Below are 57,671 nucleotides of genomic sequence, written 5' to 3' on the forward strand. Positions count from 1 at the left end.
GAACGCCAAGGACCTGGCCGAAGCCATGCGCGCGGACCTGCGCGCCGTGCCGGTGGCCGGAGGCTCCGCGGGGGGCGTGGACCACATCTTTGCCGGGGTGCTGGCCCGCGCGTCCAAAGCCAGCCCGGAAGGCCTGGTCTACAAACCCTTCGCTGGCGGCTCCGAAGTGGTGGACGCCGTCGTGTCCGGCGGTGCGGCGATGGGCCTTTCCGGCTACAGCGAATTCAGCGACGCCATCGCGGCGGGCAAGCTGCGCGCCATCGGGGTATCGTCCCGCCGCAGCGCCTTTGGCCTGCCGGCCTTCCGTGAGCAGGGACTGGACGCGACCATGGCCAATTGGCGGGGCGTGTTCACCGGCAAAGGCGTGCCGCCCGCACGCGTGGCCGAGATGCTGGCCGCGGTCGAGGCGGCCACCGCCCACGAGTCCTGGCTGCGCACGCTCAAGAACAATCGCTGGGAACCCTCTTGGCTGACGGGCAAGGATTTGGCAGAGTTCATGGAGCTGGACCTCACCACGGCGCGGGTCATGGTGTACCTGCTCAAGCTGAAAGCCTAGAGACACCCCCGGGTCGCTTCGCGCCCCGGCGCAGCGGCCAGGAGCGGCCGCCCTTCGGGGCCGTGCGGGCCGGCGCCGGCAAACCGCTTGGAGTGGCGACGCCCGGCCCCGCAAGCGGGTGCGCCGCCCGCGCGGCGGGGGCGGCCCTTGCATGGCGGCCTCGGGCCATGGCCATGCCAGTTGCCACCGCAGCCAGTTCATCTGAAAAGCATTGCCAGGAGCCGCTGATGAAAATGTCCAACCACTCCATCGGCGCACGCATGGCCACCGCGCTGGGCCTGGTGCTCGCCCTTCTGCTGGGGGCCGCGCTGTTCGGAATCGCGGCCCTGTACCGCAGCCTGGGCACCTACGAGACCACGGTGCAGGAGCGCGTGGCCCAGGAACGCGCGGTAAGCCGCATGGAAAACGAGTTCAAGACCCAGGTGCAGGAGTGGAAGAACACCCTGCTGCGGGGCGAGGACTCGCGCAAGCGCGAGCTGCACTGGGCGGCGTTCCAGGCCAGCGAAAAGCGCGTGGCCGATGCGGTGAAGGCGCTGGAGCCCCAGCTGACCGATGCGCAGGAAAAGGCGGCGCTGCAGAAGTTCACACAGGCCCACGCGCAGATGGCGCAGGGCTACCGCAAGGGCTTTGAAGTGTTCCAGTCGCTCGGTTTTGTGCCCTCCGCGGGCGATGCCGACGTGGCCGACATCGACCAGGGCCCCGCCAGGCTGCTCACCGCACTGAGCGAGCAGGTGGCCGCCAGCAGCGCGGCCATTGCCGAACAGGCGGCGCTGAACGCGCGGCGGGCGCTCGCCAGCAGCCTGGTGGCGCTGGCGCTGGTCACGGCCCTGGGCGGCTGCGCGGGCTGGCTGCTCACGCGCTCGGTGGTGCGCCCGCTGCGGGTGGCCGTCTCCGTCGCCAACAAGGTGGCTGCGGGCGACCTGACCACGACCATCCGGGTCGATGGCAAGGACGAACCCGCGCGGTTGCTCGAGGCCCTGCGCACCATGCAGGAGAACCTGGAAAACGTGGTGTCGGGCGTGCGCAGCAACGCCGAGGGCGTGGCGAGCGCCAGCGCAGAGATCGCCCAGGGGAACGTGGACCTGAGCATGCGCACCGAGGAGCAGGCGTCGTCGCTGGACGAAACCACCTCGTCCATGCAGCAGCTGCAGGCGACCGTGCAGCAGAACGCCTCCAACGCACAGCGCGCGAGCGAGCTGGCCCGCAATGGCGCATCGGTGGCCCAGCGCGGAGGCGACGTGGTGACACAGATGGTGACGGTGGTCCAGGGCATCCAGGACAGCTCGCGCCGCATTGCCGACATCATCGGCGTCATCGACAGCATCGCGTTTCAGACCAACATCCTGGCGCTCAACGCCGCCGTGGAAGCCGCACGCGCCGGCGAGCAGGGGCGCGGCTTTGCCGTGGTGGCCAGCGAGGTGCGCAACCTGGCCACCCGCAGTGCGAGCGCCGCGCGCGAGATCAAGGAGCTGATCCAGACCAGCGTGGAGCGCGTGCAGGCCGGCTCCGACCTGGCCCGCAACGCGGGCAGCACCATGACGGAGGTGGTCTCCTCCATCCAGGGCGTGAGCGCGCTGATGAACGAAATCAGCCAGGCCAGCACCGCGCAGACCAGCGACATGCTGCGCGTCACGCAAGCCATCGTGCGCATGGACGAAACCACGCAGCAGAACGCGGCCCTGGTGGAAGAAAGCGCGGCGGCGGCCGGCAGCCTGAGCGGCCAGGCGCGCCAGCTGGTGGAGGCCGTGGAGGTGTTCCGCCTGCGCGGCAGCCACCGTGCCTTGGCATTGCCACCTGCGGCGCATTGAATGCCGCACAGGGACGTACTGGCGTCGAACAAGCGCCTATTGCTATATTTTGTATAGCAATAGGCCCTTTTCCAATAAGCGCCGGACACCCGTTTCCATGGATTTCCTGGACCACGGCGGAGGATCTCCGTTGTCCAGCGGCCTGCGCATTGCCCCTGCAACCGGGGCCGCGCAGGCGCGCAGCGCCTCGGAGGGAGGGCTCCTCAACTAATCTATCTTGAGCCCGGACTGCTTCACCAGCCTCGCCATGCGCGCCACCTCGGTGCGGAAGAACGCAGCCGTGGCATCCGGCGTTGTGGCCTGCAGCAGGTAGCCCTGGCCGAGCAGCGCGTCGCGCACCTCGGGCATCCCCAGGGTGGCGCGCACGGCCTGGTAGACCCGTTCGGCCTCCGCCTTGGGCAGGCCCGCGGGCCCCACCATGCCGACCCATCCATCCAGCGCGTACTGCGGCAGGCCCTGTTCCGCGATAGTGGGCAGATCCGGCAACAGCGGCGAGCGGGTGGTGGACGACAGGCCGATGGCCTTGAGCGTGCCCGCCTTCACATGCGGCGCCGCCACGGCCACCGCGATGAACGCCAGCTGGATCTGCCCGCCCAGCACGTCGGCCGTGAGCGGCCCCATGCCACGGTAGGGGATGTGCTTGATGTCGACCTGCGCTTCGTGCACGAACATCTCGGCCGCGAGGTGCAGGATGGTCCCGTTGCCCGATGAACCGTAGTTCAGGGTCCCGGGCTGGGCCTTGGCCAGGGCGATGAGTTCGCGCACGTTCCGGGCGGCCACCGAGGGGTGCGCCACCAGCACGAACGGCGTCGCACCGATCACGGTGATGGGCGTCACGTCGTCGACGGCATCGTACGGAATGCTCTTGAAGACGCTGGGGTTCACCACGTGATTGTTGGACACCATGCCCAGTGCCGAGCCGTCCCTGGGCGCCTTGACGATCATCGAGGTGCCGGTGATGCCCCCCGCTCCGGGGAAGTTCTCGATCACCACGGCGCGCCCGAGCGACTTGCCCAGGCCGGGCCCGAAGGCGCGCGCCAGGCCGTCCACGCCCGAACCGGCGCTCACGGGCAGGATCAGGCGCAGCGGGCGCTCCGACGCCGCCTGGGCCCACGCGTGCAAAGGCGCTGCCAGGCCGGCGGCCAACGCGGCCAGCGCCGTGCGCCGGCGCAGCGCCGGTGGCGGGCAGGCGGGGTGGTGGTGGATGAAAGGATGGTGGTGCATGGCGGTTGTCTCCGTGTTGTGATCTCATCCATCGCCCGGCGGGTGCACGCGCCCCAGCGGGCGCATTGCTCAAGCCACGGCGTGCCTGTCCTGCAGCGCCTGGATCTGCGCGGGGGTGTAGCCCAGTTCCTGCATGAGCGCGCCGGTGTGCTGGCCCAGCACGGGCGGCTGCAGCCGCACGCCCAGGCGCTGGCCGTCCATGCGCAGCGGGCACAGCGTGGTGCGGGCGGTCTGCCCCGCCCGCTCGCCATCGGGCAGGGTGATGTCGGCCAGGCCGCCCGTGGCGTTGAGGTGCGGGTCGTCAAAGAGCTGCTCGGGCCGCGAAATGGGTGCGAACGGCAGGCCGTGCTTTTCAAAGATGGCCGCCAGCTCGGCGGCGCTGTAAGTGGCCAGGCGCTGGCGCAGGTCGGGCATCAGCGTGGCACGGGCGCGCACCCGGTCGTTGTTCGTGGCCAGTTGCGGGTGGGCCTTGAGGTCGGCGAACCCCATGGCGTCGCAAAAGGTGATCCATTGCGCATCGCTGACGGCGGCCAGGAAAATCTGCTCGCCATCCTTCACGCTGAACACGTCGTACAGCGCCCAGGACGAGATGCGGTCCGGCATGGGCGCGGCCGGCTGGCCGGTGACGGCGTACTGCATCATGTGCTGGCCGACCAGGAAGACGTTGTTCTCGAACAGCGCCGAATCCACCTCCTGCCCCCGCCCGGTGATGCCGCGCTGCATCAGCGCCGCCATCGCACCGATGGCGCCGAACATGCCGCCCATGATGTCGTTCACGCTGGTGCCCGCGCGCAGCGGGTCGCCGGGCCGGCCGGTCATGTAGGCCAGGCCGCCCATCATCTGCACCACCTCGTCGAGCGCCGTGCGGTGCTCATACGGGCCCGGCAAGAAACCGGTGTGGTTCACGTAGATCAGGCGCGGGTTGAGCTGGCTCAGGGCCGCGTGGTCCAGCCCGTATTTCGCCATCACGCCCGGCTTGAAGTTCTGCGCCACCACGTCGGCCGAGGCGGCCAGCTTGCGCGCGACCTCCAGGCCCTCGGGGCTGCGCAGGTCCAGCGCGATGCTCTTCTTGTTGCGGTTGAACATGGGGAAGAAGCCCGCGCCGGCGCCCAGCAGGTGGCGCGTGCGGTCGCCGTCCACGGGCTCGACCTTGATGACCTCGGCCCCGAGGTCCGCCAGCACCATGCCGCAGGTGGGGCCCATGACCATGTGGGTGAACTCCACCACGCGCAGGCCCTGCAGGGGCAGTGCACGGGGGGCAGAGGTGCCGGGTGGCGCGAGCGGGGAGGAAGAAGAATCGGTGTGGGATGTCATGGGGCGACGATACGGGATGGAAGGGCGCGCGGCGGTGGCTCAATGTTGAGCTCGTGGCGAGCTCAGTGGATGGCGGCGAGGGAGACGGTCCCTGCGCCGGTGCGCGGTACCCCGGCCTGCCACAGCGTGCCGTGCAGGGTCTCCCCGGCCAGCCAGCCCGCCACACGCTCGCGCAGCGCCAGCAGCGCGTCCACGTCGATGCCGGTTGCGACGCCCATGCGTTCCAGCATGAACACAAGGTCTTCGGTGGTGACATTGCCGCTGGCGCCCGGCGCGTGCGGGCAGCCGCCGATGCCGGCCAGGCAGGCATCAAAGCGGGTGATGCCGGTCTGCCAGGCCGCGTAGACGTTGGCCAGGCCCATGCCGCGCGTGTCGTGAAAGTGCGCGCAGGCCAGCCGGTCTCCCACCAGCGCGCGGGCCTTCTCGAACAGGCGGGCCACCGAGGCCGGGTCGGCATAGCCCACGGTGTCGGCCAGGCTCACATGGTCGGCCCCGGCATCCAGCAGGGCCTGCATCAGGCGCAGCACCTCGCTCTCGGCCACCTCGCCCTGCAGGGTGCAGCCAAACGCCGTACCCACGCCGCCTTCGATCAGGCAGCGGCTGCCGCTGGCGTCGCGCAGCGCGCGGATGCGCGCCACCTCGGCCACCACGTCGTCGGGTGTCTTGCGCAGGTTGGCCAGGCTGTGGGCATGGCTGGCGGACAGGGGCACCACCATCAGGTCGGCGCCGCATTCAAGCGCACGTTCGGCGCCTTTGTAGTTGGGCACCAGCACCGAGGCGACCAGGCCCGGCAGGGTCTTGGCATGGGCCAGCACCTCGGCGGTGTCGGCCAGCTGGGGCAGCAGGCGGGCGGGCACGAAGGAGCCGACCTCGATCTCACGCTGGCCCGCGGCATAGGCCGCGTCGAGCCAGTCGATCTTGTGCGCGGTGGACACCACGGTGGCGATGCTCTGCAGGCCGTCGCGCAGGCCCACTTCGCGCACCACGGCCCGCGCGGGCGCCATGCCGGGCGCGGGACGGGTCGCGGGGAAAAAAGAAGGGGTGTTCACGGCGTTGTCTCCAGCTCGTTGGTGTTCCGTGGGAGATTCTAGAAATTCCCAACAGAATCAGAAAATACATCTCGGAAGCCATATGATTCACAAAAGGAACATCACAGTCTTTCAAGCGGAGGCAATTGCATGCGCGATCTCGACCTGCAGACCCTGCGCCTGTTTGCCGCCGTGTGCGAGCAGCGCAGCATCGCGCGCGTGGCCGAGCAGGAGTCCATCGTGGGTTCGGCCATCAGCAAGCGGCTGGCCCAGCTGGAGGACACGGTGGGCACCGCCCTGCTGGTGCGCAAGCGGCGCGGCGTCATTCCTACCCCGGCGGGGGAAACGCTGCTGGAACACGCGCGCACCATGCTCGCCAGCGTGGGCCAGATCGAGCGTGACATGGCCGCCTATGCCACCGGCATCCGGGGCCACGTGCGCATGCTGGTCACGGCCTCGGTCATGGCCGAATCGCTGGCCGACGATGTGGCCGCCTTCCTGCAGGACCCGGCGCACCGCGACATCCAGGTGAGCCTGGAGGAACGCGTGAGCCCGGACGTGGTGCAGGGCATCCGCGACGGCAGCGCGTCCATTGGCATCTGCTGGGACGCGGCGGACCTCTCCGGACTGGAAACGCGCGGCTACCGCAACGACCACCTCGCCGTGGTGGCACATGCCTCGCACCCCGTGGCCCGGCACGCCAGCGTGCGGTTCGCCGACGTGCTGGACCATGAATTCGTGAGCATGCCCGCGCTGAGCGCCGTGCAGGTGCTGCTGGCGCGCGCCGCGGCCGTGGAGGGAAAAATGCTCGCGCACCGGGTGCTGGTGTCCAACTTCGACGCGGCCCTGCGGGTGGTGCGCGCCAACCTGGCCATCAGCGTCGTGCCGCGCGAGGTCGCCCTGCCCTTTGCCCAGACCGCCCCGGTGCGCGTGATTCCGCTGAGCGATCCCTGGGCCCGGCGGCGCTTCGCCATCTGCTACCGCAGCGCCCAGATGCTGACCCCGGCCGCACAGTTGCTGGTCCACCACCTGGCGGGGCTGGGCCGCCAGGAATGACCGCCTCCAACCGTGGCCCCATCGCAACAGTTTGAGTTGTAACACGTCATTTTTGGGGCGTAGCGCATGCGTGGTGTGCGTTCTGAGCTACTAAACTTGTAGCAAAATGGGTTCCGCGCTATAGTCTCAGCGCATCAGCGGGCCCGGCATTCGCCCACCCGAATGAAAACTTGATCCAACACTTGCGCGAGGAGAAGCGTCCATGAGCTCCAAAGAAAATGCCGCCATCAACCAGTTGTTCGAGCGGCTCGAATGCCGTTACGCACTGCGCGTGCTCTGGGCCCTGAAGGACGGCCACCCCCAGACCTTCCGCCTGCTGCAGGACAGCGTGGGGGGCATCACCCCCAACACGCTCAACACCCGCATCAAGGAACTGCGCGAAGCCGGCTTCGTGGACCATGGCAGCGACGGCTACACCGTCACTCCTTCCGGCGCCGACCTGCTCAAGCGCCTGTCGGACGTGCAGGCCTTCGCCACCCGCTGGGTGGCCGGCCGCGCCAAGAAGGTCTGACCACAGGCCAGCGGTCCCGTCTGTTCCCCGCCAAGGGGCTTCTCGTTAAAATACAGGGCCAAATTAGCTTCTAGCGCATGACATACAAGCGCTAGAAGCTATATTTTTAATAGCAAGCAAGGAATTTCATCCATGGCACTGACCACCACCGCATCCGGACTGCAATACGAAGACACCACCGTGGGCGACGGCGCCGAAGCCACCAAGGGCCAGAACGTTTCGGTGCACTACACCGGCTGGCTCTACAACAACGGCGAGCAAGGCGCCAAGTTCGACTCCAGCCACGACCGCAACGACCCCTTCGAGTTCTCGCTGGGCGGCGGCATGGTCATCAAGGGCTGGGATGAAGGCGTGCAGGGCATGAAGATCGGCGGCAAGCGCACGTTGATCATCCCCGCGGCCCTGGGCTACGGCGCGCGCGGCGCGGGCGGTGTGATCCCTCCGAACGCCACGCTCAAGTTCGATGTGGAACTGCTCAAGGTCGGCCGCTGATCGCGCAGCCTGCGCGGCAGCATCCGACACGACACCAAAGCGGCCTTCGGGCCGCTTTTTTTACGCCTGGCCCGCCACCTCTGGCACGGGCGCAGCCCAGGCCAGGCCCGCGCGCAAGGATGCCGTGCCGTAGAAAGGAAAGGCACAGAGCGGCTCGGGGTGTCCCATCAATCAAAAAGCGCCTTGTCCAGCCGCTCGAACTTCGCGTCGCCCACGGCCTCGCGGATCTTCGGTGCCAGCGCCGCCAGGTCCTCGAAACTGCCCGCTCCCTCCACGGCCAGGTTCAGCCGGAACCCGCGCAGCCCCATGGCGGCGGTCAGCTCGGTGGCAATCGGGTAGGCCGCCTGGTAGCGCTCTTTCGGCGTGCGCCCCGAGCCCTCCAGCGGCGATGCCACCGTGCCCAGGTCCGTCGCTGGCGCGGGTTCGGCCACGGGGGCTGGCTGGCTGGCGGCCATTGCGGCAGGCAGGGACTGCCCCGCCAGCGGCGCCAGCAGCCCCTGGGCGATCATGGCCTGCACGTCGTCCTGCGTGATTCCCATGGCGGCGGTGGCCGCCAGAATCTCGCCCGTGGAGCGCTTGCCATCAAACAGGATGAAGGCCGAACGCTGGCGCGAACTGAGACTGCCGTGCCGGTCCTTGAGCGCTTCTTGCCCTGCCGGCGTTTTGACGAGAACCATGAGCCTCCTTGAGCTGAACGGTGGCGGGTTGACGCGGGGCACCCACCACCCCACGAGCCCCTGCAGGCCAGATTCTCACGTTTGCGCACCATTGAAAATCGGGGTTTACGCATAACCATGGCAGCGCTGGCCGGAACGCGGGCGCGCCCCTCCTGGCCCCGTGCCGCAACCCGCAATCCCGCCGCGCCGCTACATCTCGGAGCGGATGCGCGGCAAGGCGGGCGCGGGCCGCGTCACCCAGCTCACCACCACGGCGACCACCAGTCCCGTCGGCACGCCGAACACGCCGGCCGAGATGGGCTGGATGCCAAACCAGAGCCCGTCCGCCAGCATCCAGCTGGGCAGCGCGCGCATGGCCGACACATGCGAAAGCATGTAGTACACCGCCACGCCCAGCCCCGCCACCATGCCGGCCACCGCGCCCTGCCGCGTGGTGCCGCGCCAGAAGATGCCCAGCACCATCACCGGCACGAAAGCCGATGCGGCCAGGGAGAACGACGCCGACACCATGGGCAGGATCTCTGACGGCTTGAGCGCCGCGACAAAGGCCGCCGACAAGGCCACCGCCAGCAGCGCGAACTTGCTCAGGATCACACGCTGCTCGGGCGACGCCTCGCGCTGGGTGTCCTGGAAATACAGGTCGCGCACCAGCGCATTGCTGATGGTGAGCAGCAGGCCGTCGGCGGTGGACAGCGCCGCGGCCAGCCCACCCGCCGCCACCAGGCCGGAGACCACATACGGCAGGCCCCCCAGCTCCGGCGTGGCCAGCATGATGAGGTCGGCCCCGAGCCGGATCTCGCCAAACTGCACGATGCCGTCGCTGTTCACGTCCTCCACCGACAGCAGCGAGCTGTCCACGCGTGCCCACTGGGCCATCCAGTTGGGAAGGGCCTCGAAGCTGCTGCCCACCAGGTTCTGCATGACCTCGAACTTCACCAGCACCGCCAGCGCCGGGGCGCTCAGGTACAGCAAGGCGATGAAGAACAGCGACCACGCCACCGAGGCGCGCGCCGCCGACACCGTGGGCGAGGTGTAGTAGCGCGTGAGCAGGTGCGGCAGGCCCGCCGTGCCCACCATCAGGCAGAACATGAGCGCCAGGAAATTGCGGCGCGTCAGCTCGTAGTCGCGCTGCTCCTCGGGGGTGCCCTTCGGGTCGCCCACATAGGCCTGGCTGTGCAGGGGCAGGCCACCGAGGGGGCGGGCACGCTCATAGTTCTCGCGCATCTCGCGGGTCCAGCGCTCGCGGGCCGCGGCGGCATCGCGCGGCAGGGCCGCCAGCTCGCGGCTGGCCGTGACGATCAGGCCCACATCGGCGTTCTGGGTGCGCAGCGCGCGGATGCGCTCGCGCCCCTTCTCGCGTTCGCGCTCCAGGGCACCCTCCACGTCGCTCAGGCGGGCCTCGAAATCCTGGGCGCGCCGCAGGTAGGTCTGCACCACCTGGTGTTCCGCCGGCGAATCGAGCAGTTGCGCCTCCAGATCGGCGATCTTGCTGATCTGCTCGCCATAGACCAGCGGCGCCAGCGGGTTGCCAAGCTGCTTGTAGGCCAGCCAGGACACCGGGATCAGGAAGGCCAGCAGCAGCACCACGTACTGCGCCACCTGCGTCCAGGTGATGGCGCGCATGCCGCCCAGGAACGAGCACAGCAGCACGCCGCCCAGTCCCAGCATGATGCCGATCTCGAACTGCACGCCGGTCAGGCGCGAGGCGATCAGCCCCACGCCGTAGATCTGCGCCACCACGTAGGTGAACGAGCACAGCACGGCGGCCAGCGCGGCGATCACGCGCGGCCACCGGCCGCCAAAACGCACGTGGAAAAAATCGGGCACGGTGTACAGGCCCATGGCGCGCAGGTGCGGCGCGATCAGCATCGCCACGAGGCAGAAGCCACCCGTCCAGCCCAGCAGGTAGGCGAGGCCCCCCGCCTGCCCCGGCGTGCCGGAAAAGCCCTGCAGGTAGAGCGCCCCCGACAGGCTGATGAACGACGCGGCGCTCATCCAGTCGGCCGCCGCCGCCATGCCGTTGTACATGGGCGGAATGCGCCGGCCGGCCACGTAGTATTCCTCCGGGTCGGTGGTGCGGCCGTAGACGCCGATGCCCGCGTACACCATCACCGTGAGGAACAGGAAGATGGGGCCGATCCAGTGGCGCGAGAGCCCCTGGTGCTCCGCCCAGGTCATCAGCGCCAGGAAGGCCAGCACGCCCGCCACATACAGCGCCAGGATGCGGTGCAGCCGCCACAGGTAAGCCCGGTCTGCGCCGGAGGAATTGTTCTCAGCCATGGTCAGCCAGGAGGACGGGCAGCGTCTTCCAGGGATGCGGCCGCAGCGGCCGCAATGCGCTCAGCGTCCTGGCGCTCGAACCGGTTCATGGCCCACCCATAGGCCACCACGATGCCGATGAACACCAGCACCGCACCCTGTGCCGCGATCCAGTAGCCCAGGGGCCAGGCGCCGAACACCAGCACCTGCAGGTCCCTGGCGAAATAGGTGGCGCCAAACGACACCAGCGCCCACAGCAGCAGCAGGCCCGCCTTGAGTTTCAGGTGCCGCACATCGTGCAGATCGGGCGGGAACGGGCCCGCCATTTCCGCCTCGGATGGTGATCGACGGGGCATGGCGGAGTCGTTCACGCAGGCTCTCAGCGATCCACGGCCCTGCGGGCCACGCGTGGCCCGTGCAATGAGGGCAGGTCGAACAACAGGCCCCCCCGCACAAGTGCCGCCCCGCCGCGCCGGGCGCGCCCCCCCTTCTGCGCGTGGCGCGCGAGAAGGGGAAAGCGGCACGGCCGCCCGGGGGGTTGCCGCGTCACGTCAGCCGGCCAGTTGCTGCCAGGTGGCGATCACGCTGTCGGGATTGAGCGAGATCGACGAGATGCCCTCGGCGGCCAGCCACTGGGCGAAGTCCGGGTGGTCGCTGGGGCCCTGGCCGCAGATGCCGATGTACTTGCCCTGTGCCAGGCAGGCCTTGATGGCCTGGTGGATCAGCTGCTGCACAGCGGGGTCGCGCTCGTCGAAGTCGTGCGCCAGCAGTTCCAGCCCCGAGTCGCGGTCCAGGCCCAGGGTGAGCTGGGTCAGGTCGTTGGAGCCGATGGAGAAGCCGTCGAAGAACTCCAGGAAACGCTCGGCCAGGATGGCGTTGCTCGGCACCTCGCACATCATGATGACCTTGAGGTCGTCCTTGCCGCGCTGCAGGCCGTGCTGGGCCAGCAGCTGCGTCACGCGCTCGGCCTGGCCCAGCGTGCGCACGAAGGGCACCATCACCTGCACGTTGGTCAGGCCCATGTCGTTGCGCACGCGCTTCAGGGCCTCGCACTCCATCGCGAAGGCTTCGCCGAAATCAGCGCTCAGGTAGCGCGCCGCACCGCGGAAGCCCAGCATCGGGTTTTCTTCCTCGGGCTCGTAGCGGCTGCCGCCGATGAGCTTCCTGTACTCGTTGGACTTGAAGTCCGACAGGCGCACGATCACCGGCTTGGGATAGAAGGCGGCGGCGATGGTGGCCACGCCTTCGGCCACCTTGTCCACGTAGAAGGCGCGCGGGCTGGCATGGCCCCGGGCCACGGACTCCACGGCCTTCTTCAGGTCGGCATCGATCTGCGGGTAGTCCAGGATGGCCTTGGGGTGCACACCGATGTTGTTGTTGATGATGAACTCGAGGCGCGCCAGGCCCACGCCCTCGTTGGGCAGCTGGCAGAAATCGAAGGCCAGCTGGGGGTTGCCCACGTTCATCATGATCTTGGTTTGGATGCTGGGCATCTCGCCGCGCTGCACCTCGGTGACCTCGGTTTCCAGCAGGCCGTCGTAGATGCGGCCGGTGTCGCCCTCGGAGCAGCTCACGGTGACCAGCGTGCCGTCTTTCAGCAGTTCGGTCGCGTCACCGCAGCCCACCACGGCCGGAATGCCCAGCTCGCGCGCGATGATGGCGGCGTGGCAGGTGCGGCCGCCCCGGTTGGTGACGATGGCGCTGGCGCGCTTCATCACGGGTTCCCAGTTGGGGTCGGTCATGTCGGTCACGAGCACGTCACCGGGCTGCACCTTGTCCATCTCGGCAATGTTGTGCACCAGGCGCACGGGGCCGGTGCCGATCTTCTGGCCAATGGCGCGGCCCTCGGCCAGCACGGTGCCCTGGCCCTTGAGCTTGTAGCGCATCTCGGCCTGGCCCTTGGACTGGCTCTTCACGGTTTCGGGCCGTGCCTGCAGGATGTAGAGCTGGCCGTCGGTACCGTCCTTGCCCCATTCGATGTCCATCGGGCGGCCGTAGTGCTGCTCGATCACCAGCGCATACTGGGCGAGCTGCTGCACGTCGGCATCGGTCAGGGAATAGCGGTTGCGCTGCTCGGTGGGCACGTCGGTGGTCTTCACCAGCTTGCCCGAGGCGGCCTTCTCCTGGGGCGTGGAAAACACCATCTGGATGAGCTTGCTGCCCAGGTTGCGGCGGATCACGGCCTTCTTGCCGGCACGAAGCATGGGCTTGTGCACGTAGAACTCGTCGGGGTTCACGGCGCCTTGCACCACGGTCTCGCCCAGGCCGTAGCTGCTGGTGATGAACACCACCTCTTCAAAACCGGACTCGGTGTCGATGGTGAACATCACGCCGGCCGCGCCCAGGTCGGAGCGCACCATGCGCTGCACCCCGGCCGACAGGGCCACGACGTCGTGCTCGAAGCCCTTGTGCACGCGGTAGGAGATGGCGCGGTCGTTGTACAGGGAGGCGAACACCTCCTTCATCTTGTGCAGCACGTCGTCGATGCCCACCACGTTCAGGAAGGTCTCCTGCTGGCCCGCAAACGATGCGTCCGGCAGGTCTTCGGCCGTGGCGGACGAGCGCACCGCGAACGAGGCGGCGGGGTTGCCGGCGCTCAGCGTGGCGAATGCTTCGGCAATGGCTTGTTGCAGGTCGGCCGGGAAGGGCTGGGCCTCGACCATGGCACGGATCTCGGCACCGACGGCGGCCAGGGCGCGCACATCTTCGGTGTCCAGGCTCTTGAGCTTGGCGCTGATCTTGTCGGCCAGGCCGTCGTGGGCCAGGAACTGGCGAAACGCGTGCGCCGTGGTGGCAAAGCCCGTGGGCACCCGCACGCCCTGGGGCAGCTGGGAGATCATCTCGCCGAGGGAGGCGTTTTTACCGCCTACGGCCTCGACATCGGTCATTCTCAGGTTTTCAAACGGTACGACCAGGGCGGTCGGGCTGAAAAGTGCAGACATGGGAAAGCTCCAGAAGTTGAAACCGGGTCTGCGCGCCCGCCCCCTTGGAGCGATGGGCGAGCGGCCATGCACGGGCAGCGGCTTTGTCGTTGTGGTTGTGGGCCGACGAAGTGCATGGTGAGAATTTGGATAATTGTCACAATTGTAGGCCTGCGGCACTGGCGGCAGGCTGACGTACTGAAAGGCACCCTGCTCCATGCACACGCGCACCGTTTTTTTCGTCTCGGACGGCACCGGCATCACCGCCGAAACCTTCGGCAATGCCATTTTGGCGCAGTTCGAGATGAAGCCGCGCCATGTGCGCCTGCCCTTCATCGACACCGTGGACAAGGCCCACCAGGCGGTGCGGCAGATCAACCACACGGGCGAGGTCGAGGGAAAGAAGCCTGTGGTCTTCACCACCCTTGTCAACATGGAAGTGCTCAAGGTCATCCAGGAAGGCTGCAAGGGCATGCTGCTGGACATGTTCGGCACCTTCGTGCACCCGCTGGAAGAAGAACTGGGCATCAAGTCGCACCACCGTATCGGCCGCTTCAGCGACGTGAGCCGCAGCAAGGAATACACCGACCGCATCGAGGCCATCAACTTCAGCCTGGCGCACGACGACGGCCAGAGCAACCGTGACTTGGCGGGTGCCGACGTGATCCTGGTGGGCGTGAGCCGCAGCGGCAAGACACCGACCAGCCTGTACCTGGCCATGCAGTGCGGCCTCAAGGCGGCCAACTACCCGCTGATCCCCGAAGACTTCGAGCGCCGCCAGCTGCCCCCCGCGCTGGTGCCGTTTCGCAGCAAGATCTTCGGCCTGACCATCAGCCCCGACCGCTTGGCCGAAATCCGCGCGGAGCGCCGTCCCAACTCCCGCTACGCCAGCCTGGAGAACTGCCGCATGGAAGTCTCCGAAGCCGAGGCCATGATGCGCCGCGCGGGCATCCGGTGGTTGTCCACCACCACCAAGTCCATCGAAGAGATCGCCACGACCATCCTGCAGGAGATCCGGCCGGAGCGGCTGGTGTACTGAGGGGCGAACCGCCGAGCGTTTGCGCCGAACGCGTCGCACCCCGTCGCTTGATTAAAAAAGGCTCTAGCGCTTGATCAGCAATATCTGATAGCTATTAATATGTGAGCGATTGGGAGCACTAACCTCGACCGCTCCCCTGCGCGTGGATCGCTTTGTGCGGCATCGCGCCCCCGGAGCCTCGTTAAAAAAACCCGCATCCTTCACGTTGCCCTGGTGCCCTGGTGTCTTTTGCAGCCGCCGCAATGGTGGTGCTGTTCGTCGGCAAACGTTGGTACGACTACGTGCACAAGGCCACTTCGCCCTACGACGAAGTGGGGCTCGAACTGAACTCCAGGGCGCCAGCGCCCCTGAACCGCCAGGGCTGCGCGCAACTGCAGGAACGCTTTGCCCGGGTCGTGCCACCCTACGGGTGCGCTACCGGCGATGGACGTCAGTGGAAGTAGGCCGGCCCTGAGGGCGAATCCACGCGCAGCAGCTGGCGGGGTCATGCCGCCAGCCTGCAGCACGCTGAATGAGCGCGCGCCTACTTCACCGCGAACCGCACATTCGCCGGCTTCTTGCCCGGCAGCGCCACCAGCGCCACCACCTTGGTGCCCGCGGCCACCTTGAACGTGCCCTTGGCTTCCAGCCGGCCTTCTCCCGCTGGCACCAGCACCGCCTCGGATTTTTCCGTACCGTTCAGCAGCGTGAGCTTGGCGTTCACGCCTTCGGTCCGGGCGGGCTTGCCGTGGTCGCGCAGGTGCAGCGTGAGGAGGTCGGGCTTGGCCACGAGTTCGTAGTCCATGTCATTGGCTTCCACGACGATGCCGCCATGCAGCGGCTTGTGTTCGTGCCCGTGGGCGTGGTCGCCTGCCGCAAAGGCAGTGCCACAGAATGCGAGGGCCAGGGTGGCGAGAAGATGTTTCGTTGTCATGGTGATCCTTTCAAAGGGAGGATGGGAACAGGGAACAGGGTCAGAACGCCTCGGCGTTCTTGTCGTCCAGAAGACGCTCGGCGTCGCGGCGGCCGAACAGCCAGAACAGGGCCGGGGTGAGGAAGGTGTCGAGCAGGGTCGAGCTGATCAGGCCCGAGAAGATCACCACCGCCACCGGGTGCAATATCTCGGTGCCGGGGCGCTCGGCCTCCAGCAGCAGCGGCGCCAGCGCGAAGGCCGTGACCAGGGCGGTCATGAGCACGGGAGAGAGTCGCTCCAGCGAGCCGCGCACGATCATCGCGGTGTCGAAGTTCTCGCCTTCCACGCGCATCAGGTTCAGGTAGTGGCTGACCTTGAGGATGCCGTTGCGCACCGAGATGCCCGCCAGCGTGATGAAGCCGATCAGCGCCGCCACCGACAGCGGCTGGCCCGAGATCCACAGCCCCAGCACGGCCCCCACCAGCGCCAGCGGGATGTTGGCCATGATCAGCGCCGACAGCGTGGCCGAGCGGTAGCGTGTGTACAGCACCACGAACATCAGCACCAGCGAGACCACGGCCAGCATGCCCACCAGGCGGCTGGCCTCTTCCTGCGCCTGGAACTGGCCGCCCAGGGTGATGAAGTAGCCGTCCGGCAGGCGCGTATCACCCACCACCTTGCGGATGTCGGCCACCACGTCGGACAGTGCCCTGCCCTGCGCATTGGCCGAGAGCACGATGCGCCGCTTGCCATCGTCGCGACTGATCTGGTTGGGGCCGTCGCCGTCCTCGATGCTCGCCAGGCGCGACAGCGGCACGCGCCCGCGCGGAGTCTCGATCATGATCTGCGCCAGGCCATCGAGCGAGCGCGCACTCTCGGGCAGGCGCACCACCAGCGCAAAGCGCCGGCTGCCTTCCACGATCTGCGTGACCTTTTCGCCCTCCACCAGGCCCTGCAGCGTGGCCAGCACCTGCGCGGCCGGCACGCCGTACTGCGCGGCGGCGGCGTGGTCCACGCGCACGGTGATCTGCGGCGCCAGCACCTGCTTTTCCACCTCCAGGTCGGCCAGGCCGTCGATGCTGGCCAGGCGCGCGCGCAGCGCATCGGCCTGGCCGCGCAGGGTATCCAGGTCCTCGCCGAAGAGCTTGATCGCGATCTGCGAACGCACGCCCGAGAGCATGTGGTCGATGCGGTGCGAGATCGGCTGGCCGATGGCGATGGCCGCCGGCATCTGCGCCAGCCGGCTGCGGATGTCGGCCTGCACCTCGGCCATGCTGCGTGTGAGCTCGGACGCTGGCAGCAGACCCACATCGAGCTCGCTCACGTGCACGCCCTCGGCATGCTCGTCCAGCTCGGCCCGGCCACTGCGCCGACCCACGTGCGTGACCTCGGGCACCTGGCGCACCAGCACCTCGGCCTGGCTGGCCAGGGCGGTGGACTCGGCCAGCGTCACGCCCGGGTTCAGGCGCATGCCGATGAGCAGCGTGCCCTCGTTGAACGGCGGCAAGAAGGTCGTCGGAAAGAACGGCACCGCCGCCACCGACAGGACCACCGCCACCCCGCTCACCGCCATGGCCATGCGCGGACGTGCCAGCACCCGGGTGAGCCCACGGCGGTAGCGCGCCTTGAGCCAGGCCACCACGCGCGTGTCGCCATGGTCGAGGTTCTTCATGCGCGGCAGCAGGTAGAAGGCCAGCACCGGCGTGACGGTGACCGACACCAGCAGCGAAGCCACGGTGGAGACGATGAACGCGATGCCCAGCGGCACGAACAAACGCCCCTCGATGCCCGGCAGCGCAAACAGCGGCAGGAACACCAGCACGATGATGGCCGTGGCGTAGAGGATGCCCGAGCGCACCTCCATCGACGCGAGCTTGACCACCTCCAGCGGGTGCAGCCGGTGGTTCGGGTGCTTCGAGCGGTCCATCTTCAGGCGCCGCAGCACGTTCTCCACGTCCACCACCGCATCGTCCACCAGGCCACCGATGGCAATGGCTAGGCCGCCCAGCGTCATGGTATTGATCGACAGGCCGAAGTACTTGAACACCAGCGCCGTGATGAAGATCGACACCGGGATGGCCGTGAGCGCGATCACCGTGGGCCTGAGCGTGCCCAGGAACACGAACAAAATCACCGCCACGAACACCGAGGCGCCCATGAGCTTGCCCTGCAGGGTGGTGACCGAGGCCTCGATGAAGCTCGCCTGGCGGAAGGTGACGCGCGGCGCCTCCATGCCTGCGGGCAACGACTTCTTCAAATCACCCAGCGCCGACTCGATGCTGCGCGTGAGCGCGATGGTGTCGGCCGTGGGCTGCTTCTGGATGCCGAGGATCACGGCCGGCTTGCCCTCGAAGCCCGCATCGCCGCGCTTCAGGGCCGCAGCAAATGTGACCTCGGCCACCTGGCGCAGCAGCACGGGCTGGCCGTTCCTTGCGGTGAGCGCCAGGTTCTGCAGATCCTCCAGGCGCGAGGTGCGGCCCAGGTGGCGGATCAGGTACTCGCGCCCGTTAAGCTCCAAAAAGCCACCCGAAGTGTTGCTGGAGAAGCCCTTGAGCGCCCCCGTGAGCTGGTCGTGCGTGATGCCCAGCTCCGCCATGCGCGCCGTGTTGGGCTGCACCTGGAACTGGCGCACCTCGCCGCCGATGGGGATCACCTGCGCCACGCCGGCAATCGCCAGCAGGCGCGGACGCAGCACCCAGTCGGCGTACTCGCGCACGGCCATGGGCGTGGTGCGCTGCACGTCGATGGGGATCGCCACCTGCATGATCTCGCCCATGATGGAGCTGATGGGCCCCATGCGCGGCGTGACGCCCGCGGGCAACCCCTCCTCCATGGACGACAGGCGCTCGGACACCATCTGCCGCGCGCGGAAGATGTCCGTGCTCCAGTCGAAGGTGACGTAGATGAAGGACAGGCCCGCGCTGGAGGTGGAGCGCACGCTCTCCACGCCGGGCAGGCCGTTCATGGTCGTCTCCAGCGGGAAGGTGATGAGCTGCTCCACCTCCTCGGCGGCCATGCCGCCGGCCTCGGTCATCAGCGTGACGGTGGGCTTGTTGAGATCGGGGAACACGTCCACCGGCGTGCGCGACAGCGTGAAGGCGCCATAGGCCATCAGCACGCCCGCCGCGATGAGCACCAGCAGCCGGTTGGCCAGGCTGCTTTCGAGTAGCCACTTGAACATTGCGTGGTTTCCTTCAACGGACCTGGTTGATCAGCGTGGCGCCCTGCGTGGCCACGCGGTCACCGGCCTTGAGGCCCGAGGTCACGGCCACCGAGGTGCCGTCGAGGGGCACGTAGGTGACGACGCGCGGCACGAAACGCTCGGGCGACTCCTTGACCCAGACGATGGTCTGGTTCGCGGGATTGCGCAGCAGCGAAGCCACGGGCACCTGCACGCCAACGGCCTGCTCGGTGGATTGCACGAATACGCGCACGGGCTGGCCCAGGGCCAAGGTACCGAGCACGGCCGAGTCGCCGGCAAACTGCAGCGGCAGCGCCTGGTCGCGCAGGCTGCGCGCCGCGCCCAGAAAACGCAGCGGCACGCGCTGCCCGCCCACGGCCAGCGCGGCGCCGGCCACGCTGTGGGCCTGCGCCGTGTCGTAAGCCAGGGCTTCGACGCGCAGGCGCGTGGGGTCCACCACCTCGAACACCAGCTCGCGCGCATCCACCACCTGCCCTGCCACGGCATTGGCCGAGGCGATGACACCCGAGACGGGCGCCACCAGCGCATCGCGGGTCGAAAGGCCCGCCCCCACCGCGCCCAGGCGCTGGGTGACGCTTTGCAGCTCGCTCTCGGCCGCCTCGATGTCCTTGCGCGGCACGGTGTCCGACAGGTCCTTCAAACGCGCCACGCGGCGTGCCGCCAGGTCGCGTGCAGCACGCAGCTCGGCCTGCTGGGCCAGTTGGTTGGAGCGCTCGATGGCGCCCGCCGTGGGCACCACGTAGGCCAGCACCTCGCCCTTGCGCACCGCCTGGCCCACGCCGGGCAGGCCCTTGGGCCCGGCCTCCAGCCGGCCGGCCAGCGCGGCCTGCACCTTGCCGCCAGCGTTGGGGTCCATGACCACCGTGCCGGCCAGCTCGAAGGCCTTGGGGTGCCGGCCCTCGGCGGCCACCAGGGTGCGCACGCCGAGTTGGCGCTGCGCAGGCTTGGGCAGGAAGACGCTGCCATCGGGCTGGCGTTTGGGGCCGTTGCCGTCGGCCGCCGCGGGCGCGTCGCCATGGTCATGGCCTTCACCGGCACGCGCCACCAGCGGGGCGCACAGCGCAGCGGCCATCGCCAGGGCCACGACGGAATGGAGAGAGGTCAGGCGCTTCATGCTGCACCTCCCAGGCGCTGGGCGCGCGCGGCGCGGCCACGCCGCAGGCCCCACGCCAGGGCCAGGGCTGCCAGCACGGCGGCCACGGCACCGGCGACCAGCGCGTTGCGCCGGCCCGTGGGCTCGGCGTGGGCCTGGGCCGCGGCGTGCACGTCGATCTCGCCGGCCAGCAGGTCGGTATCGTTGCCGGCGACGACGGTGGCGGTGACGGGGCTCACGCCCTCGGCCAGCGGTGCGGTCAGCGCGGCCTGGAACTCGCCGTCGGCCACGCGGGTCACGGGCACGCGCGTGCCGGCGATGTCGATCTCCAGCTGGGCCTCCTTGACCGGGCTGTTGTCGCCCGCATGGTCCAGGTAGAGCGCCAGTTTTTGCCCGTCGAGCACGCCCACCAGCTCGAACAGGTCGGAGGTGGCGGCAAAGCGCGGTATCGCAGGGCCGGCTGCGGCGGCGGGGGCTTCGCCATGGTCATGGCCATCGCCAGCCAGTGCCCACGACGGCGCCAGGCCCAGCACCAAGGCCAGGGCCAGCGCGGAAGGAAGAGAAAGGAGTTGCATGGTGATCACAAACAGGGTGTCGGGATGGATAGGGCGCTCACTGCGGCAACAGGCCCAGGGCCTGGCGCAAGGTGGAGACGGCGGCCGCCGCATCGATGCGGGCACGCGCCAGCTGGCGCTCGGCCTGCACGGCTTCCAGCTCCACGCGCAGGCGCGTGGGCCAGTCGGCTTCGCCCAGGCGGAAGGCCTTGTCGACGAAACCGCGCGTATCGCGGGCCAGTGCCGCATGGCGGGCCATGGCGTCGCGCTGGGCTTGCGTGGCTTTCACGCGGGCCGTGGCCGCGGCCAGGTCGGCGGCCAGGCGGTCCTGCTCGGCGCGGGCGCGCACCTCGGCGTCCAGCGCGTCGGCACGGGCCGCTGTCTCCTTGGCGCGCGCCCGGTCGCCACCGCCCAGGGGCACGCGCACGCCGACCGTGAAGCTTTGGAGGTAGCGCTCGCCGGCCTGCTCGCGCCCGCGCGTGGCGGCCACGGTCAGCTCGGGGTTGGCACGGGTCTGCACGGCGGCCAGGTCGGCGGCGCGGCGCGCCACTGCGGCCTGGTCGTTCCAGTCCGCCACCGCCGGGTGGTCGGTGGGCAGGCCGGCTGCTGGCAGCGCTTCGGCCTCGGGCTCGGCACCGTCGGCCAGCACCCCGTTGCCGCCCCATGCCACCAGGGCTGCCTGGGCCACATCGCGTGCGCCCGTGGCCTCGGCCACCGCGGCTTCGGCCTGGGCCACGGCACCATCGGCCTGGGCCTGGTCGGCACGCGACATGTCTCCGGCCTGAAAGCGCCGCGCCACGTCGGCCGCCAGGCGCTGCGCGTTGTGCAGCCGGTCCTGCGCCAGGCCCAGTTCTGCCTGCGCGCGCTGCAGGGTCCACCAGGCCTCGCGCACGGCGGCGGCCAATTGCAGCTGCGCGGCCAGGCGGCGGCTTTCCACGGCCTTGATCTCGGCATCGCCCAGCGCGGCCTTGCGGGCGCGCTCGCCGGGCAGCCACAGCGGCAGGGCCACGCCCATCTCCACTTCGCGGTTGCCCTGGTTGCTGCCGGGGCGGTCGGTCTTGGCCTGCAGCTCCAGCGCGGCGGGTTCGGCCGTCCAGGACGATGCACCGCTGCGCGCGGCCTGTGCCGATTCGCGCCGCAGCGCGGCCGACTGCGCCTCGGGCTGGCGCTCCCAGGCCCTGTCGAACAAGGCCTTGAGCGTGAGCGGTGGCGCCGGCGTCTGGGCCAGCGCAGCACTGCCGGCCAGCGCCCACCCCAGGGCCACGGCCGCCATGCACAGCCGTGGTGTGTGGTTCGTTCTTCTCGTTCGTTGCATCCGATTCCTCTGCAATGGCCGGGGGCCACGGGGTTGAAATCGGCAAGGCACGACGATGTCCGGCGCACAAGCACGCGCCGCCGCCGCTCGCGAGAGCTGCGTGGAATCGTCAGGAAGGGGCTACCCGGTGCCCCGCCTCGCCGCTCAGGCGAGGACGGACCAGTTGGGACGTTCGGGGCGTGAGAGGGGTGGATGCACCCAGGCAGGTGCCACCAGGGAAACAGGGCGGGCGACCGAGACCACGATGGCCTGGGCACCCGCGCTCAGCGCCATGCCGCTGCCCACGCCGTGGCAGGCATGGCAGTCCATGTCGGCCGTGCCGGTGGTGGCCAGGGCCTTGTGGTCCTGAGTTTCGCTGGCCTGGGATGGCTCGGCCGGCACATCGGCCCGGTGCTCGTGCACATGGTGGCCAAAGTGCGATGCCTGCGGCGCTGCCTCGTGCCCGCAATACGGCGATGCAGCCGCCCAGATGGACTGGAGCGGCATGAACAGCAGCAAAAAGACGAGGAGCAGGCGGCGCATGGTGGTGTGCGCGCATTCTAGTGACAAGATGGCGCGGTGCAGCATGCGCAACCGTGCATATCCCCATGCGACCAAGGGGAAGACGGGAGCAGATGACCAAATCGTCATGTCGGCTTCATCCGGCCGCCACGAGAAACTGCGGCGTGCCGTCGCTGGCGCGCACTTCGGAACACTCCACACCCCACACGCGCGCGATCGCCGCCGCGTCCAGCGTTTGCCCCACGGACCCCACGTCGCAGCGCCCGGCCCCCATCAGCACCACGTCGTGCGCATAGCGCAGCGCCAGGTTCAGGTCGTGCAGCACCGCCACCACGCCGATGCCCTGCTCCACCGCCCAGCGGCGCACCAGGGCCATGGCCTGGTGCTGGTGCGCCAGGTCGAGCGCGGCGGTGGGCTCGTCGAGCAGCAGCCAGCGCGTGGCGCCATCGGGCCGGGGCTCCCAGATCTGCGCCAGCGCCCGGGCCAGGTGGGCGCGGGCCCGCTCGCCGCCCGACAAGGTGTTCACGCCGCGCGCCGCCAGGTGGACCACGCCGGTGGCCTCCATGGCATCGCGGGCGATGCACGCCTCGTTCCGGCTGGGCGACTGGCGGTGCGGAAAGCGGCCCATCTCCACCACCTCCTGCACCGTGAAGTCGAAGGCCACCGCCGTCTCTTGCGGCAGCACGGCGCGCAGGCGCGCCAGCTCCAAGGCACCAACCGCAGTGAGCGCCCGGCCCCTCAGGCTGACCGAGCCCGAGCGCGGCGCGCGCTGGCCCGACAGCATGGACAGCAGCGTGGATTTGCCCGCGCCATTCGGCCCCAGGATGGCGGTGAAGCGGCCAGGCGCCAGGCGCGCATGCACGGTCGCCAGCAGCGGCAGGCCGGGCAGGCCCACCGCCAATTGATCGCACACCAGCGGATCGCCGGGATGGAGCGGGCCTGCTCTCATACCTTGCTCCTGAATTGGCGCAGCATGGCCAGGAACAAGGGCACACCGATGAAGGCGGTGAGCACGCCCAGCGGCAACTCGGCCGGCTTGACGATGGTGCGCGCCACCACGTCGGCCGCCAGCACCAGCGCGGCGCCCAGCAGGGCCGATCCCGGCAGCACCACGCGGTGATCCGGCCCGGCCACCAGGCGCACCCAGTGCGGCGCCACCAGGCCGATGAAGCCGATGATGCCGGTGGCCGCCGTGACGGCCCCCACGGCGAGCGCCGTCACCAGCACCGCCAGGCGCTTGGTGCGCTCCACCGGCACGCCCAGCAGCGCGGCCTGCGCCTCGCCCAGCGCAATCGCATTGAGCGGGCGCGCCAGCGCCAGGCCCAGGCCGCAGGCCACCGCCACGATGGATCCCACCAGCGCCACGGCGCTCCAGCGCGCGCCGCCCAGGCTGCCCAGCAGCCACATCTGGATGTTGCGCAGTTGCTCGTCGGTGGAGATGAAGTTGAGGTAGCCCAGCCCCGCCAGCGCCAGCGCATTGACCGCCACGCCCGCCAGCAGCATCAGCCCCATGCGCGTGGCGCCATCGGCTTGCGCCAGCCCATAGATCAGCGCCGTGACCACCAGGCCACCGCCAAAGGCCATGGTCACCAGCGACCAACTGCCGAGCGTGCGCGGCATGTCGGGCAGCCAGTGCATGCCGAGCACGATGGTGAGCGCAGCAGCCAGCGCGGCGCCGCTGCTCACGCCGATCAGGCCGGGGTCGGCCAGCGGGTTGCGAAACAGCCCCTGCATCAGCGCACCCGCCAGCCCCAGGCCCGCCCCGGCCGCCACGCCCATCAACAGGCGTGGCAGCCGGATGTTGATGAACACCAGGTATTCCGGTGCCTGTTCGGCAGAAGGCGCCAGCCCCACGGCCTGCAGCAGCACCTGCCACAGCTGGGCGGGCGCGATGGCGTACGCGCCCTGGGTGCTGGCCCAGGCCAAGGCCAGCACCACCAGTGCCGAGCCCACGGTCAGCGCGGTGCGGGGCGACAGGCGCCCCGCGGTCCAGCGCGCACCCGGCTGCGCCACGGACAGGCCGCTCACGCCGTGATCGCCTGCATGCGGGTGTGCACCTCGCGCACGGCCCCGGGCAGGCGCGGACCAAAGCCCAGCAGCTGGCTGGCCTCCATCGTCACCAGGGCCTTGTGGCGGAAAGCGGGCGTGAGCGCCAGTTCCGGCCGCTGCCAGAACGCGGCCTCGCCGCCCAGCGCCTCGATGCCCTGCGTGCTGTTGAGCAGCACCTCGGGCGCGGCGCTGGCCATGGCCTCGGCCGTGAGCGGCCGGTAGCCCGCGAACTGCGTGATGGCGTTGGTGCCGCCCGCAAAGCGGATCAGCGCATCGGCCGCCGTGCCGGTGCCCGCCACCATGGGGCTGCCGCCGTGCGACAGGATGAAGATCGCGCGCGGGCGGCGCGCGGACGCGGCCACCAGCTTGTGCACCGCCGCCCACTGCGCATCCAGGTCCGCCTGCAGGGCCGTGGCCTCGCGCTCGCGGCCGGCCACGCGGCCCACGGTGGCCACCTTGCGCTGCACTTCGTCCCAGGTGTGGTCGGCCTTGACCAGCTCCACCCGCACCCCGGCGCTGCGCACCTGGTCCAGCACCACGGGCGGGCCGGCCTCGGTGGTGCCCACCACGGCGTCGGGCTTGAGGGACAGCAGCCCCTCGGCCGAGAGCTGGCGCATGTAGCCGACCTTGGCGGTCTTGAGCGCGGCCTCGGGGAACAGGCTGGTGGTGTCGGTGCCCACCAGCTGGCCTTGCGCGCCCAGCAGGTAGACCACCTCGGTCAACGCACCGCCCAGCGAGACGATGCGCGCCGGGCTGGCCGCGACTGCGCGCTCCGCGCCCACCACAGACAGCAGCGGCAGCGCTGCCATGCCGCGCAGCAGCTGCCTGCGCGCCGTGTCGGTCAGGCCATCACGCAGCATGGACCACCTCATCTTGCTGCGCCTGCGGCAGCCGCGCCACCAGGTCGCGCCAGCCCTGCAGCTCGGGCTTGCCGGGCTTGCGCGCACCGAAGAACATGGCCATCAGCTCGCCCGCATGGTCGAACGCCTCGACGGAGGTGACGACGCCATCGGCCGTCGGCTTTTCCACCACCCACACGCTGGCCACCATGTCGGTACGCAGGTGCAGGTTGAAGCCTGCGTCCAGCACGTTGATCCACTGGGCGTGCGGTGTGTCGAGCGGCTTTATGTTGCGCACCGGCCCGGTGTGGATCTGGATGCAGCCGCCGCTGCCCACGAACACCATGATGGGCAGTCCGTCCACCGCGGCCTCGTCCAGCAGGCGCGATACCGCTTGCGGTTCGGCGCGCCACGCGAACTGGCCTTCGACCAGGCGAAAGCTCTGCTGACGCTCCACGCCGAATTTCCTGGTCAGGCCGAAGAACTCGTGTGTGTCCTGCATGGCACCCCAGGCCTCGCGCAGGCCGTCGGCGTCGATGTCGGCATCGGGCCGCACCGCTTCCGGCGCGGGCGCCTTGCCGAACACATAGCCCGCGCTGGGCTGCGCGAAGCGGTTCACCACCGCATCGAACGCCGCCAGGTCGGTGGCCTCGCGCGTGAAGATCTTGTGCACGGCGCGGCCCTGCGCGTTGTAGAACTGCAGGCTGCGCGATGGCGGCCTGGCGGGGTCGTTGGCCAGCTCGGTCACGGCAAAGCCAGCATGCCACTGCGCGAAGAACAGGCGCAGATCGATGTCTTCGCCCAGCGCGATGCCCACCGGGCCTGTGGCCGACACGTTGGTGTAAATGCCGGTCTTCTCATGCACCACGCCTTCATTGCGCGTGAGGGCCATCAAGGGGCCGCAGGCCTCGAGCGCCTGCAGCATCTCCAGCCACGAACCCTGCAGCGGCACGGCCTTGAGCGGGTGGCCATGCTCGCCCGCGTGGGCCGCCACCGCAGCGCCTTCCGAGAGCCCCAGGCTCTCGGCCGCATCCTTGGCGCGCTTGCCGGCAGCACGTGCGGTGGCGAACTGCGCGCGAATGTCGGGTGCGGCCAGGGGCGCGGAGGCTGGAGTGCCCGGGGTGTTCGTCACGGCGCGGCTCATTGCACGGCCTCCGGCGCGGTGTGCCACAGCACGCGGCGCTGCTCTGCGGCCACCAGTGCGGCGCTGGCGGCGGTGTCCTGGCGCGCCTTGCACTGCTGTTCCCAACGGCCTTGCAGGCTCCAGACCACCGTGCGGAAGTGGGCGGTGAAGCCGTCGGCGTCGGCCAGCATCTGCAGGTTGGCCGATATCTTGCGGCCCATGGCGTCGCGGTGGGTGTCGCAGCAGGCCTGCACGTAGCCCGTCATCAGGGCGAGCGTGCCGGCCAGCAGCGCCTCGGCGCACGGCAGGCTGTACTCCTCGTCGCAGTGGGCGCTGGCATCGGAGGCATTGGAAGGGTCGGGAACGTGGCTCATGGGTGTTCTCCTTGATGGGTGGCCTTGGAACGTGTTCACGTGGGTGCTCAGAAGTCCGCCACCAGCGACACCCGCACGGAGCGGCCGGGCTGGCTGTAGGCGTCGATGAAGTTGGCGTTGGCGGCCAGGCCGCGCACGTCGGCCCAGCGCCAGTGCTTCCTGTCGGTCAGGTTGTAGATGCCGAGGTTCAGGCGCAGGTCCTTGCGGATGCGCCATTGGCCCGACAGGTCGAGCACCGTGTACGACGGTGTGAGGTATTGCGTGCTGCCCGTCGCCACGGTCACGTCGCTGGCCTTCTTGGCCGTGCTGTGGGTGGCATCCAGGCGCGCCATCCAGTGGCCGGTGTCGTAGCGCAGGCCGGCAGACAGGCGCGATGGGTCCACCGTGTTCACCGGCCTGCCGGTGGCGGTATCGCGCCCGCGCGTCTGGCCGTAGCTGAACGGCGATGTCCATTGCCCGCCGGCCCACCGGCCCCAGCGCATGTCGCCCTTGACCTCGAAGCCATTGAGCTTGACGCGGCCGATGTTGACCGACTGGAACACCAGCGGGTTGCCCGGCGCACCGGTGCCACCCACCTGGCGCAGGTCCTCGATGAAGTCCTTGTAGCGGCCGGTGAAGGCGGCGGCCTCGATGGAAAGGCTCTCCAAACGGCCGCGCACGCCCAGCTCGAAGTTCTGACTCTTTTCGGGGCGCAGGTTGGCGTTGGGCACGGTCTTGTAATTGCTGACCGGGTTCTCGAAGAAGGCGTTGACCTGGCCCGCGTTGGGCGCACGGAAGCCCGCCGCGTAGTTGCCGAACACGCTCCACTGCTCGCTGGCGCGGTACAGCACGCCGAACTTGGGCGAGGTGGCATTGCCCGACAGGGACACGGCCTGCGCGCCAAAGCCCGCCTGGTCGGCCTTGATGCGGAAGCTGTCGAAGCGCACGCCCGGCGTGATGCTCCAGGGGCCGGTCACGAACTCGTCCTGCACATACAGGGCCGCGCTTGTCTCGGTGGTGTCCGGAAAGCGCTTGAGCGGGAAGGTCTCGCCCACGGGCGGGGTCACGCCGGTCTGCAGGTTCTCGACCCTGGCGGACGTGTAGTCAAAACCGTAGGTGATCTTATGCACCAGGCCGCCAGCGCCCGACCGCAGCACCTTGCTGCCCTGCAGGTTGGCCTGCCAGGTGCGCTCGTCGTAGGTCACGTCGCGCACGCGGTCCGCAGCGGTGTTGCGGTCTTCGGTGACGTACTCGCGCGAATGCGAGTCCTGAAAACTCAGCGTTGCCTTCACGTCGTCGGCCAACGCCGAGTTCAAACGCCAAGAGCCCTCCCACGTCGCACGGCTGCGCTGCATGTCGGTGAACGACGTGGAGCCCAGCACCGACGTGGCCGCCAGCGGCGGCTTGGAGCGCGCGGTCAGCAGCTCGTAGTCGGAGGTCTTGTCCACATGCTCCAGCGTGAACACATGGCGCTGGCCGCCGCCCGGCGTGAGGACGACCTTGCCCAGCAGCGCGCCGCTCTGGTCCTTTTGCGGGTTGGGACGGGTGCGGTCGGCATTGGCCGCGCTGTTGGTACCCATGTTGTCGAGGTCGCTGGCGCGCGTGACGTTGCCGCCCAGCAGCCACTGCACCGTGTCGCCCGCCTTGCCCGCCACCGTGGCGCCCACGCGCTTGCCGTGGTCGTCACCGTCGTAGCCCAGGCTCACCCGGCCGCCAATGCGCTTGTCGCCCTCCAGGAATGCCGAAGGATCTGCAGTGATGAAATTGACCAGGCCCGCCATGCCGTCCGACCCGTACAGCGCCGACGTGGCCCCACGCACGACCTCGATGCGCTGCAGCAGGCCGATGTCCAGGTAGTCGCGCCCGAAGGCGTTGGCGCTGAAGACGTAGCTGCGCGGCAGGCGGATCCCGTCCACCATCATCAGCACGCGGTTGCCGTCCAGGCCGCGGATGTTGAAGCCCGCGTTCTGCTCGCGCCCCGTGGAGCCGCTGGCCAGCGTGAAGCGCGCCGGCGAGCGCGTGACCGACACGTTGGGCAGCTCGCGCGCCACATCGCGGATGTCGCGCACCTGGCCTTCTTCGATGGCCTGCGCGTTGATCACGTCGATGCTCATGGGCAGCTCGTCGCGGTCCTGCTCGCTGCGCGAGCCGCTGATGACAACCTCCTTGAGCACCGGACCCGCAGCCACCAGCTGGGCCACATCTTGCGCATGCGCGCTGCCGATGGCGGCACATGCACAGGCCACCAGCCACGTGAGCGGCCGCAGACGGCCTTGCAGCCATTGATCGGAGGGGTGCGCCTGTGCGCGCCGGGAAGAAAACGGAGGGGTACGGAATGCCTGCGCCACGGAGGGGAGTCCTTCTCTGAAACGACAACGAATACAGAGCTGGCTCCATGCAGACGGTCCTGGCTTCTGCGGGCAGCAGAAAGGGCCGTTGTGGCTGGCTGATGGGGTGAATTATATGAGAATAATTCTCAATACGTAACCAGATTTACAACCACACGGCGCCAGCCGCTCCCCAAGACACGGCGGGCCCACAAAAAAAGCGACCGGCCGCACAACACAGCCGGTCGCTCATCTATTAATAGCTGCCAGCGCTTTACCATCAAGCGCTGCAGGCCATTTTCAATCAAACATCAAACGGTTTCCGCCACTGTTTCCGCAGCCGGGGCACCCGCAGGCGCGGCCGCCACCACCGGCATGCGGATCAGGTGGTCGAACGCGCTCAGCGCGGCCTTCGACCCATCGCCCGCAGCGATCACGATCTGCTTGAACGGCACCGTGGTGCAGTCCCCCGCCGCGAACACGCCGGGCAGGTTGGTGCGGCCGTGCGAGTCGACGATGATCTCGCCGAACCTGGACAGCTCCACCGTGCCCTTGAGCCATTCGGTGTTGGGCACCAGGCCGATCTGCACGAACACGCCTTCGAGCTGCACCAGGTGCTCCACGCCCGTGGCGCGGTCCTTGTACTTGAGGCCGTTGACCTTGCCGTCGGCACCGGTGATCTCGGTGGTCTGCGCGTTGGTGTGGATGGTCACGTTGTGCAGGCTCTTGAGCTTGTTGACCAGCACGGCGTCCGCCTTGAGCTGGTCGGCGAACTCCACCAGCGTGACATGGGCCACGATGCCGGCCAGGTCGATGGCGGCCTCGACTCCCGAGTTGCCGCCGCCGATGACCGACACGCGCTTGCCCTTGAACAGCGGGCCGTCGCAGTGCGGGCAGTAGGCCACGCCCTTGTTCTTGTACTCGGCTTCGCCGGGCACGTTGACATTGCGCCAGCGCGCGCCGGTGGACAGGATCACCGTCTTCGATTGCAAGGTGGCGCCGTTGGCCAGCTTCACACCGATCAGGCCGCCGGGCTGGGCCGCGGGGATCAGCTGGTCGGCGCGCTGCAGGTTCATGATGTCCACGTCGTAGGCACGGGTGTGGGCTTCCAGGGCAGCGGCGAACTTGGGTCCGTCGGTTTCCAGCACGGAGATGTAGTTCTCGATGGCCAGCGTGTCGTTGACCTGGCCGCCGAAGCGCTCGGCCGCCACGCCGGTGCGGATGCCCTTGCGGGCGGCGTACACGGCGGCCGCGGCGCCGGCGGGGCCGCCGCCGACGATGAGCACGTCGTACGGTGCCTTGGCCAACAGCTTGGCCGCGTCACGGGCGGCGGCGCCGGTGTCGAGCTTGGCCACGATCTCCTCGACCGACATGCGGCCCGAGGCGAACACCTGGCCGTTCATGAACACCATGGGCACGGCCATGATCTCGCGGTCGGCCACTTCCTGCTGGAAGGCGCCGCCTTCGATCACGGTGGTCTTGATCTTGGGGTTGACGATGGCCATGAGCGACAGCGCCTGCACCACGTCCGGGCAGTTGTGGCAGGTCAGGCTCATGTAGACCTCGAAGTTGAAGTCACCGTCGAGCGCGGCGATCTGCTCGATCACCTCGGGCTCGACCTTGGGCGGGTGGCCGCCGGTCCACAGCAGGGCCAGCACCAGCGAGGTGAATTCGTGGCCCAGGGGCAGGCCGGCAAAACGCAGCGAATTCGTGCTGCCCACGCGCTGCAGGCTGAACGAGGGCTTGCGCGCGTCGTTGCCGTCGGTGCGCAGCGTGATCTTGTCGCTGCGCAGGGATTGGATGGTCGTCAGCAGCTCGCGCATCTCGCGGGCGGTTTCGCTGTCGTCCAGGGAAGCCACCAGTTCGAACGGCTGCGTCACGCGCTCCAGGTAGGCGGAAAGCTGGGTCTTGAGTTGTTCGTCGAGCATGGTGGTGTCCTTTCGAGTTGTGACTTGCAGGGTGGGGGCTGGGGCTGCTTGTGGCAAGCCCGGCACCGCAAAGGTAGGTGAAAAAGGCGTAAAAAAGCCGGACGGCATGGCGCGCGTGCGCCATGGCGCTGTCCGGCTGGGGAGCGCCCGCAGCGCTCTGCCGAATCAGTGTCCGCTCAGATCTTGCCGACCAGGTCCAGCGAAGGAGCCAGGGTCTTGGCGCCGTCGTTCCACTTGGCGGGGCAGACTTCACCGGGGTGGGCGGCGGTGTACTGGGCAGCCTTGAGCTTGCGCACGGTTTCCTTCACGTCGCGGGCGATCTCGTTGGAGTGGATTTCGGACGTCTTGATGATGCCGTCGGGGTTGACCACGAACGTGCCGCGCAGTGCCAGGCCTTCTTCAGGGATGTGCACGCCAAACGCGTTGGTCAGCTGGTGCGTAGGGTCGCCGACCAGGGGGAACTTGGCCTTGCCCACGGCGGGCGAGGTTTCGTGCCACACCTTGTGCGAGAAGTGCGTGTCGGTCGTGACGATGTAGACCTCGGTGCCAGCCTTCTGGAACTCTGCGTAGTGCTCGGCGGCGTCTTCGATTTCGGTCGGGCAGTTGAAGGTGAAGGCTGCGGGCATGAAGATCAGCACGGACCACTTGCCCTTCAGGTCGGCTTCGGTCAGGTCGATGAATTCACCCTTGCCATTGCGGTTGACGAAAGCGGTGGTCTTGAACGGCTGAACTTGCGTATTGATCAGGGACATTGCTGTTTCCTTGTTGGTGGTTGAGTGAACAGGACTGAAGTCTAGGCCTTTCCAGACCATCAATCCAATTAATTGATTAGATCAAATCAATTGCCAATAACTATACATCGAGACTGAAACCGGAAGATCCTCCACCCCCGGTCCACAGGGGAACATGCCCAACCATTGCGCCTTGTCAAATATTCAAATACAACTCATTCTCAGTTGAATTTATGATCTGCTCCAGGGGCGCAAGGCACATCCATCTCCGCACGGCTCACGTGGGGCGTGGCCCCACCGGCCCCCGCGCGCTGGATGGAAAAGCGCAAGCAGCTCATAAACTCATAGCAAAGAACCGAATCCGCCATGTTCCAGACCCTCTTGATCTGTTTCCGCGAGGGGCTTGAAGCCCTGCTTGTCGTGGCCATCGCCACCTTGTATCTGCGCAAGACCGGGCGCCTGGCGCTGCTGCTGCCACTGCGCGCCGGTGTCGTGGTGGCGGTGCTGCTGTCGCTGGTGCTGGGCTGGGTGCTGTCGCAGGTGGGCGCGCTGTCACCCGCGGCCGAGGGGGTGATGGCCCTGGTGGCCGCGGCCGCCGTCGCCTGGTGCGTGGTGCACATGCGCAGCGCCGGCAAAGGCATGGGACAGGAGATCGCCCAGCGCATCGACCGCGCCAGCGTGCTGGAGGGCCCGCGCGCCGCCCTGGCCGTGTTTCTGTTCTCGCTGTTCATGGTGGGCCGCGAAGGCGTGGAGACCGCCACGATGCTGGCCGCGCTGGCCCGCAGCGCCGAGCTGGGCTACATGGCCTGGGGCGGCATCGCCGGCCTGGCCCTGGCCATCGCCATTGCATGGGCCTGGACGCGCTACGGCCGTGCGGTGAACCTGGGCCGCTTCTTCCGCGTGACCTCGTGGTTCATGGCGGTGTTCGCGGTCCAGCTCGTGGTCTATGCCTTCCATGAATTCACCGAAGGCGCGCTGATTCCGGGCATCGACAACGCCTGGTGGCATGCCGCCACCGAGGATCTGGCCGAAGGCACGGTGGCCCAGGCGATCTCGCTGGCCCTGGTGCTGGTCCCCACGCTGTGGCTGGGCATTGCGCACTGGCGCGACCAGCAGCGTGCCGGGCAACCCACGGCCACGCCAGCGCGCCCGTCCGCCAAGGCGCTGTAGACCGCTGGCAGGCCAGGCCGCCACACGCGGCCCGCCGATGCACCGGGCCCTGGGTCATCACACCCAGGGCCTCTTTTTTTGGCGGGAAGCGGCATGGCGCCGCGCACGAAGCCCGCCCCGGCCGCGCTCGGCGCACGGCCCACCCGCGCGGGAATGCGAACACAACTCAGCATCACACGCACCCCGTGCGCCCCCGCAGGGGATTGCCTTGCGCCTGCTGACGCAGGTCACGACAATCGGGCGGAATCAACACAATAAGGAGTCCCCATGAAAGGTGACGCACAGGTCATTGGCCATCTGCAGGCCCAGCTCAAGAACGAGCTCACGGCCATCAACCAGTACTTCCTGCACTACCGCATGCTCAAGCACTGGGGCTTCGACAAGCTGGCCAAGAAGGAGTACTCCGAATCCATCGGCGAGATGAAGCATGCCGACTGGCTGATGGACCGCATCTTCATGCTCGACGGCCTGCCCAACCTGCAGGACCTCGCCAAGCTCCAGGTCGGTGAAGACGTGCCAGAGATCCTGGCCTGCGACCTGCGCTCCGAACAAGGCGCCCAGGCCACCATCAAGGAAGGCATGGCCCATTGCGAAAGCGTGCGTGACTACGTCTCGCGCGACCTCCTGCAAAAGATCCTGGATGACACGGAAGAGCACATCGACTTCATCGAAACCCAGATCGACCTGATTGACAAGGTCGGCCTGCAGAACTACCTGCAGTCGCAGATGGGCGACGCAGACTGAAGCAAGAGTTCACCAGAGCGCTCCACGAAAAAAACCACCAACGAAGAAATCAGAAAAACGGGCCCTGGCCCGTTTTTTTGTGTCCGCGCGAAGGCAGGGCCGCATCGCCCTGCAGTCACAGGATGTTGCAACTGCACATCAAAGCCGCCAAAGTTGTGCCGCAATGAATGCGAATGCTTCTCAACAAAAGTAGAATGCGTTCTTACGACCGGCGCCCGCCCTTCCCTGCCCACCTCTTCCCCAGACCTGATGGCATGGAGTGCGCGTTGCGCCCGGGTGCCGTGATTGATTCCCTGAATACCTAGCCAGCCAGTCAGCCGGGCCCTGCCCCGCTGCAGCCAGCGTTTGTACGTTTGTTGTGTCCAAACCTGCCTGGAGCCTTCCTGATGCTGCGCCGCACCGCCAGCCCCTGCCTGCCCGGGGCCTCCGCTTCTTTCCGATCGCCCGGATCACCTGCTGACAGCCGCGCCCCGGCTGGCACGCCATGAAGACCGCGCGTGTCGACTGGCGCTACCGGCTGGCCATCACCTCCCGCGCCGTGGCGGCCATCGGAGGCGGCTATGCGCTGGCGGCGGGGTTCGCGGCCGCGTTGTCGCTGGGGCTGGCGCAGTTCATGCCGCGGGTCGAGGCCGTGCTCACGGCCACCATGCTGGCCTGGCTGGCCTACGCCATGGCCGCGGGCTGGGCTTTCTATGCCCGCACCGCCCTCGGTGCATGGGCAGGCACCCTGCTGCCCGCGCTGGTACTGGGCGCCTGCGCCATGGCGCCGCAATGGATGAAGGCCGCCGCATGAACGCCACCACACTGACACCCGACGCGTCCGCAGACATGACAGCGGGCATGCCCACGGCTGCCCCGGTCAACGCCAAGGCCAAAGCCGCCAGGACACCCAACGACCGAGAAGGCTTTCGCCAGGCGATGTCGTGGCTGCACACCTGGGCCGGGCTGATCCTGGGCTGGCTGCTGTTTGCGATCTTCCTCACCGGCACGCTGTCGTTCTTCAAGAACGAGTTCAACCTGTGGATGCGCCCCGAGATGCACGGCCTGCCCGCGGCGGATGCGCAGGTGGCCCAGAAGTCGCTGGACGCATTGCAGCGCAAGTCGCCCGAGGTCACGCAGTGGATCATGCACCTGCCCGACGAGCGCGACCCAGCCGTCAACCTGCTGTGGCGCGGCACCGGCAACGGCCGGTTCGAGACGCTGCGCATGAACCCGCAGACCGGCGAAGCCATCGAGGCGCGCCAGACCATGGGCGGCGACTTCTTCTACCGCTTTCACTTCGAGCTGCGCACGGCCCAGAAGGGCCGCTGGACCCTCGAAGGCCGCTGGGTGGTGGGCGTGGCCACGATGCTGATGTTCGTCGCGCTGATCACGGGCGTGATCACGCACCGCCGCATCTTCAAGGACTTCTTCACCTTCCGCCCCACCAAGGGCGGGCAGCGCGCCTGGCTGGATGCGCACAATGTCACCGGCGTGCTGGTGCTGCCGTTCTACCTGATGATCACCTTCAGCGGGCTGATGATCTTCCACACGCTGTACATGCCCGCCGGCATCGCCACCACGTACAAGAATGAAAAAGGCGTGGACTCCAACGCGTACTTTGCCGACCTGCAGGGCGAGAAGGCCGAGGGCCGCCCCCGCCGCGGCGCAAACGACAAGGTGGAGCCCCTGCCCGCCATCGCGCTGCAGCCCATCCTGACCGAAGCACGCACCCGCTGGGACGGCGGGCGCATCGGCAGCCTGCAGGCGCGCCGCGATGCCAAGGGCCGCGCCGTGGTCGAGGTCACGCGCCACGAGGGCGACCGCCTGCAGTACCGCCCGCCGCGCCTGTTGTTCGACGCCACCACCGGCCAGTGGCTGGACCAGGCCGACCCCACGGGCCCCGCCGCCAAGACGTATGGCGTGCTGTACGGGCTGCACCTGGCGCGCTTTGCCGATGTGGGCATGCGCTGGGCCCTCTTCGGCTTTGGCGTGCTGGGCAGCCTGATGATCGCCACGGGCATGGTGCTGTGGACCGTCAAGCGCAGCGCCCTGTCGCAAACCAAAGCCGGCCGCCAAGGCGCTGCCGCCCCTGCAGCGCGCACCAAGGCGCCCTTTGGCGAGCGCCTGGTGGCCGCCATCAACATCGCCACGCTCGCGGGCCTGCCGCTGGCCTGTGGCGTGTACGTGGCCTCCAACCGCCTGATCCCCGTGGCCATCGAGGGCCGGGCCGATACCGAGCTGGGCTGGTTCTTCAGCGCCTGGGGCATCGCGCTGCTGTGGGCGCTGGCCTGCGCCGTGGTGCGACCGAGCCGCATGGGCTGGTCCGTGCCGCTGGGCGCCGCCGGTGCCGTGTGGACGGCCCTGCCGCTGATCAATGCGCTGACCACCCACACCCACCTGGGCGTCACGCTGCCCTCGGGCGAATGGATCTGGGCCAGCATGGACCTGTCGTTCCTGGCCACGGGTCTGCTGCTGGGCTGGCTGTCATGGCGGCTGCGCCCGGGTCGTGTTCCCAAGGGCCGGGCCGCTGTGTCCCAGGCACTGCGCCACGCCGCCGCAGCCGCCAACGCATCCGCCCCGCAGCCCGCTGCACCGGCGCTGTCGGCCACGCCCGACGTCTCCACTACGGGAGCCTGATCCATGTCCGCTTTTCTGCTGTGTTTTGCCGCGTGGTCGGCCATTGCGCTGGGTATGGACCGCCACCACGAAGACGCGCTGGGCCGCGAGGGCACGGCGCGGCGCCAGATGCACCTGCGCCGCGCCGGCTGGCTGGTGCTGGCGCTCTCGCTGTGGCTGGCGGCGCGGCCGTCGGGCGAGGTGCCTGCATCGCTGGGCGTGACGGCCTGGACGGTCGCCCTGTCGGTCGCGGCCCTGGCGGTGACCGCCATGGTGACCTGGCAGCCGCGGCGCACCCCAGTCGCGGCCGGCGTCGCACTGGCCGCCGGCCTGCTGGCGTGGGCCGGCGGCTGGTGATGGCGCCCAGCGCCGTGCGGGCTGCCTGAACGCAACTGCGGCGCAGCAGCGGCGCTGCGCACGCCCGGTCCATACCGCGTGCTGCCCCGTCCAGTCCAACGCATTCGTTTCGCTTCACCGCTTCGCACACCTCCCAGCCAGGGCCGACCACCGGCCCGCGCCAGGCCCGGTGTGCGGGTTGTCTTCACCTGCGCTGCGCACACACCATAGGAAAAACCATGCACGCATTCCGCCAGTCCCACACGCTCAGGCCCCTGTCGGCCGCCCTGTTCGCCGCGCTTTGCAGCGCTGCGTGGGCGCAGAGCCCACCGCCGGCCACCGCACCGCAGACGCTGGGCGAGGTCACGGTGCAGTCCACCACGGGCGACGATGGCTATTCGCCCGCCGCCAGCACTTCGGCCACCAAGGGCAGCGCGCCGCTGCGCGACGTGCCCCAGGCCGTGAACGTGGTGCCCGAGCAGCTCATGCGCGACCAGGGAGCGCGGTCGATGGAAGACGTGCTGCGCAACGTGCCCGGCGTGGCCATGAGCCACGGCGACGGCCAGCGCGACCAGGTGGTGATCCGCGGCTTCACGGCCATCGCCGACCAGTTTGTCGACGGCGTGCGCGACGATGCGCTGTACTTCCGCGACCTGGCCGACATCGAGCGGGTGGAGGTCCTGAAGGGCCCCGCCGCCGTGCTGTACGGGCGCGGCTCGTCGGGCGGCCTGATCAACCGCGTGACCAAGAAGCCCAAGTTCGGCGAGACCTCGGGCGAGGCATCGCTGGGCCTGGGCAGCTTCGACTACCGCCGCGCCACGGCCGATGTGAACGTGGGCATCAGCGACACCGCGGCCTTTCGCATCAACGCCGCGGTGGAGGACTCGGGCAGCTACCGCGACCAGCAGTTCGTCAAGCGCCACAACTTCGCGCCGTCGCTTGCGCTCAAGCTCGCGGCGCAGACCGACCTGCTGCTGCAGTACACCCACGCCCGCGACCAGCGCCTGACGGACTTCGGCATTCCGGCGCTCAACGGCCGGCCCGTCAACGTGTCGCCGCGCACGTACTACGGCTCGAGCAACGCCGCGCAGGACGACACCACCACCAGCACCATGCAATCGTTCGCGGCCACGCTGAACCACCGCTTCAACGACGACTGGTCGGTGCGCAACGTCACGCGCCTGTACGACTACGCGCTGGACCGCTACAACACCCTGCCCGGCGGCACCACCGATCCGGTGAACCTGACGGTGGGCCGCACGCGCTCGTTCGTCCTGCGCGACGAAAAAGGCTTCTTCAACCAGACCGACGTCACCTGGCGCAACCGGCTGGGCGGCTTCCAACAGGAATGGCTGATGGGCGTGGAGCTGGGCCAGCAAAAGAAGCGCGCCGAGTCCGTCTCGGGCGGCGCCGACCGCGTGCCGATCTTCAACCCCGGCAACCGCCCTGCCCCCGCCATCCCGGCCGCCAGCTTTGCGGCCGATGGCGCCATCCCCAGCCACACCACGCAGGACACGGCCGCGCTGTACTGGCAAAACCAGATCACGCTGGCGCCGCAATGGAAGGCGCTGGTGGGCGCCCGCTACGACGTGTTCGGGCAGGAGACCACGTTCGACCGCAAGCTCGCGGGCCTCTCGCGCACCGACAAGAAGTTCAGCCCCCGCGCGGGCCTGGTGTGGCAGCCCAACGAAACGCTGTCGTACTACGTGTCGTACAGCAAGTCGTTCCAGCCCTCGGCCGAAACCTTTGCGCTGGCTGCCAACACCACCGGCGCCGAGCCCGAGATCACCGAGAACAAGGAGATCGGCGTGAAGCTCGACATGCTGGACGGCCGCCTGAACTTCACCGGCGCGCTCTTCAACCTCGAGCGCACCAACATCAAGAACACCGACCCGACCAACCCGTCGCGCCAGATCAACGTCGGCACGCAGCGCACCAACGGCCTGGAGCTGACCGCCAATGGCCGCCTGCCCGACCGCTGGGACGTGAGCGCGGGCTACGCGTGGCTGGATGGCCGCATGACCCGGTCGCTGGCCACCACGGGCTCGCTGCAGTCGCCCACAGCGGCCATCGCCGCACAGGGCAAGGTGGCTGCACTCACGCCGCGCAACTCCGCGTTCCTGTGGGCCATGAAGGACCTGGGCCACGGCCTGCGCGCGGGCGGCGGCGTGAACTACGTAGGCGCGCGCTTCACGTCACTGACCAACCTGGTCACCCTGCCCGGCTACACCACGCTCGACGCGGCGCTGCAGTACACGCTGGGCCAGTGGGACCTGGACGTGAACATCAAGAACCTGGCCAACCGCAAGTACTACGTGTCGGCCCACGGCAGCAACGACAACCTGATCCTGCCCGGCTCGCCCCGCGCACTGCAGGTGACGCTGCGCACACGGTTCTGACACGCCAGGTCATCTACCCGCTGCGAATTTTCAATAGAAATGGCTGCTACCGCTTGATAGACAAACGGTAGCAGCTACCAAAACCATAGCATTTCATACACCAAGGAGGAGAAGCACCATGCGCATGCACCCACTGGCCCTTGCGGCCTCGCTGCTGGCCACGCTGGCCACAGCCCAGGCCCAGACCGGCGCCACCACCGCCGCCACGGCCGCATTGCCCGAGGTCAAGGTGACCGACGGCGCGGACGGCGCCACCACCGAGGGCAGCGGCCAGTACACCGCCCGCGAAGTCAGCGTGGGCAAACTGCAGCAGACGCCGCGCGAGACGCCCCAGTCCATCAGCGTGGTCACGCGCCAGCAGCTCGACGACCGCAACCTGACCAAGGTCGAGGACGCCATCAAGCTGAGCACCGGCATGACCATCACGCGGCTGGACGGCGCTGGCAACTACAACTCGTTCCAGTCGCGCGGGTTCGATCTGGGCGCGATCCAGCTCGACGGCGTGCCCATTCCGCAAGGCAACTACAGCACGCTGGATACGGCCATGTACGACCGCATCGAAGTGCTGCGCGGCCCGGCCGGCCTGCTGCAGGGCGCGAGCGAGCCCGGCGGCACGGTGAACCTGGTGCGCAAGCGCGCCCCGTCCAAACTGGCCATCGGTGCCGACGCGGCGGTGGGCTCGTTCGGCCTGCGCCGCGGCACGGTGGATGTGGGCGGCGGCCTGAACGCCGAAGGCACGATCCGCGCGCGCGCCGTGGCCGTGGTGGAAGACCGCGACAGCCACATCGACACGCTGTTCAACAACAAGCGCCTGGGCTACGGCACGCTGGAATGGGACATCGCCCCGTCCACCACCGTGTCGGTGGGCGCGGCGCAGCAGCGCGTGCGCGCCGCCATCGACCAGGGCCTGCCCACCTATGCCGATGGCCGCCTGGCCGACCTGCCCCGCAGTTCCTTTGCCGGCCTGCGCGCCAACCGCCAGGACCTGGAAACCACCGACGTTTTCGCCGAGCTGGAGCACCGCCTGGCCGGCGGCGGCGTGGTGCGCCTGTCCGCGCGGGACATCGACCGCACGGCCTTCTACCGCTCGGCCCGGGCCAACAGTGCCCTGGCCGCCGACGGCAGCTTCACCATGGAAACCGTGGACGGCGACTTCCACGTGCGCACCCGCAACTACGACGCCTTCCTGGCCACGCCGGTGCAGGTGGCGGGCCGCACCCACAAGCTGCTGGTGGGCGCCAGCCACAACGAAGGCAGGACCTGGGACGGCAACTACATCTACGGGCCGACCCTGCCCTTCAACCTGCTGCGGCCCAACTACGACCTGGCGTACCCCGACATCACGCTCAAGGGCTTCACCTCCATCGTCACCCGCCGCGAGAACGCGCTGTACGGGCAGGCCCAGGTCAGCCTGGCCGACACCGTCAAGCTGCTCGCGGGGGGGCGCCTCTCGTGGGCCGAGGTGGTGACGCGCAGCACCAGTACCGGCGCGGTCACGGCATCGGCCGATCCCGGCCGCCAGTTCGTGCCCTCCATCGCGCTGATGTGGGACTTCCACCCGCAGTACACCGGCTACGCCAGCTACGCCGAAACCTTCGTGGTGCAAACCCAGCTCACCGCGGCCAAGCAACTGCTCGACCCGCGCACGGGCAAGCAGGTCGAGCTGGGTGTCAAGGGCGAGTTCCTGCAAAAGCGCCTGCAGGCCCATGCAGCGCTGTTCCGCATCATCGACGAGAACCGCGCTGTCGCCGACCCGGTGGTGACCAACGCATCGATCGCCGGCGGCAAGGTGCGCGCGCAGGGCTTCGAGACCGAGGTCAGCGGCCAGCCACAGCCCGGCTGGGACATCGTGGCGGGCTACGCCTACAACGACACCCGCTACCTGAAGGCGCCCGTCGCCCAGCAGGGCCAGGTGTTCAGCCCCATCACGCCGCGCCACAGCGTGAACCTGTTCACCCGCTATGCCTTCACCAGCCCGGCACTGCGCGGCTTCAGCGTGGGCGGAGGCATGTCGTACCGCAGCGCGTTCTTCGCGCAAAGCGGCGCGCTGCGCATCAACGCGCCCGGCTACGCGGTGTTCAACGCGCAGGTGGGCTACCAGATCAACGACCACCTGTCGTTGAACCTGTCGGTGGACAACCTGCTGGACAAGACCTACTACGAGAAGGTATCCGGCGTGTCGCGCCAGAACTTCTATGGCGAGCCACGCCGCGTGACGGTGGCGCTCAAGGCGCGGTACTGACGGGGAAGCGGGCTACCGCCAGCGGGCCTGCCCGGGCCCGCCGGCTGCCGCGCCTCAGCGTGCGGGAGCGCGCTGCAGGTTCACCTTCCAGTCGAGCCGTGTGGCCTTGCGCGCGACGGGCCCGTGGTTCTCGCCGCTCACGCACAGGTTGCGGCCGTACTTGAACGATGGCACGTTCATGGACGGGCTGCCGGTACTGGCGGACACCAAGGTATCGCAGCTGCTCACGTCCGGCTCCACATGGAAGTATGTCTGGTAGCTCTGGCCACGCTCGGGTACGAAGGCCACGGTCACCCGGCAGATCCGGTTCTGGGCCACGCGCGCATCGATGTAGTAGTGCGAGAGCACGAACGGCTTGCCGGCCGGAATCTGCACCGTCTTGCCCACGGAAGGGTTCTCCACGTCCTTCGTCATCCCGGTGAAGGTCGCCAGACGGATGCCGTCCTTGTGGGGCACGCAGTCTTCGTTCTCGTACGCCTCGGTGAAGAAGTGGGCGTTGTTGCCGATGATCTTCAGCGTGGCGCTGTCGGCGGTGGGTTGGGGGTGGTACTGCGAAGCGCAGCCAGCCAGCGCGATGGCGCAAAGGGCAAGGCAATGTTTCATGGATGAAAGTGTCTTGTGATGGCCGGAAGGCCAAGTGTTGTAGTAGCGACGGTCACGCACCCGTTCGGGCACGCCCGCGCACTATAGCCACGCAAGCACTTTGGTGGCTCGGCCAATGCCAGTGCGCCGGGGCACTGCACGCGATGCCACGGGCGCGCGCCCCCTGCCCGCGCCCACCCGCCACCGGGTGTTGCTCATCCCAGACAACGCGGCGCCCCGCGCATCCCCACAATAGGAATAATTCCCATTTGCAATGTAAAATTAGGTATCCGCAAGCCACAGCCCGCGCCCCGCAGCCGGCTGCAGCCAGCACCCACCGCCCCTTCGACGTTTCCGGGTTGCCTGGCTTGACTTCATTCGCCCCTGCTTTTGCCACCTGGGTGGCATCTCCACCGCCGCGTCGCCCGTGCTCGCCGCGCGGGGACCGGGCGCGCGCGCGGACACCGCGCCCCTATCTTCCGACACCGCCATGAGCCCCACCGCCTTGCGCCGCTGGAGCTGGACCCACAAGTGGTCCAGCCTGGTGTGCACCGTCTTCATGCTGCTGCTGTGCCTCACCGGCCTGCCGCTCATCTTCCACCACGAGATCGGCCACCTGCTGGGCACCGAGGTCGAAGCGCCCCCCATGCCCGCCCACACGCCGCGCGCCAGCCTGGACAAGGTGCTGGCCGCCGCGCAGGCGCTGCACCCCGAGCGCGTGGTGCAGTTCGCCTCGCAGCCCGAGGACGACGACGCCCTGTGGTTCGTGACCCTCACGCCCACGCCCGCGCCGACCGAGGACTTCAAGTCCATCGCGGTGGACGCGCGCACTGCCGCCGTGTTGTCGCAGCGGCCGGTGGACCAGGGCTTCATGTACATCATGTTCCGCCTGCATGTGGACCTGTTCGCGGGCCTGGCGGGCAAGCTGTTTCTGGGGTTCATGGGCTTGCTGCTGCTGGTGGCCATCGTCACCGGCGTTGTGCTGTATGCGCCCTTCATGCGCAAGCTCGCGTTCGGCGAGGTGCGCCGGGACCGGTCCACCCGCGTGAAGTGGCTCGACCTGCACAACCTGCTGGGCATCGTCACGCTGGTGTGGGCCTTCGTGGTGGGTGGCACGGGCATGATCAACACCTGGGCCGACCTGATGATCAAGTACTGGCAGTACGACCAGTTGTCGACCCTGCTCAAGCCGTACGAAGGCCAGCCCACCGTGCCCGTGGCCGAGCGCGGGCCGCTGCAGCAGGCGCTGCAGGCCGCGCAGGCGCATGCGCCGGGCATGAAGCTGTCGTTCATCGCCTTCCCGGGCACGGCGTTTTCCAGCCCGCACCACAACACGTTCTTCCTGAAGGGCAACGAGCCGCTGACCTCGCGCCTGCTGCAGCCCGTGATGGTGGACGCGCGCACCGCGCAGGTCACTGCCGCGCCGCAACTGCCGTGGTACCTGACGGCACTGCTGGTGTCGCAGCCGCTGCACTTTGGCGACTACGGCGGCATGCCGACGAAGATCATCTGGGCGCTGCTCGACGTCGCGACCATCGTCGTGCTGGGCAGCGGGCTGTACCTGTGGCTGCGCAAGGGCGTGCAGGCGGGCAGCACCACCGCAGCCGCCACCGCGCCCGCGCCTACCGGCCTGCCCACTGCCTCTACCACCATCCCAGCTGCACGCACCGGCACGCCGCTGCCCCGCACGGAGGGCCGCGCATGAAGCCGAACCCGTTCTGGTCGCTCTGGGGCTGGCCCATCGTGATGGGCGTGCTGACCACCACGGGCCTGATCACCGCCCTGGTGTCCGACACCTGGGGCGACTGGTGGTCGTGGGTGGGCCTGGGCGTTCCGGTGGCGGTGATGGGCTGGTTCTCATGGCCTTTTTCACAGCAGGCACACCATGCACGCCGCGCCCTCCGTGACACCCCGGCACCGCAGACCACCCCGGGCCGCGCCGGCGACCCCGTCGACACCGACATCCACAGCAGCGGCACCACTTCGGCGCCGCGCTGACACCTCCTTCAACTTCATTTTTCACACCACGACCATGCGCCCAGCCACATCGTTCCAGCCAGCCCCGCTGCGCCCCGTTTTTGCCGCCACGCCGGTGGCCATTGCCGCCGCCGTGATGTTCGCGCTGGCAGCGCCTGCCGTACTGGCCCAGCAGGCTGCGCCAGCCGCCGCCGCGGAAGGCAAGGCGCTGTCCACCGTGACGGTGAACGCCAGTGCCGACGCATCGGCGCAAGGCCTGTCGCCGGCCTACGCTGGCGGCCAGGTGGCCCGCGGCGGCCGTGCCGGCGTGCTGGGCACCAAGGACGCGATGGACACGCCGTTTTCCATCACCAGCTACACCAACGAGTTCATTCAGGACCGCCATGCCCGCAGCGTGGGCGACGTGCTGCAGAACGATCCCACGGTGCGCGTGGCGCGCGGCTTCGGCAATTTTCAAGAGGCGTACTTCATCCGCGGCTTCATCCTGGACTCGGACGACACGGCCTACAACGGCCTGTACAGCCTGCTGCCGCGCCAGTACATCGCCACCGAGTTGTTCGAGCGCGTGGAAGTGCTGCGCGGCGCATCGGCCTTCTTGAGCGGTGCCAGCCCCAATGGCGGCGGCATCGGCGGCTCGATCAACCTGCTGCCCAAGCGCGCGCCCAACGAGCCCTTGAACCGCGTGACCTTCGGCGTCTCCAGCGGCGGGCAGACGCAACTGGCGGCCGACATCGCGCGCCGATTCGGTCCCGACGGCAACACGGGCATCCGCGTGAATGCGGCCACCCACAACGGCGGCACGGCCGTGGACCATGAAGACGTCAAGCTCGGCCTAGCAGCCGTGGGGCTGGACTGGCGCAGCCGCGACGTGCGCCTGTCGGGCGACATCGGCTGGCAGGACCACAAGCTCAAGAGCACCCGCACCAACGTGACGCTGGGCGCCACCGCCACGCAGATGCCCACGGCCCCGGACGGCGGCACCAACTTCGCCCAGCCCTGGACGTATTCGAACGAGCGCGACACCTTCGGCACGCTGCGCGGCGAGTGGGACATCACGCAGGACATCACCGGCTGGGCCGCGGCCGGCGCACGCCGCAGCTCCGAGGCCAACTCCCTGGCCAACCTGACGGTGAGCGACAGCAGCACCGGCGCGGGCTCTACCTACCGCTTCGACAACACCCGCAAGGACAGCGTCAACACCGGCGAGCTGGGCCTGCGCGGCAAGCTGCAGACCGGCAGCGTGGGCCACGAGTGGGTGGTGGTGGCATCGCACTTCAGCGCGGACAAGAAGAACGCTTACGCGATGGACTTTGCCAACACGCAGTCCACCAACCTCTACAACCCCGTGTACAGCCCGCTGCCAGGCTTCAGCGCAGGCGCATTCCGTGGCGGCGACCTGGCCGACCCGCGCCTGACCGGCAGCACGCGCCTGACCAGCTTCGCCATCGGCGACACCATCTCGCTGCTGGACAAGCGCCTGCTGCTCACCGGCGGCTTGCGCCACCAGAAGCTGGAGATCGCCAACTACGCCTACGGCACAGCCGCCGAGACCGACCGCTACGACCAGAACCGCACCAGCCCGCTGCTGGCGGCCGTCTACAAGCTCGACAAGAGCCTGTCGCTGTACGGCAACTACGTGGAAGGCCTGAGCCAGGGCGCCACCGCGCCCTCCACCGCCGCCAACCGCGGCGAGATGCTGTCGCCCTACGTCGCCAAGCAAAAGGAAGTGGGCGTGAAGTTCGACGGCGGCCGCTTTGGCGGCAGCGTGGCGCTGTTCTCCACCACCAAGCCGCGCGCCTACGTGGGCAGCGACAACGTCTTCCGCAGCAACGGCAAGGACCGCCACCAGGGCATCGAGCTGGCCGTGCAGGGCGAGGCGACCAAGGGCCTGCGCCTGCTGGGCGGCCTGACCTGGCTCGACGCCAAGCAGCTGAACACGGGCACCGCCAGCACCGACGGCCGCCGCGTGATCGGCGTGCCCAAGCTGCAGGCCAACATCGGCGCCGAGTGGGATGTGCCGGGCGTGAACGGCCTGGCGCTGGACGGCCGCCTGGTGCACACCGGCTCGGTGTATGCCAACGCCACCAACACCATCAGCGTGCCCGGCTGGAACCGCCTGGACGTGGGCGTGCGCTACCTGACCGAGGTGCAAGGCCGCCTCGTGACGCTGCGCGCCCGCGTGGACAACCTCACCAACCGCAACTACTGGGCATCGTCGGGCGGCTACCCCGGCGCGGGCTACCTGGTGGTGGGTGCGCCGCGCACGCTGTCGGTCAGCGTGGGCGTGGACTTCTGACGCCACCGGCTCTCCCCACCCTGCACCACAGCCCCTTGCCCCAGCGGCGCGTTCATCCGGACGCTGCACCCTGCACACCGCCGCACAGCCACCCAGCGCCTGACCACCGGGCGTAGGCAGCCACTCCCTTTCGCACCGCGTCTCGCCCCCTCGTCCAGGGGCGCGCAGCGCTGCGTGCTCGCCGATTTTTGTTGAAACCACCGAAAAGGAAACTGCCATGTCCTCGTCCCTGCGCCACAAGGCCCCCGTGCTTGCCGCCCTGCTCGCCTGTGCATCCCTCACCGCGGTCACTACCGCCCACGCCCACCAGGTGTGGCTGGAAAACGCGGGCGGCCAGGCCCGCCTGCACTTTGGCGAGTTCAACGAGAACCTGCGCGAGACCTCGCCAGGCTCGCTGGACAAGTTCAAGGGCGTGCCCGCACTCGAGCAGCGCACCGGCACCGCCGCGCAGCGCGTGGACGGCCAGCTGGGCAAGGACGGCTTCAACTACACCGTGGCCGGCACGCCCGACACACTGTTCGCCGCCGCCACCTACCCGCTGATCGACCGCAGCAAGCGCAACCTGCCCGCGATGTACTGGCAGCCCTCGGCCCGCTGGGTGGCGGGCCTGACGCAAGCCGTGGCGCCCACCGCGCCGCTGGACCTGGTGCCCACCGGCAAGCCTGGCGAGTTCAAGGTGGTCTACAAGGGCGCGCCACTGCCCAAGGCCAAGGTGCAGCTGGCAGCCCCCTCGGGCTGGACGCGCGAGGCCGAGGCGGCTGAAGACGGCACCGTGACCTTCGTCACCCCCTGGAAGGGCCAGTACGTGGCCGAGGTCAAGCACAGCGACAAGACCCCCGGCGAAGCCCAGGGCGAGAAGTACGGCGAAGCCAGCTACGTGACCACGCTGACCTTCGTGCTGGCCGACGGCATGGCGTCGCCCGCCCTGCCCGCCCCACCCAAGGCCCACTGAGCCTAGTCCGCCGCCCCCCGCTGCACGCCCGCTGTGGCGTGCGGCAGCGGAGCAAGCAGCCAGGTTTCCGCCGGTGCTGCGTGTCGCCCGGCGCAACGGCACCTGGCCCGCGCCATGCGCAGTTACCTCAGTGCGAGCCGACGGCACACATTGCAACAGCCAGTCGATCACGCCAGCCATTCACGCCAGCAGTTTCATGCCGGCCGCTGCGGGAGCGCTGCTTCTGCATCCAAAGGTCTGGTGGGGTACTTGCCTCAGATCAACCGTTCGCCCTGAGCCTGTCGAAGGGCTCTTCGCAGAAAGCGCCTTGGCTTCAACAGGCTCAACCCGAACGGACAAGAGCGTGGATGAGGCCTGTAGCCAACCCAATCAAATTGCCGCCTACCGCCTGATAGACAAGCGCCAGCAGCTATTAAAACCATAGCATAATGATCCAACCGAACTTTTTGCGCACCGCCGTGGCCCACGCCGCCCTGCTGGCCCTGTGCAGTACAGCCTTGGCACAAACCAGCGCGGCGCCAGACCCTGCCGACCCGCCCGCGGCGGCGCCATCGTTGCGCCAGGTGGATGTGGTCGATTCGACCGCGGGCGCGGCCGCCACGCCCGCACGGCGCGCCCAGAGCAGCTCGCGCCTGGGCCTGTCGGTGCTGGAGACACCCCGCTCGGTGAGCGTGATCGACAACGCGCTGATGGAGCAGCAGATGGCCACCACCGAGCGCGACGTGCTGCGCAACGCTTCGGGCGTGTCCATGCGCAGCGAGTACTACGGCTCGTACTCGCAGTTCTCCATCCGGGGGCTGTGGGCCAACAACACCTTCAACTTCCTGCGCGACGGCGCCAAGTTCGTCCACCTGCTGGACCCGCCACTGTTCAACATCGAGCGGGTCGAGGTCATCAAGGGCCCTGCCGCGCTGGAGTTCGGCCAGGTCGCGCCCGGCGGCCTCGTCAACTACGTGAGCAAGCGGCCCCAGGCCGAGGCGCTGCGCAACGTGAAGGTCGGCGTGGGCAGCGACGGCTGGCGCCATGCGGAGTTCGACCTCACCGGCCCGCTCAACGCCGACGGCACGCTGCGCTACCGGCTCGATGGCGGCGCCAGCCGGGGCGGCAGCTTCGTGGACGGCAACACCCCGCGCAAGCAGGGCATCGCCGGCAGCCTGGAGTGGCAGATCACGCCCGACACCGTCTGGCGCGCGCAGGCCGAGTACCAGGGCATCGACGGCGTCTCCACCGTGGGCCTGGCGGTGCCCGACCCCAAGAACCCGCGCAGCGCCGACGTGCTGCCGGTGGGCGCGTTCTACGGCGAGCCGTGGCTGACCACCGACGGCCGCATGCACTTTTACTCCACCGAGCTGGAGCACCGCTTCACCGACACGCTGCAGGGCCGCGTGCACCTGTCGCGCAACGAGACGAACCGCAACGTGAACCTGCCCTCGCCCATGGGCCCTGCGGCCAACGGCCGGGTTCCGCGCGGCTACTGGCTGGCACCCGGGCAGGAATACACGTCGGACACCGCGCTGGCCGAGCTGCGCGCCAAGGTGCAGACCGGCCCGGTGCAACACACCCTGCTGGCCGGCGTGGACTGGCGCACCATCCAGGGCGTGTACGGCGCGCGCGCCACCGGCAACCTGGGTGCCGTCGACCTCTACAACCCGGTGACGGGCCTGGTGCCGGCGGCAGCGTCCACCGGCGTGTCCCGGCTGTCCTCGGACGCGCGCAACACCGGCGTGTTCGTGCAGGACCGCATGGTGCTGGGCGACTTCGGCCTGCTGCTGGGCCTGCGCCACGACCGCTTCAAGGACGCGTACTCCACGCCCGCCACCGACCTGAGCAAGACACAGCCGAGCGCGGCGATCAGCTGGGAGCCCCGCCCCGGCAGCATGCTCTACGCGAGCCATGCGCGCTCGTTCCAGGCCAACACCAGCACGCTGCTGTGGGGCGACCGCTCCGCGCCGCCGTCGGAGGGCAAGCAGCTGGAAGTGGGCTGGAAGCAGGAATGGCTGGACCAGCGCCTGATGACCACGGTGTCGGCCTTCGAGCTGGAGCTGACCAACGCGCCCGCCACCGACCCGCAGCACCCGGGCTACTCGGTGCTGACCGCCCGCCAGCGCATCAAGGGCATCGAGCTGGAGCTGCAAGGCCGCATCACCCCCGGCTGGACGGTGACGGCCAATGCGAGCTTCCACGACCCCAAGGTGCTGTCCGACACCACCGCCGGTGCCAACGTGGGCAACCGTGTCGCGCTGGCCACGCGCCGCAACGCATCGCTGTGGACGCAGTACCGCCTGCCGCAACTGCCCGGCCTGTGGGTCGGCGGCGGCCTGGTGCACCAGGGCGACAAGTTCACCGCAAACGACAACAAGTGGCGCCTGCCGGGCTTCACCGTGGTCGACCTGGCCGTGGGCTACCAGTTCGCGGGCGGCGTGCGGCTGCAGGCCAACCTGAAGAACGCGGGCAACCGCCGCTACTACCTGGACGGCACGGCCACGGCCGCCGGCTTTGGCACTGTGGTGCCCGGCCAGCCGCGCACGGTACAGGTGTCGCTGGACTACACGTTCTGAGGGCGCGCCACACCGTCCGCACCACCCCATCACCTGACCGCAGGCCAGCGCTTGCCCCCGCAAGCCTTGCGCCTCGGGCTTGAAGAGTTTTCAACCATCGGAGAAACAGCACCATGAGACCTGGCACCACCGCCTGCCGCACCGCCATCGCGCAGGCCGCATTGCTCGCCCTGTGCGGCGCCGCCCACGCCCAGCAGGCCGCCGCCGAAGGCACGGCCGCCCCCACCGCCGAAAGGGCCCTGGCCCCCGTCACCGTGAGCGCGGGCAGCGAACAGGAAAACCCCACCGCACCGGTCACCGGCTTCGTCGCCAAACGCGCGCTGAGCGCCACCAAGACCGACACGCCCCTCATCGAAACCCCGCAGGCCATCAGCGTGATCACCCGCGACCAGATCGAGGCCCAGGGCGTGCAAACGCTGCGCCAGGTCACGGCGTACACGGCCGGGGCGGTGTCCAACTATTTCGACAGCCGCGTGGACAGCTTCGCCGCACGCGGCGGCACCGTGTCGCAGTACCAGGATGGCCTGCTGCGCACCTACGGCACCTACAACACCAGCCGGCCCGACCCGTACACGCTGGAGCGGGTGGAGTTTCTGCGCGGGCCAACCTCGGTGCTGTACGGCCAGGGCAGCGTGGGTGGCGTGCTCAACCTCACCAGCAAACGCCCGCAGGCCGAAACGCAGCGCGAGGTGCAGCTGCAGCTGGGCAACAACGCCCGCAAGCAGATCGCCGCCGACCTGACCGGTGCGCTCGACCAGGACGGCCAGTGGCTCTACCGCCTGGTGGCCGTGGGCCGCGACAGCGGCAGCCAGGTGGACCATGTGGACGACGACCGCCTGGTGTTCGCGCCCTCACTCACCTGGAAGCCCAACGCCGACACCTCGCTCACGCTGCAGGCGCTGCACCAGAAGGACCAGAGCGGATCGCTGATCGGCTTCTTCCCGTGGCAGGGCACGCAGCTGGCCAGCCGCTACGGCCAGATCCCGCGCAACACCTTCATCGGCGAGCCGGGCTGGGACGCGTTTGACACCACCAACAACTCCTGGGGCTACCTCTTCAGCCACCGCCTGAACGCCGACTGGACCGTGCGCCAGAACCTACGCCGCACCGTGAGCGAGGTGGACTACCGCACCATCTACACCAGCTTCACCGCCAACGCCGCCACGGGCCGCCCCGCGCGCCCCGTGTTCAACAGCGACGCCCGCACCGTCGTGCGCGACGCGGTGTGGAACATCAACACCGGCCGCATGCTGCTGATCGACACGCAGCTCGAAGGCAAGCTCAAGACCGGCAACGCCGACCACACCCTGCTCGCGGGCCTGGACGTGCAGCGCAACCACACCGGCCAGCAGGCCTGGCGCGCCGTGGCACCGGCCATCGACGTGTACAACCCGGTGTACGGCAACTTCACGCCGCCCACTGCGGCGCAGCTGGTGCGACAACCGAACGTGGTGCAAAAGCAGCTGGGCTTTTACCTGCAGGACCAGATCAAGTGGGACCGCTGGACCGCCACGCTGGGCCTTCGCCACGACAGCGCCCAGACCGACACCGTGGGCCGCCCCGCGGCCGCGGTGGACGACAAGGCCTGGACCAAGCGTGCGGGCTTCACCTACCAGATGGACGGCGGCTGGGCACCTTACGCGGGCTATTCCGAGTCCTTCCAGCCGCTGGGCGGCGTGGACGCTTATGGCACAGCCTTCAAGCCCCAACGCGGCGAGCAGTGGGAGGCCGGCGTGAAATGGCAACCCGCCGGCCAGGGCATCAGCGCCTTCGCGGCGGTCTACCAGCTGCGCGAGAAGAACCGCAAGACCAACGACCCCGGCAACCCGCTCAACAGCCTGCAGATCGGCGAAGTCAAGGTCCGGGGCTTTGAAGCCGAAGTGCAGGCCAGTCTGGCACGCCAGTGGGACTTCACCCTGGGCTACGCGTTTACCGACGCCAAGATCAGCCGCAGCAACGCCGGCGACCAGGGTACTCCCGTGGCCAGTGTGCCCAAACACACCGCATCGGCCTGGCTGAGCCACCGCTTCGCCAGCGAAGGCCGCGGTGGCTGGACGGTGGGCGCCGGCGTGCGCTACACCGGCTCCCAGTGGAGCGGCACCAGCGCCATCAGCACCCCGGCCGCCACCCTGGCCGATGCGATGGTGGCGTACGACGCCGGCGACTGGCGCGTGGCCTTCAACGTGGTCAACCTCGCGGACAAGGTGCACATCACGCAGTGCCTGGCGCGCGGGGATTGCTTCTACGGGCAAGCACGGACGTACACATTGACTTCGACGTACCGGTTCTGAGGATCGCGGCTTCATCAAATGCAAGCCAAAAAAGTCCCTGGCGCTTACTGATTAAGCGCTGGAAGCTATCAAAAGAGAAGTAAAAACAAAAACCCCGGCGCGATGGCGAACCGGGGTTTTTCTCTTTGCGGAGCAATGAGCCTCAAACCCTGACCACGGACTGCGTGCCGCGGGGCACGCCAAAACCAGCTCCTGGCCCCATCTGTTGCACGCAGACACCCGATGCCGATTGCGCAGGTCCGGAGGACGCAAATCCATCGCCCCGCCTCCTCCGCCCACTGCAGCGGGCCGTCCGCTCAGACGCTCAGGTCAGAAACCACCGCCCGACCATGGCGTGCGCTTGGTGCACAGCACGGCCATCGCTGCCAGCAACAAGGATAGCAACAGCACACCCCACTGAGATAGCGTTGGAATGCCGGTGGAGACTGCGGCCAGTGCCACACCGCCAGGATCCGGGATGGTGCCATTTAGCGCCAAATCATCATCCCCCAGGCTGCCATCCGTGAGCACCAGCGTCACGGTGTTGCCAGCAATCGTCGCGCCGGGGAACGGGTACCAGTGGGGAGCGCCCTGGCTCGGTGCAGGGCCGTATTTCATGTAGGCGGCGCCGGATGGGAAAGGCTGCGGATAGGTCAGCGTGATGGTTACCGCTGCACCGTTGGGGCAGCCTCCGACGATCACATCGAACAAGCCCTGCGGAAACACATACCCGGCCATGCCACCGGAAGGCGGTGAGCCCGCGCCTCCCGTGCGGGGGATGAAATTCGCTTGGTCAAACCCGCAGCCCGCCGGCCCCGACAGGCTGGCATTCACCGTGCCGCCTCCGGTCGGGCTGATGCCCGTCGCTGTGGTGGGGCGCGAGCGCGCCACGTTGATGGTGTAGGTCTTGGTGGTACTGTTCTGCGCGGTGACAACAACGGTGATGGTGTTGGCACCCGTGTTCATGGCGATCGCGCCAGACACATTGCCGCTGGTCACCGCCACGCCGTTGACCGTGATGGTGGCGTTCGATTCCGCGACGGTGGGCGTCACCGTGATGCTGGCCGTGGCCGCCGTGATCGCCGCGCCATAGGTGGTGGTACCTGCAGCGAACACGGGGTTCAGGACGCCGCTGGACAAGGCCAGCGCCGACAGATCGGCATTGGCCGAGCCGGCCCGGGTCACCGTCACCGTATAGGTCTTGGTCGTGGTGCCGTCCTGGGCCGTGACGACGGTGGTGATGGTGTTGGCGCCGACCGCCAGCGCGATCGCGCCCGAGGCATTTCCGCTGGTGGTGGCCACGCCGTTGACGGTGACCGTAGCGGTGGCGTCGGCCACGGTGGGGGCCACCGTGAGCGAGCTGGTGGCGTTGCCGACGCTCGCTGTGTAACTGGTGGTGCTGGCCGCGAAAGCCGGACTCAGCGTGCCGCTGGACATCGACAGCGCAGACAGGTCGGCGTCGCTTGACGGCAGCGCGCGGGTGATGGTCACGGTATAGGCCTTGTTCGCACCGTTCTGGGCGGTCACGATGATGGTGACCGTGTTGCTGCCCGGATTCATTGCGATGGCGCCCGAGGCATTGCCGCTGGTGGTGGCCACGCCGTTGACGGTCACGCTGGCGGTGCCGGCGGCCGTGGTGGGGGTGACGGTGATGCTGGAAACGCTGGCCGCGATCGAGACGGCATAGCTGGTCGTGCCGGGCGCGAACGGCGGGCTCAAGGTGCCGGTGGAGAGGGCCAGCGCGGACAGATCGTTGTTGGAAGATGCGGCACGGGTCACGGTGACGGTGTAGGTCTTCGTGGAGATTCCGTCCTGCGCCGTCACCACCGTGGTGACGGTGTTGTAACCAACGTTCAGCGCAATGGCGCCCGAGGCATTTCCGCTGGTAGTGGCCACACCGTTCACGGTGACGCTAGCGGTACCGGCGGCCACGGTCGGAGTCACCGTGAGCGAGGTGGTGGCGTTGCTGACGCTGGCCGTGTAGCTGGTGGTGCCAGCTGCAAACGCAGGCGCCAAGGTGCCGCTGGACAGCGACAGCGCAGACAAGTCGGCATTGGACGACCCGGCCCGGGTCACGGTCACGGTGTAGCTCAGCGGCGTGCCGTTCTGCGCGGTGACGGTGACGGTGATGGTGTTGCTACCGACGTTCAGCGCAATCGCGCCCGAGGCGTTGCCGCTGGTGGTGGCCACGCCATTGACGGTGACGCTGGCGGTAGCGTCGGCCACGGTGGGGGTGGCGGTCAACGACGTGGTGGCATTGCCCACACTGGCCGTGTAGCCGGTGGTGCCCGAGGCAAACGCGGGGGTCAGTGCGCCGCTTGAAAGCGACAGCGCGCCCAGTTGGTTGTTGCCCGACGCGGCCGCGCGGGTGACGGTGGTGGTGTAGGTGCTGGTCGTGGTGCCGTCCTGGGCGGTCACGACGGTGGTAATCGTGTTGGAGCCCACTGCCAACGCAATGGCCCCCGACGCATTGCCGCTGGTGACAGCGACACCGTTGACGGTGACGCTGGCAGTGGCATCGGCCACGGTGGGCGTGGCGGTGAGCGATGTTGTAGTGAAGGGCACGCTGGCCGTGTAGGAGGTGGTGCCCGAGGCGAACACGGGGTTCAAAGTACCTGCCGAGAGCGCTAGGTTGCTCAGGTTGGCATTGCTCGAGGGCGGTGCCGCGCGCGTGACGGTGATGGTGTAGGTCTTGGTGGTGCTCCCGTCGAGAGCCGTGACGACGGTGGTGATGGTGTTGGAGCCGACGTTCAGCGCAATAGCCCCTGAGGCGGTGCCGCTGGCAACGGTCACACCGTTGACGGTGACGGTTGCGCCCGGAGTGTCGACCGTTGGCGTGACAGTCGTGCTGGTTATTGCGTTGGCGACCGTAAAGCCGTAGCTGGTTGTCGCGGCCAAGAATGAAAAGCCGCCGGACGACGCCGACAGGGCACTCAAGTCGGCATTGCCGGTGGGCTCGGTGAACACGAAGTTGTTGAAACCTTCCTGCCACAGCTGGTTGGGCGCTCCGGCGCTGCCAGTGGTAGTGATCCGGACCTCGTCGACATTTCCGAAGTCCGCCAGCAGATTGACGGTGACGTTGGAGCCGCCCGCATCGGCAACAAAGGGATGGCCGGCACCCGTTGCCACGCCGTTGCGGTAGCCGGTGGCGGTATAGGTCGCTCCCAGCGCCTGCACGTCCTGGATGACGAAACTGGTGATGCCGAACAGACGGTTCAACTGGCTTTTGATGACAAGCGCGCCGACCGGGTTCAACGTGCTGAAGATCAGCATGGAGTTGCTGCCGCTGCTGGTCAGGTCGAAGTTCGTGACACTGCCGCTGAGCGTATTGCCGACGTTGGCGAAGTAGATCTCGTATTCGATGTTGGGAAAATGGATCTGGGCCGAGAGATTGCTGTCGAGGAACTTGGAGACCGTGAACGTGTTATCCGCGAGGGTCGGATTGATCGACAAGGTGCCAGCGACGGTGGGCAGGACATGGCGGTACGAGGGGAAGGCCAGGACCGTGCTGCGCAATGGGCCGGTACGGTGTTCCAGCAGCCAGTCGCCGCCTTGACCGGCATCACCCGTGAGGTTGGTGGACGCGGCAACCTGTGCACCGGTTGCCTCGGCTAGCAGGGCTATGAATGCCTGGCCTTCAGCGCCCCGCCCCACCTCGCAACCGTACAGCAGCAGGTCGGCCTCGTCGCCAAGCGCCTCGCGAATGCGCGCGAGGTCCGGGCCCCTCCCCCGCAATGCCTGGCTGTCGAGGGTCAGCGAGCCCAGGGCCAATGCACCTTGCGCACCATGCGAGATCAAATGGACGGCGGAGATGTTCTTGCGGCCCGACAGCGCGTCGGCCATCTGGCGCAAGCCATCAGTCCTGGCATCCAGCACGACAACCTCTGCCGCTGAACCTGCGCCAGCCATCAACGCTTCGTGGTGGGCCACATCATCTTCAATGAAAAGTACCGCCGTGCGTGCCAGGGCGGGGGTCGGCAGCGCTGCGGCGAACGCCAGCGAAGAAGCCGCCCCCAATATCCAGAAAAAACCCGCCACCCACAGCGCCCGGAGAAAAACAACTTCTGAAAGTTTTTTCCCCAGATATCCCTCATTGTTTTTTTTCACTAATTGCAATCAGTAAATTTGAAATTGAATGCAGTAAATCATGATTCCTTATAAATAACCATTGATCTATTAAATTCAGCAATAAATCGCTTGAAATGCAACACCAGCCAAAAACCACATGGCGAATGACCCGGCCGGCGTCTTCTCGTTCCGCCGCCCGCTGCAGAAAAGCCACCCAAAAAACAAAAAAGGCCCCGGCCGGTGATCACCGGCCGGGGCCTTTTTATCGGGTTCGCGTTATCTCACACGTTCATGATCGACACCAGGCGCATGTTCATGTGTGCCTCGATGGCCTCCGGGCCGCCTTCGGAGCCGTAGCCCGAATCCTTCAAGCCGCCGAACGGCAGCTCTGCGGCAGGAGCAGCAGCCTGGTTGATCCACAGCATGCCCACTTCCAGCCGCTGCGCCAGCAGGTGGGCGTTCTTCAGCGAGGTGGTGAAGGCATAGCCGGCCAGGCCGAACGGCAGGCGATTGGCCTCGGCGATCGCGTCCTCGATCTTCTCGAAGCCGCGCACGGCTGCCACGGGGCCGAAGGGTTCTTCGTTGACGATGCGGGCGGACAGCGGCACGTCGTTGAGCACGGTGGGCTGGAAGAAGTTGCCTTCGGTGCCGATGCGCTCGCCACCGGCCAGCACCTTGGCGCCCTGCTGCACCGCGTCGGCCAGCAGGTCGGCCATGGCGGTGATGCGGCGCGGGTTGGCCAGCGGGCCCATCTGCGTGCCGGCGGCCAGGCCGTCGCCCACTTTCAGGCCCTGGGCGTACTTGGCGAAGGCCGCGACGAACTCGGCACGGATGCTCTCGTGCACCAGGTAGCGGGTGGGCGAGATGCAGACCTGGCCCGCGTTGCGGAACTTGGCGCCGCTCCCGATCTTGATGGCCAGCTCCAGGTCGGCGTCTTCGGCCACGATCACGGGGGCATGGCCGCCCAGCTCCATGGTCACGCGCTTCATGTGCTTGCCGGCCAGCGCCGCCAGCTGCTTGCCCACGGGCGTGGAGCCCGTGAACGTGACCTTGCGGATGACCGGGTGCGGAATGAGATAGCTGGAGATTTCAGCCGGGTCGCCATACACCAGGCCCACGGTGCCCGCGGGCACGCCGGCATCGGCAAACGCGCGGATCAGCTCGGCCGGGCTGGCGGGGGTTTCCTCGGGGGCCTTCACCAGGATGGAGCAGCCCGCGGCCAGCGCGGCGGCGAGCTTGCGCACGACCTGGTTGATGGGGAAGTTCCAGGGCGTGAAGGCCGCCACGGGGCCCACCGGGTCCTTGAGCACCATCTGCGTGGCCTTGAGGTTGCGCGAGGGCACGATGCGGCCGTACACGCGCAGGGATTCGTCGGCGAACCATTCGATGATGTCGGCCGAGGCCATGGTCTCGACCTTGGCTTCGGCCAGGGGCTTGCCCTGCTCCTGCACCATGACGGCCGCAATCGCCTCGGCGCGCTCGCGCATCAGCGCGGCGGCGCGGCGCATGGTCTTGGCGCGTTCGGCGGCGGGCATGTCGCGCCAGGCCTCGAATCCCTTTTGCGCGGCGGCGAGCGCCAGGTCCAGGTCGGCCTTGCCGGCATGGGCCACGCGGCCGATTTCCTGGCCGGTGGCCGGATTGAACACCGCGATGGTCTTGCCATCGGCGGCATCCTGCCATTGACCGG

General features: G+C 68.4%; 44 protein-coding genes (2 of these 44 cut by a window edge). 20 read left to right on the plus strand and 24 right to left on the minus strand.

From position 1 onward, the window contains the following. Positions 1 to 556: the 3' portion of a Bug family tripartite tricarboxylate transporter substrate binding protein gene (locus tag AC1RCS_RS05865; protein ID WP_218295385.1), read on the plus strand. Its footprint begins 482 nt before the window's first position; only the last 556 of its 1,038 coding nucleotides appear in the window; its start codon lies off the left edge, out of view; it ends in the stop codon at positions 554 to 556. A gap of 227 nt (positions 557 to 783) precedes the next feature. Then, on the plus strand, positions 784 to 2,364 hold the full coding sequence (locus AC1RCS_RS05870; protein ID WP_492244036.1) for a methyl-accepting chemotaxis protein: 1,581 nt from the start codon (positions 784 to 786) through the stop codon (positions 2,362 to 2,364). A gap of 207 nt (positions 2,365 to 2,571) precedes the next feature. Here AC1RCS_RS05870 and AC1RCS_RS05875 read toward each other — a convergent pair whose 3' ends face one another. The 3 genes from AC1RCS_RS05875 to AC1RCS_RS05885 form a co-directional block, all read right to left on the minus strand. Continuing rightward, complete coding sequence (locus AC1RCS_RS05875; protein ID WP_492244037.1) at positions 2,572 to 3,588, minus strand: tripartite tricarboxylate transporter substrate binding protein; 1,017 nt, start codon at positions 3,586 to 3,588, stop codon at positions 2,572 to 2,574. Between the two features lie 69 nt (positions 3,589 to 3,657). Next, positions 3,658 to 4,902: a CaiB/BaiF CoA transferase family protein gene (locus AC1RCS_RS05880; protein ID WP_369642879.1), complete on the minus strand. Its 1,245-nt coding sequence runs from the start codon at positions 4,900 to 4,902 to the stop codon at positions 3,658 to 3,660. Positions 4,903 to 4,964: 62 nt separating this feature from the next. After that, the gene (locus AC1RCS_RS05885; RefSeq protein ID WP_492244247.1) at positions 4,965 to 5,906 is read right to left on the minus strand and encodes a hydroxymethylglutaryl-CoA lyase; all 942 of its coding nucleotides are present in this window, start codon (positions 5,904 to 5,906) and stop codon (positions 4,965 to 4,967) included. Between the two features lie 174 nt (positions 5,907 to 6,080). On the opposite strand from AC1RCS_RS05885, the gene AC1RCS_RS05890 reads away from it, so the two are divergent. The 3 genes from AC1RCS_RS05890 to AC1RCS_RS05900 all read left to right on the plus strand — a co-directional run bounded on the left by AC1RCS_RS05890 (position 6,081) and on the right by AC1RCS_RS05900 (position 7,989). Further along, on the plus strand, positions 6,081 to 6,986 hold the full coding sequence (locus tag AC1RCS_RS05890) for a LysR family transcriptional regulator (RefSeq protein WP_218295388.1): 906 nt from the start codon (positions 6,081 to 6,083) through the stop codon (positions 6,984 to 6,986). A gap of 202 nt (positions 6,987 to 7,188) precedes the next feature. Next, positions 7,189 to 7,497 (plus strand): winged helix-turn-helix transcriptional regulator, encoded by a 309-nt coding sequence (locus AC1RCS_RS05895; protein WP_218295389.1) that lies wholly within the window; start codon positions 7,189 to 7,191, stop codon positions 7,495 to 7,497. A gap of 132 nt (positions 7,498 to 7,629) precedes the next feature. Next, positions 7,630 to 7,989, plus strand: a complete 360-nt coding sequence (locus AC1RCS_RS05900; RefSeq protein ID WP_218295390.1) for an FKBP-type peptidyl-prolyl cis-trans isomerase — start codon at positions 7,630 to 7,632, stop codon at positions 7,987 to 7,989. Positions 7,990 to 8,156: 167 nt separating this feature from the next. Here the strand turns inward: AC1RCS_RS05900 and AC1RCS_RS05905 are convergent, their stop codons facing one another. From AC1RCS_RS05905 to ppsA, 4 genes are all read right to left on the minus strand, one after another. Continuing rightward, positions 8,157 to 8,666 carry a hypothetical protein gene (locus AC1RCS_RS05905; protein WP_218295391.1) on the minus strand — a complete coding sequence of 170 codons (510 nt, stop codon included), beginning with the start codon at positions 8,664 to 8,666 and terminating at the stop codon, positions 8,157 to 8,159. A gap of 189 nt (positions 8,667 to 8,855) precedes the next feature. Continuing rightward, positions 8,856 to 10,946, minus strand: coding sequence for a VC_2705 family sodium/solute symporter (locus tag AC1RCS_RS05910; RefSeq protein ID WP_218295392.1), 2,091 nt, complete (start codon positions 10,944 to 10,946; stop codon positions 8,856 to 8,858). 2 nt (positions 10,947 to 10,948) lie between these two features. Then, the gene (locus AC1RCS_RS05915) at positions 10,949 to 11,281 is read right to left on the minus strand and encodes a DUF4212 domain-containing protein (RefSeq protein WP_492244038.1); all 333 of its coding nucleotides are present in this window, start codon (positions 11,279 to 11,281) and stop codon (positions 10,949 to 10,951) included. A gap of 195 nt (positions 11,282 to 11,476) precedes the next feature. Then, a complete protein-coding gene (gene ppsA / locus AC1RCS_RS05920; protein WP_492244039.1) occupies positions 11,477 to 13,867 on the minus strand; it encodes a phosphoenolpyruvate synthase in 2,391 nt (796 codons plus the stop codon). 196 nt (positions 13,868 to 14,063) lie between these two features. On the opposite strand from ppsA, the gene ppsR reads away from it, so the two are divergent. Together ppsR and AC1RCS_RS05930 are read left to right on the plus strand one after the other, a co-directional pair. Further along, positions 14,064 to 14,885 carry a posphoenolpyruvate synthetase regulatory kinase/phosphorylase PpsR gene (ppsR, locus tag AC1RCS_RS05925; RefSeq protein ID WP_492244040.1) on the plus strand — a complete coding sequence of 274 codons (822 nt, stop codon included), beginning with the start codon at positions 14,064 to 14,066 and terminating at the stop codon, positions 14,883 to 14,885. A gap of 221 nt (positions 14,886 to 15,106) precedes the next feature. Next, positions 15,107 to 15,328 carry a hypothetical protein gene (locus tag AC1RCS_RS05930; protein ID WP_369642881.1) on the plus strand — a complete coding sequence of 74 codons (222 nt, stop codon included), beginning with the start codon at positions 15,107 to 15,109 and terminating at the stop codon, positions 15,326 to 15,328. A gap of 80 nt (positions 15,329 to 15,408) precedes the next feature. Here the strand turns inward: AC1RCS_RS05930 and AC1RCS_RS05935 are convergent, their stop codons facing one another. The 14 genes from AC1RCS_RS05935 to ahpC form a co-directional block, all read right to left on the minus strand. Further along, positions 15,409 to 15,798: a hypothetical protein gene (locus AC1RCS_RS05935; RefSeq protein WP_492244041.1), complete on the minus strand. Its 390-nt coding sequence runs from the start codon at positions 15,796 to 15,798 to the stop codon at positions 15,409 to 15,411. Between the two features lie 40 nt (positions 15,799 to 15,838). Further along, a complete protein-coding gene (locus tag AC1RCS_RS05940; protein WP_492244042.1) occupies positions 15,839 to 18,958 on the minus strand; it encodes an efflux RND transporter permease subunit in 3,120 nt (1,039 codons plus the stop codon). A gap of 13 nt (positions 18,959 to 18,971) precedes the next feature. Continuing rightward, a complete protein-coding gene (locus AC1RCS_RS05945; protein ID WP_369642883.1) occupies positions 18,972 to 20,093 on the minus strand; it encodes an efflux RND transporter periplasmic adaptor subunit in 1,122 nt (373 codons plus the stop codon). Then, positions 20,090 to 20,647, minus strand: a complete 558-nt coding sequence (locus AC1RCS_RS05950; protein WP_369642884.1) for a hypothetical protein — start codon at positions 20,645 to 20,647, stop codon at positions 20,090 to 20,092. The genes AC1RCS_RS05945 and AC1RCS_RS05950 overlap by 4 nt, the downstream gene beginning before the upstream one ends. A gap of 37 nt (positions 20,648 to 20,684) precedes the next feature. Further along, positions 20,685 to 21,941 (minus strand): TolC family protein, encoded by a 1,257-nt coding sequence (locus AC1RCS_RS05955; protein WP_369642885.1) that lies wholly within the window; start codon positions 21,939 to 21,941, stop codon positions 20,685 to 20,687. Positions 21,942 to 22,085: 144 nt separating this feature from the next. After that, positions 22,086 to 22,463 carry a hypothetical protein gene (locus AC1RCS_RS05960; protein WP_369642886.1) on the minus strand — a complete coding sequence of 126 codons (378 nt, stop codon included), beginning with the start codon at positions 22,461 to 22,463 and terminating at the stop codon, positions 22,086 to 22,088. Between the two features lie 115 nt (positions 22,464 to 22,578). Further along, entirely contained in the window at positions 22,579 to 23,391 is an 813-nt protein-coding gene (locus tag AC1RCS_RS05965; protein ID WP_369642887.1) for a heme ABC transporter ATP-binding protein, read from the minus strand. After that, complete coding sequence (locus tag AC1RCS_RS05970) at positions 23,388 to 24,470, minus strand: FecCD family ABC transporter permease (RefSeq protein ID WP_369642888.1); 1,083 nt, start codon at positions 24,468 to 24,470, stop codon at positions 23,388 to 23,390. Before AC1RCS_RS05970 ends, AC1RCS_RS05965 begins: the two co-directional genes overlap by 4 nt. Further along, positions 24,467 to 25,351: a heme/hemin ABC transporter substrate-binding protein gene (locus AC1RCS_RS05975; protein ID WP_218340231.1), complete on the minus strand. Its 885-nt coding sequence runs from the start codon at positions 25,349 to 25,351 to the stop codon at positions 24,467 to 24,469. The genes AC1RCS_RS05970 and AC1RCS_RS05975 overlap by 4 nt, the downstream gene beginning before the upstream one ends. After that, a complete protein-coding gene (locus AC1RCS_RS05980; protein ID WP_492244043.1) occupies positions 25,341 to 26,474 on the minus strand; it encodes a hemin-degrading factor in 1,134 nt (377 codons plus the stop codon). Before AC1RCS_RS05980 ends, AC1RCS_RS05975 begins: the two co-directional genes overlap by 11 nt. Further along, complete coding sequence (locus tag AC1RCS_RS05985) at positions 26,471 to 26,827, minus strand: hypothetical protein (RefSeq protein WP_218295404.1); 357 nt, start codon at positions 26,825 to 26,827, stop codon at positions 26,471 to 26,473. The genes AC1RCS_RS05980 and AC1RCS_RS05985 overlap by 4 nt, the downstream gene beginning before the upstream one ends. A gap of 47 nt (positions 26,828 to 26,874) precedes the next feature. Beyond that, complete coding sequence (locus AC1RCS_RS05990; protein WP_492244248.1) at positions 26,875 to 29,085, minus strand: TonB-dependent hemoglobin/transferrin/lactoferrin family receptor; 2,211 nt, start codon at positions 29,083 to 29,085, stop codon at positions 26,875 to 26,877. A gap of 359 nt (positions 29,086 to 29,444) precedes the next feature. After that, positions 29,445 to 31,061, minus strand: a complete 1,617-nt coding sequence (ahpF, locus tag AC1RCS_RS05995) for an alkyl hydroperoxide reductase subunit F (RefSeq protein WP_492244044.1) — start codon at positions 31,059 to 31,061, stop codon at positions 29,445 to 29,447. Positions 31,062 to 31,237: 176 nt separating this feature from the next. Next, on the minus strand, positions 31,238 to 31,813 hold the full coding sequence (gene ahpC / locus AC1RCS_RS06000) for an alkyl hydroperoxide reductase subunit C (protein ID WP_218340229.1): 576 nt from the start codon (positions 31,811 to 31,813) through the stop codon (positions 31,238 to 31,240). Between the two features lie 345 nt (positions 31,814 to 32,158). On the opposite strand from ahpC, the gene AC1RCS_RS06005 reads away from it, so the two are divergent. The 7 genes from AC1RCS_RS06005 to AC1RCS_RS06035 all read left to right on the plus strand — a co-directional run bounded on the left by AC1RCS_RS06005 (position 32,159) and on the right by AC1RCS_RS06035 (position 41,281). After that, positions 32,159 to 32,962, plus strand: a complete 804-nt coding sequence (locus AC1RCS_RS06005) for an FTR1 family protein (RefSeq protein ID WP_492244045.1) — start codon at positions 32,159 to 32,161, stop codon at positions 32,960 to 32,962. Between the two features lie 267 nt (positions 32,963 to 33,229). Next, positions 33,230 to 33,706, plus strand: coding sequence for a bacterioferritin (gene bfr, locus AC1RCS_RS06010; protein WP_218295408.1), 477 nt, complete (start codon positions 33,230 to 33,232; stop codon positions 33,704 to 33,706). 484 nt (positions 33,707 to 34,190) lie between these two features. After that, a complete protein-coding gene (locus AC1RCS_RS06015; protein ID WP_492244046.1) occupies positions 34,191 to 34,499 on the plus strand; it encodes a DUF3649 domain-containing protein in 309 nt (102 codons plus the stop codon). Positions 34,500 to 34,546: 47 nt separating this feature from the next. Further along, positions 34,547 to 36,325 (plus strand): PepSY-associated TM helix domain-containing protein, encoded by a 1,779-nt coding sequence (locus AC1RCS_RS06020; protein WP_492244249.1) that lies wholly within the window; start codon positions 34,547 to 34,549, stop codon positions 36,323 to 36,325. A gap of 3 nt (positions 36,326 to 36,328) precedes the next feature. Then, entirely contained in the window at positions 36,329 to 36,661 is a 333-nt protein-coding gene (locus AC1RCS_RS06025; RefSeq protein ID WP_056411776.1) for a DUF3325 domain-containing protein, read from the plus strand. 218 nt (positions 36,662 to 36,879) lie between these two features. Continuing rightward, complete coding sequence (locus tag AC1RCS_RS06030; RefSeq protein WP_492244047.1) at positions 36,880 to 39,039, plus strand: TonB-dependent receptor; 2,160 nt, start codon at positions 36,880 to 36,882, stop codon at positions 39,037 to 39,039. Positions 39,040 to 39,157: 118 nt separating this feature from the next. Further along, positions 39,158 to 41,281 (plus strand): TonB-dependent siderophore receptor, encoded by a 2,124-nt coding sequence (locus AC1RCS_RS06035; protein ID WP_492244048.1) that lies wholly within the window; start codon positions 39,158 to 39,160, stop codon positions 41,279 to 41,281. A 54-nt stretch (positions 41,282 to 41,335) separates the two neighbouring features. Here AC1RCS_RS06035 and AC1RCS_RS06040 read toward each other — a convergent pair whose 3' ends face one another. Continuing rightward, the gene (locus tag AC1RCS_RS06040; protein WP_492244049.1) at positions 41,336 to 41,884 is read right to left on the minus strand and encodes a hypothetical protein; all 549 of its coding nucleotides are present in this window, start codon (positions 41,882 to 41,884) and stop codon (positions 41,336 to 41,338) included. Between the two features lie 469 nt (positions 41,885 to 42,353). Between AC1RCS_RS06040 and AC1RCS_RS06045 the strand changes: the two genes are divergently transcribed. From AC1RCS_RS06045 to AC1RCS_RS06070, 6 genes are all read left to right on the plus strand, one after another. Beyond that, positions 42,354 to 43,568 (plus strand): PepSY-associated TM helix domain-containing protein, encoded by a 1,215-nt coding sequence (locus tag AC1RCS_RS06045; RefSeq protein ID WP_492244050.1) that lies wholly within the window; start codon positions 42,354 to 42,356, stop codon positions 43,566 to 43,568. Continuing rightward, positions 43,565 to 43,861 (plus strand): hypothetical protein, encoded by a 297-nt coding sequence (locus tag AC1RCS_RS06050; protein ID WP_492244051.1) that lies wholly within the window; start codon positions 43,565 to 43,567, stop codon positions 43,859 to 43,861. The genes AC1RCS_RS06045 and AC1RCS_RS06050 overlap by 4 nt, the downstream gene beginning before the upstream one ends. Positions 43,862 to 43,895: 34 nt before the next feature. Continuing rightward, on the plus strand, positions 43,896 to 46,136 hold the full coding sequence (locus tag AC1RCS_RS06055) for a TonB-dependent receptor (RefSeq protein ID WP_492244052.1): 2,241 nt from the start codon (positions 43,896 to 43,898) through the stop codon (positions 46,134 to 46,136). A 217-nt stretch (positions 46,137 to 46,353) separates the two neighbouring features. Next, complete coding sequence (locus AC1RCS_RS06060; protein ID WP_492244053.1) at positions 46,354 to 47,088, plus strand: TonB-dependent receptor; 735 nt, start codon at positions 46,354 to 46,356, stop codon at positions 47,086 to 47,088. A gap of 428 nt (positions 47,089 to 47,516) precedes the next feature. Continuing rightward, positions 47,517 to 49,646: a TonB-dependent siderophore receptor gene (locus AC1RCS_RS06065; RefSeq protein ID WP_492244054.1), complete on the plus strand. Its 2,130-nt coding sequence runs from the start codon at positions 47,517 to 47,519 to the stop codon at positions 49,644 to 49,646. A 113-nt stretch (positions 49,647 to 49,759) separates the two neighbouring features. After that, the gene (locus AC1RCS_RS06070; RefSeq protein WP_492244055.1) at positions 49,760 to 51,937 is read left to right on the plus strand and encodes a TonB-dependent siderophore receptor; all 2,178 of its coding nucleotides are present in this window, start codon (positions 49,760 to 49,762) and stop codon (positions 51,935 to 51,937) included. Between the two features lie 309 nt (positions 51,938 to 52,246). On the opposite strand, the gene AC1RCS_RS06075 is transcribed toward AC1RCS_RS06070, so the two are convergent. Together AC1RCS_RS06075 and AC1RCS_RS06080 are read right to left on the minus strand one after the other, a co-directional pair. Further along, positions 52,247 to 56,023 (minus strand): IPTL-CTERM sorting domain-containing protein, encoded by a 3,777-nt coding sequence (locus AC1RCS_RS06075; protein WP_492244250.1) that lies wholly within the window; start codon positions 56,021 to 56,023, stop codon positions 52,247 to 52,249. 242 nt (positions 56,024 to 56,265) lie between these two features. Then, positions 56,266 to 57,671, minus strand: the 3' portion of a protein-coding gene (locus AC1RCS_RS06080) for an NAD-dependent succinate-semialdehyde dehydrogenase (RefSeq protein WP_492244056.1). Its footprint extends 31 nt past the window's final position; only the last 1,406 of its 1,437 coding nucleotides appear in the window; its start codon lies beyond the right edge, outside the window — the gene reads right to left on this strand; the stop codon is at positions 56,266 to 56,268.

The sequence above is a fragment of the Acidovorax sp. GW823-FHT01C06 genome (assembly GCF_058798375.1).

Coding starts and splice junctions, on each gene's coding strand:
- AC1RCS_RS06050 (WP_492244051.1), top strand. CDS start 43,565: ATGAAGCCGAACCCGTTCTGGTCGCTCTGGGGCTGGCCCATCGTGATG.
- AC1RCS_RS06065 (WP_492244054.1), top strand. CDS start 47,517: ATGATCCAACCGAACTTTTTGCGCACCGCCGTGGCCCACGCCGCCCTG.
- AC1RCS_RS06035 (WP_492244048.1), top strand. CDS start 39,158: ATGCGCATGCACCCACTGGCCCTTGCGGCCTCGCTGCTGGCCACGCTG.
- AC1RCS_RS05950 (WP_369642884.1), bottom strand. CDS start 20,647: ATGCAACTCCTTTCTCTTCCTTCCGCGCTGGCCCTGGCCTTGGTGCTG.
- AC1RCS_RS05900 (WP_218295390.1), top strand. CDS start 7,630: ATGGCACTGACCACCACCGCATCCGGACTGCAATACGAAGACACCACC.
- ppsR (WP_492244040.1), top strand. CDS start 14,064: ATGCACACGCGCACCGTTTTTTTCGTCTCGGACGGCACCGGCATCACC.
- AC1RCS_RS05985 (WP_218295404.1), bottom strand. CDS start 26,827: ATGAGCCACGTTCCCGACCCTTCCAATGCCTCCGATGCCAGCGCCCAC.
- AC1RCS_RS05935 (WP_492244041.1), bottom strand. CDS start 15,798: ATGACAACGAAACATCTTCTCGCCACCCTGGCCCTCGCATTCTGTGGC.
- AC1RCS_RS06015 (WP_492244046.1), top strand. CDS start 34,191: ATGAAGACCGCGCGTGTCGACTGGCGCTACCGGCTGGCCATCACCTCC.
- AC1RCS_RS05890 (WP_218295388.1), top strand. CDS start 6,081: ATGCGCGATCTCGACCTGCAGACCCTGCGCCTGTTTGCCGCCGTGTGC.
- AC1RCS_RS05875 (WP_492244037.1), bottom strand. CDS start 3,588: ATGCACCACCATCCTTTCATCCACCACCACCCCGCCTGCCCGCCACCG.
- ahpC (WP_218340229.1), bottom strand. CDS start 31,813: ATGTCCCTGATCAATACGCAAGTTCAGCCGTTCAAGACCACCGCTTTC.
- AC1RCS_RS05885 (WP_492244247.1), bottom strand. CDS start 5,906: ATGGCGCCCGCGCGGGCCGTGGTGCGCGAAGTGGGCCTGCGCGACGGC.
- AC1RCS_RS06005 (WP_492244045.1), top strand. CDS start 32,159: ATGTTCCAGACCCTCTTGATCTGTTTCCGCGAGGGGCTTGAAGCCCTG.
- AC1RCS_RS06045 (WP_492244050.1), top strand. CDS start 42,354: ATGAGCCCCACCGCCTTGCGCCGCTGGAGCTGGACCCACAAGTGGTCC.
- AC1RCS_RS05975 (WP_218340231.1), bottom strand. CDS start 25,351: ATGCTGCGTGATGGCCTGACCGACACGGCGCGCAGGCAGCTGCTGCGC.
- AC1RCS_RS05960 (WP_369642886.1), bottom strand. CDS start 22,463: ATGCGCCGCCTGCTCCTCGTCTTTTTGCTGCTGTTCATGCCGCTCCAG.
- AC1RCS_RS06030 (WP_492244047.1), top strand. CDS start 36,880: ATGCACGCATTCCGCCAGTCCCACACGCTCAGGCCCCTGTCGGCCGCC.
- AC1RCS_RS06040 (WP_492244049.1), bottom strand. CDS start 41,884: ATGAAACATTGCCTTGCCCTTTGCGCCATCGCGCTGGCTGGCTGCGCT.
- AC1RCS_RS06025 (WP_056411776.1), top strand. CDS start 36,329: ATGTCCGCTTTTCTGCTGTGTTTTGCCGCGTGGTCGGCCATTGCGCTG.
- AC1RCS_RS06020 (WP_492244249.1), top strand. CDS start 34,547: ATGCCCACGGCTGCCCCGGTCAACGCCAAGGCCAAAGCCGCCAGGACA.
- bfr (WP_218295408.1), top strand. CDS start 33,230: ATGAAAGGTGACGCACAGGTCATTGGCCATCTGCAGGCCCAGCTCAAG.
- AC1RCS_RS05945 (WP_369642883.1), bottom strand. CDS start 20,093: ATGAAGCGCCTGACCTCTCTCCATTCCGTCGTGGCCCTGGCGATGGCC.
- AC1RCS_RS05880 (WP_369642879.1), bottom strand. CDS start 4,902: ATGACATCCCACACCGATTCTTCTTCCTCCCCGCTCGCGCCACCCGGC.
- AC1RCS_RS06055 (WP_492244052.1), top strand. CDS start 43,896: ATGCGCCCAGCCACATCGTTCCAGCCAGCCCCGCTGCGCCCCGTTTTT.
- AC1RCS_RS05965 (WP_369642887.1), bottom strand. CDS start 23,391: ATGAGAGCAGGCCCGCTCCATCCCGGCGATCCGCTGGTGTGCGATCAA.
- AC1RCS_RS05915 (WP_492244038.1), bottom strand. CDS start 11,281: ATGCCCCGTCGATCACCATCCGAGGCGGAAATGGCGGGCCCGTTCCCG.
- AC1RCS_RS05980 (WP_492244043.1), bottom strand. CDS start 26,474: ATGAGCCGCGCCGTGACGAACACCCCGGGCACTCCAGCCTCCGCGCCC.
- ahpF (WP_492244044.1), bottom strand. CDS start 31,061: ATGCTCGACGAACAACTCAAGACCCAGCTTTCCGCCTACCTGGAGCGC.
- AC1RCS_RS05940 (WP_492244042.1), bottom strand. CDS start 18,958: ATGTTCAAGTGGCTACTCGAAAGCAGCCTGGCCAACCGGCTGCTGGTG.
- AC1RCS_RS05910 (WP_218295392.1), bottom strand. CDS start 10,946: ATGGCTGAGAACAATTCCTCCGGCGCAGACCGGGCTTACCTGTGGCGG.
- AC1RCS_RS05905 (WP_218295391.1), bottom strand. CDS start 8,666: ATGGTTCTCGTCAAAACGCCGGCAGGGCAAGAAGCGCTCAAGGACCGG.
- AC1RCS_RS05870 (WP_492244036.1), top strand. CDS start 784: ATGAAAATGTCCAACCACTCCATCGGCGCACGCATGGCCACCGCGCTG.
- AC1RCS_RS06060 (WP_492244053.1), top strand. CDS start 46,354: ATGTCCTCGTCCCTGCGCCACAAGGCCCCCGTGCTTGCCGCCCTGCTC.
- AC1RCS_RS05955 (WP_369642885.1), bottom strand. CDS start 21,941: ATGCAACGAACGAGAAGAACGAACCACACACCACGGCTGTGCATGGCG.
- ppsA (WP_492244039.1), bottom strand. CDS start 13,867: ATGTCTGCACTTTTCAGCCCGACCGCCCTGGTCGTACCGTTTGAAAAC.
- AC1RCS_RS06070 (WP_492244055.1), top strand. CDS start 49,760: ATGAGACCTGGCACCACCGCCTGCCGCACCGCCATCGCGCAGGCCGCA.
- AC1RCS_RS05895 (WP_218295389.1), top strand. CDS start 7,189: ATGAGCTCCAAAGAAAATGCCGCCATCAACCAGTTGTTCGAGCGGCTC.